The organism is Streptomyces sp. 3N207 (genome assembly GCF_052246355.1).
GTDB lineage: Bacteria > Actinomycetota > Actinomycetes > Streptomycetales > Streptomycetaceae > Streptomyces.
Genome location: NZ_JBQQBV010000013.1, coordinates 113428 through 169189 on the forward strand (window position 1 = coordinate 113428; position 55762 = coordinate 169189).

Here is a 55762-nt window from a genome sequence, read left to right on the forward strand (position 1 = left end):
GAGAGTCCACTGGTTGAAGCGGCGGATACGGCGGTCGGTGGGCACGGGCAGGGCCAGCAGCTGCAGATACAACGTGGCGGCGTCCGTATCCAGACCGGTGGCGGCGACCGCCTCCTCGAGCACCTTTGGTGCGGACAGCCGCGGATCGGTCTCGTAGCCGCCCGGCGGCAGCGACCCCTCGGTGATGCGCTGCACGATCCGCTCGAACTCGGGACCGCGCAGTCGGCGGACCAGCGCCAGATGCGAGTCCTCCTCGTCGACCACGGCCTCCAAGCGCCGCGAGCGCTCGTCGGCCCCGTAGCGGCCGGGCCGGAAGTACACACCGGGCGCCTCGCGCTCACCGCGCCGGTCGAACCCTGCCTCGGACACGACGACCAGGCCGTCGTCGAGTGTGGGATGGTCAAGCGGCTCTGCGGCGTCCAAGTAGGGCAGGGCGCCGGGGAAGTCCGGCAGCAGTTCCGCCACGGTTCGGCCGCGCAGGCTGCGGCCGCGGGCGGAGAGCAGCAACCCCGGGTGGGCCAGGCGTTCCCGCAGCAGCCGTACGGTCGCGGGGACACCTTGGCGTACGGGATCTCCTTCGGGAAGCTCGGCGTACACCCAGTCGACGGCGTCGCAGACCACGGCGAGCAGCTCCCTGAAAAGGAAACCCTCGTCGCCCTCCCAGCCGCCGCCGCTGATGCTGTTCACCCGCAGCCGGGTGTCCGGGTCGCGGGTCAGCCGCGGCTCGCGCGCGGGATCGGCGAACACGGCGCACACGGCTGCCGGGGCCATCCGCACATCGATGTGCTCGGCGGCGACGGCGAGCGTCGACTCCGGCACGGCGGGGCGTACGCCCTGTTGCCTGCGCCAGGCTTCGGCGACCCGCTCGGCGAGCGCCAGCTGCCCGCCCTCCTGCCACAGCTGCCCGGGGTCCGCGGGCAGCACGTCGGCCAGCAGATCGAGGCGCTCGGCCACCCGCAGGCTCCCCAACTCCCGCTCACCGGCCTCGGCTTCGGACTGCTTGAGCCCCATCACCTTGCGCGCCTCGGCATTGAGGCCCCGGTACCCGTACTTCACATCGGGCATTCCGGCGAGCAGCAGCGCGGCACCGGCCCGGCTCAGCCCGGTCCGCTCGGCGAGCACCGCGGCCGCCGCGCGGTCCCAGGGCGCGGGCCCCTTCTCTCGTACGAGGTGCACGAGGCGCCGCAGCCGGCCAGGTGTGTCCCAACCGGCTGCAGGCACCGGCTCGGTGGCCGTGATCCGACCGGGTGCCGGCGGCTGCGCGGAGCCGGTGCGCAACTCGACGAAACGCTGCCCGTCCCGGCCGGCGCCGATCCCGTGCAGAGCGACCACCGCACCGTCGTGGGTCCGAGCGGCATGCGTGTCCTTGTCGGCGAGTTCGAGGACGCCCGTACGCATCCGGGCGCGAACCTCCGGGTCGGCAAAGGGAGTTTCTGCCCATACGTCCAGCATCGCCAGCTGGACCGCGCGCAGATGGTCCTGCACGTGGAAGGAGCTCGCCCGCAGGGCCACGGCGCCGCACCGGCCGATGAACCGGTACCAGTTCCAACCCCGGTACCGCGCGGGCGCCTCCTCGCCGCTCCCAGTCAAGTAGCCGCCGACCTCGGTGAACGCGGCGAGCGTGCCAGGCATCCAGTGTCCGGCACCTTCGATGAAACCGCTGAGGGCCTGGGTGATCCACTTCTCGTCGAAGGGCTGTGCGGGGCGTATCGGGGTGTGGGGCATGCGGCCATCCTGCCGGATCACGTGCCCGCCTTTCGCCGGTACCCGGCGACCGTGTGGCCCGCGAACTGCGCGCGGGTTGGACCGCCAATGAGCAAGGTGCGGAAGGAAAGGAGCTGGGTGCGGCTCTTCTGGAGTGACGAGCCGAACAGTCAAACGCTACGCGGACGCCGCCAAGCCGGAAGACCTCTTCACCGGTCAGCGGCAGGCCCGAGCCTCGGTCCTCGACGAGTACAAGACCTCCCTCGATGACCGCTGGAATGAGGGTGGCACGAATGCCTGGAAACTGTGGGAAGAGATCGTCCCGCTCGGCTATCAGGGCAGCTACCAGCGCGTTCGCGCCTACCTCCGCCGGAAGTGCACCTCGCCGCGGCCCGTGATGGCGCGGCCGCCCTCGCCCCGGGTGTCGCCAGATGGATCCTTCGCCGCCCGGAAACCCTCACCGAAACCGAACACCTCCACCTGAAGAACGTCCGGGCCAACTACCCCGAGATCGATGCCCTCACCAAGCACATCCAGACCTTCGCGACCATGCTCACGGAGCGCCAAGGCGAGCGGTTCGTTCTCGACACCGGGATTGGTCACTCCCGAGCCGACCCGGTCACTCAGCGTGGCTGCATCACAGAAGCTGAGCCAGAACCTGAGTTTGGGAGGCACCCCGAACCGCCGTCGGGCAACGTTCGCGAGCTTTGACAGCACCGGGCCATGTCAGTGGCCACCGCGACAATGTGCAGCATGCTCAGCACCCTGGTACTGCCAATGCCCGCCACGCTCGTCGACCACCACCGCATCGACCTTGCCGCCAGTGACGGCTGGGCACTCACCACGCATGACGTCAACGCCGCGCCGACCGGGGAGATATACGCCCTGTATGAGGTGCGCCGCTACTACCCCCGCCACGACGAGGAGAACGTGCGCGACCCGACGGAGGCGAACTTCGCCTATCGGATCCTCACCCGCTACACACCTGACGGACAGCCGCAGTCGACGGCCTACTGCACCGCCTGGCCGACCACCTCCGGCCCGTCGATCGCCGGGGAGGAAGACCTGACCCTGGCCGTGCTCCCCGACGGCGCACTCGCCGTCAGCGCGAAGCCGGACTGCACCACACTCATCGCCCCGGACCTGTCCCGCATCGTCGCTCGCTACGCCATGCCCGGGTGACGTGCATTTGAGGACACGGACCGGGCGATCCGTTCGCTACGTCGATCAGCGTCACGCCGGAGGGACGGCTGCTGTGCGTGACCACCGAGTACGGCGTGCAGCGCTACGGCAGCAGCATCGAGAACATCGTCTCCGTCGCGGACGGACCGCTCAGCGCCGATGACAAGCCCACCCTCGAAGCGATCGCCGCACTCGAAGCCGCCCCGGAACACCAGACCGACGTCGACCTGCGGCCGCACGTGGCCTACCGGGGAGCGCCGGTGGGGTTGGACCACCGGCCGCGGCCGTCGCTGAGTGAACTTCCTCTCCACGCCGATCGGCGCCTCCGGTCCGTTGTGGCACCACTCCATGCTGGGCCGCCCCGTACCGTTGGCCGAGGACCGCTTCATCGTTCCCGTCTTCTCCCGGACCTTGCGCGGCGGCAGTCGGGGGCTGGGCTTTTGCTTCGCCGTCCTCGACGACACCGGGAAGATCACCGGGCGCCTTGAGGTCATCCACGCAGGGTTACCTGATGAACCGTCACGTGCCACGGAGCTGCGGCCCCTGGACAACAGAGCGGGCCACCCCTCTCCTGCCTCAGTGCCAGGTTCCTGACCTACAGTGAGCCGTCGCCTTCGAGCGGTCCGAGCGGGCCCGGCCAGGGCGCGTTTCGAGGCGTGATCAGTGTGTAGGCGTGATCAGTGTGTGGGTTTCCTCCTCGTTGGTCTTCGTTCTGGTAGATCGTCCAGCGTGGACGGTGCCTGCGCTCTCACCGGCCGGAATACGCACTCGCGGTCGCCGGTTGCAGCGGAACGTGCACCATCCTCAGGAGCCGCCCAGCGGCATACACCCACTGCTTGCCGGGCGCTTCAGCCCCTACCGGTTCGATCCGTCGGCGGTTGTCGACGACCACGCCCTCGGGCTGCTGCTGGAAGCCGCGCGGTGGGCACCGTCAGCGGGGAACTCCCAGCCGTGGGGCTTTTTCATCGGCAGGCCCGGTGAGCCGGAGCGTGACCGGGTGCTCCCTCACCTTGCACCGAGCTCGGCTCGCTGGGCGACGGATGCGGGCCTGCTCGTGGTCACGCTGACGCGCCGGCACGTCGATGACACGCAGTTGCTCTACTCCGAGTTTGCGGACTACGACCTCGGCCAGGCCATCGCCCATATGACTGTTCAGGCTCAGGCCATGGGGCTGGCCGCGCACCAATTCCGGGCCTTCGACCTGGAAGGGCTCACCAAGGAGCTGGACCCGAACCCGGGCTGGGTGATCGTCTCCATGGTCGCGGTGGGCAAGGCGGCTGGTGGACCTCCGGAGGGCCGTGACCGGCGCAGCGTCGAGCACTTGCGCTCCGCTCCCTGGTCACCGGCGGAGTAACAGCCGAGTCCTGATCCTTGAGCCGCCCGGGCGAGGTCCTTGGTCCAGAGCATCGAGGCACGGAGGTAGAGCCCGGCGAGGTAGCTGTCGGGGGGCCTTGTCATAGCGGGTGGCGATGCCGCGCCAGCCTTGAGCTCGATGATCAGACGCTCGACGCTGATCCTTTCCTTGTAGAGCTCGGCGTCGTGGCTGACGGGCCGCCCACCCTGGGAACCCTTCTTCTGCGGGACGACGGCCTTGATGCCGCGTCTGCGCAGGTGGGCGCGGGTGCCACTGGCTGGCCGCAGAACGCCGAAACTGCTCCCTGGCGATACCTACCTGCTCCTCGGCGGCCTGGGCCGGGGCCTGGCGGGGATCATCGAGACCGGCACCGACTCCTTCCGGCTCGCCACCACCCGGGCACGAGCAGAGGAACCCTCCAAGGCTGGCTGACCGCCCGAGGCGTACTCGATGGCCCGCCTCAGGGCAGCCCCGGGAGGCACAACAACCAGCCGGGGTCAGTCCAGAGGACCGGTCACTTTCGCCAGAACAGGTGGTGCGTCACGCCACTCGGGCTGGGCACGACCTCCAGGTGGAACCGGTCGAGCAGCTCATCGGGTGACTTCCAGAGCCGTAGTCCGGACCCGAGCTGCACCGGCGAGACCGCCACGTGCATGGTGTCGACGAGGTCGGCGTCCAAGAACTCCCGGATGGTGGTGACCCCGCCGCCGAGCCGGACGTCCTTGCCGTGCGCCGCCTCCCGCGCCTGCTCCAGGACCGTGGCCGGGTCGTCGTCGACGAAGTGGAACGGGGTGTCGGAGAGGGTGAATGAAGGACGCTTGTGGTGAGTCATGACGAACACCGGGGTCCGGAACGGAGGCTCGTCACCCCACCAGCCGCGCCACTCGTGGTCATTCCAGGGCCCGCGCTGGGGCCCGAACTTGTTGCGGCCCATGATCTCGGCACCGATGTTGTGCGCGTAGTCCCGCGTGAAGTAGTCGTCGAGGCCCCGGCTCCCCCCGGGATCGGTGCGCATGGGCCAACTCGCCGTGGCACCGGCCCAGGCGAACAGCCTCGCCGGGTCGACGGCGTGACCGAACGGGCTCTCAAGGCTCTGGTCCTCACCGGCACCGATGCCGTCACTCGAGACGTTGAAGTTCTGGACTCTCAGCAGCTGAGCCACGTGCTCCTCCTCTGTTGTCGACATGGTGGTGAGACTTTCCAGACCGCGAAAACTCATCGCTGCATCCGTGACCGGTCAGAAACTGGGCTACCGGATGTCCTGACCTGTGAGCGGCTTCTATGACAGTGAACCTAGTCGTGCGGGGTGACCCCGCTGAGGGTGTTGATGGCCGCACCGGCGCCGGGTGTATGAGGTCGTCGAAGATCGGCAGAACGTCACCCCTCAGGGGCTGCGCCCGTGGAGGTAGGGGTGCCGAGGCGGTTGATGTCTGGGCTGTGGAGGATGTGGGGGCCGCGGCCGTCGAGTCCTACGGCGGCGATCATGGCGCGTCCCAGATGCTCGGTCGTCGTCGTGTGCCGGGGCGCCAGCCGGTGCAGGGCGGGGTAGAGAGGGACCCCGGCCGAAGGGCGTTCAGGGCGGGGCACCCAGTCCGTGCGCACCGTGTGGCGCGGCGGTGGGCGGCGGCCAGCTTTGCGGTCGAGGACGCGGTCGGCCGGACAGGGGCTGCACGCTTCGGAACCCGCTATTGATCCGAAACTCAAAGGGTTCGGTTCGAGGATGTAGCGGACGTGTGGTCCGCCGAAGTAGCCGCGGACGAGGTGTTGCTGGCGTTGGCGGTGGAGGAAGAACGTTCGTGTCTCGGCAGCGAGTTGGGCCTGGTCGCGGGCCCGGCTGTGCTGTGCACCGGAAGGCTCTGTTCGGGATCGACATTTACCAGCTCGTCGGGGTTCAGAGGCCGTTGAGTCCGTTTCTGGTAGAGAGCCCCGTCCGGCCCGCATCACCGCTTCGTCGATGCGGGCCGTCGTGTCGATCACGTTGGATCTGAGCAGCACCTGGCAGTGCGGGAGGAGTGCGGGAGCCTGCCGTCGTTCCTCAGGCTGCCACCAGTTCCGCCGTAAGGAACCCTTCCACGGCCTTTCGCGCGCGGCGGTCGAACTCGGCATAGTGCGCCTCGCGCTCGGCTCCCGCAACCGCGTCGCCGACCAGTAGATTGCCCTCGGCATCGATGCGCTGCGGGCGCTCCTCGGCGTCGGGGAGCAGGGCGACGGAGGAGTAGGAAAATCCGCAGTAATAGGCGATGCCCTCGCTCAGGTTGGTCTCCAGCACGGCCTGCATTCCCTCTGTGATGGGGTCGTCGGACGTGGCGCCGGCCAGCCCCAGCCACAGCATGCGCTTGCCCGCCAGGCGGGGCTTGCTGCGGCCGTAGGCGAATCCGTAGTTCCAAACGCGATCGATCCAGCCCTTGAGAAGGGCGGGCACGCTCTGCCAGTACACGGGGAACACGGCAACGACGACGTCGGCGTCGAGAACACGCTGCATATGGGCCTGGACTTCGTCCGAGTACGGCTTCTCCCGGTTGCCCCAGTCCGGCTGGTCCGCCACGTTCATCCGCGGGTCGAACCCTTCGGCGTGCAGGTCGAGCAGGTCGACGCGGTATCCGGCGGTCTCGAGTCGCGCGGCGGTACGGCGGGCGGTGTGCGCGGTGAGGGAATCGGCCCGATGGTGTGCGGTGACCACAAGGGCGGTCCTGGCAGCGCTGCTGCGGTGCGACACGGTTTCTCCTGGCTGGTCTCGGTCAGTTCGACCAGTCCAGTACACCCCTGATCAATTAGATGATCCATGGAGGAAACGCTCCGCTGCATAGGAGTTCGTCTACGATGGCATCCGTGGACCCTTTGAGTGCGCTGCTCAGTGGCATCCGGGCCGAGGGCTCGGTCGTCAGCCACGCCGTACTGGAAGCGCCCTGGACCATCCGCTTCGCCGACGGCGCCCCGCTCACGATGGTCAGCGTGCTGCGGGGCGGTGGCATCCTGCTGCTGCCCGACGGAACCGAACAGGCGGTCGGCGTCGGTGACACGGCCATCGTGCGCTGCCCCGACATCTTTCACCTGGTGGACCAGCCGGCCACCCTCGACCGCCCACACGTCGAGTACGAAATCGCGTGCTTCACAGCGGATGCCGAATGCACTGCCAAAGACCTCGGCGGCATCCGCTGGGGCAACGAACCGAACGGAGCAACCGCACTGATCGTGGGCGCCTACCGTGCCTCGGGCCATCGCCATGAACGACTGCTCCGCGCGTTGCCGCCCGTACTCGTGATCAACGAGGGCACAGAGGTCTGCGCCTGGCTGGAGACGGCCGCCGCCGACGCCGCCCTGCGCTCGGCCGGCTCCCAGGCTCTGATGGACCGACTGCTGGACTGGGCCCTGGTGTGCACGCTGCGTACCTGGTTCGACCGGGCGGGCTCGGAAGCCCCCGAGTGGTATCGCGGCCTGGCAGACCCGATCCTCGCCCCCGCACTCGAAGCCTTCCACGCCCGGCCCTCCAAGGGTTGGACGGTCGAGGCGCTCGCCACCGAATCCGGCGTCTCCCGAGCCCTGTTCGCCAAACGCTTCACCGAGGTGATGGGCCGCCCGCCGCTGACCTACCTCACCGAATGCCGTATGGACGAGGCCGAGGCACTCCTGTCCGACACCGACTCCTCCATCGCCCAGATCGCCAAGTCCGTCGGCTACGCCGATGCCTTCGGCTTCAGCGCCGCCTTCAAACGCCATCGGGGCGTGAGCCCCAGCGCCTTCCGCGCCGCAACACCCCTCTGAAAGGGCGTTCCGTCCCCTCCCTCTCGGTTCCGTGATCGCTCGCTTCGTGATACTGGCCGTCGTACGGCCCAACTGATCAGTATTCATGCCGAGATGCGAGGCATGGAGCAGCGAAGCCCCTACCCGAGCGACTCAGCGGATGAGCAGTGGGCGTTGATCGAGCCGGTGGTCACGTCGTGGAAGCGGGAGCGGGTGCCCACCACCTCGCCCGCGAACACGAATGCCTCCACCCCGCCCCCGGACCAGGCCGAATACGACCTGACCGCCTGAATACGACCGTCACTCAGGAGAGCCGCACACATCGCGCAAGGGTGAACAGGTGCCGGTGCTACGGTCCCAGCATGTCCAAGGCCGAGATCGACGGCGTCGCCGCCGAGTTCTTCAGTGCGTTCGACAACAGGGGCGGCAAGGCCGCAGATGTGGATCGGGTTCGCCGACTGGTAGTGCCTGGGGGCGTCCTCATCAAGGCAGGGCCGGAGTTCACGGTGTACACAGTGGAGGAATTCATCGAGCCACGCCAACAACTGCTGGCCGGGGGCCGACTGGTGAACTTCAACGAGTGGGAGGCTGCGGAGCGCACCGAGACCGTCGGCGCCATCGCATCGCGGTTCAGCGAATACCGGAAATCCGGGATCCTCGACAGCGTGCCCTTCGAGGGCGGCGGGACGAAGACGATGCAGTTCGTACTCACCCCGGATGGCTGGCGGATCGCTGCGGTCTCCTGGTGCGACCGGCCCTGAGGTCAAAACCGCACCGCCGCACGATCTGGAGTAGCGAAACGCGGCGGGACGCGGCGCCAGGAGATTCCTCCGAGGACAGGTTCACGACTTGGGGAGCTTCCCTTCCTGAGTGATCATCCGCATCCACCCCTCCAGGGTGCCGACGAACTCGTCGAGGTCGGGAGTGGTGTAGGAGGCCCGCTCATGGTCCCAGTCAGGGTCGAGGACGACGACGCGGAAACCGGCGCCGTCGTACCAGCCGGCGTCTATGTTGATCTCCCGAGCCCGCAGGCCGCCTTCCTCCGCCACCTCCTGTGCGGTCAGCCACGGCTGTGGTGCGGTACGTGCCCAATACAGGTCCTCGGAGTCGTAGGCCTTGACCCTTCCATCCGGCAGACGTCGGGCCCCCAGGGTGTTGTAGATGACGTTCCAACCGGCTGGGACGCGCAGCGGGAGCAGATCCCAATCCTCGGTAACAGCCGTGGCCAGCGGGGAAGTGGGCGGAAGCTGGAAGATCGGATCCATGCGCCAACAGCGTAGTAACGGGTGAGTCCCCACGCGCGAGTGGAGGCCCCCTCGCACCTTTGCCCGCGCCGATGTCCGCTTCAGTCGGGTGCCACGCGCGCCCGCAGGCGGCAGGACCGGGCAAACGTTGCCTGACGCGGCACTAGCTGATCCAAAAGAAGAACCGGCCTCCGCCCCTGGGGGTGGAGGCCGGCCGATGTTGGCCTTCAAGCCACGTTCTCACAGGGGTTGTACTCCTGCTTCTTGGAACAGGAGTCGAACCGCTTGGCGTACTTCTTGACGGTTGACTCGAACACGTCCGTTGAGGAGATGATCGTCCACTGCTTCTTCACGCTGAAGGTGCTGTCGAACGTCAGCCGGGTTCGATCTCCGGAGAGGGTACCCCTGACGACCCCATAGTCGGACAGGCCGTCGAACTCGAACGTGCCGTCCGAGCCACGCCCGTTGAAGTCCTTCTTCTCCCGGATGTACTTACTGCCCGAGTCGGAGAAGCTCACCAGCGTGTACTTCCCGATCACCTGACCACCCTCGGGGTGGGCCTGGAATGCAAGCATGGCGTAAAGCCTGCCTTCCACGGCCATGGCGACATACTTGCGGGGTTGAGTCGCCTGTGTCGAACTCGTGGGGCCGGGCCGGTCCTTGCCGTTGTCCGAACCCGTGGTCGCCGCGCCGGACGCCGAACCGGTCGAGCCTTCGGACTGCACGCCACCGTTTCCGCAGCCCGCGAGCACTGCGGCCAGAAGCAGCACGGGCCCTCCGCCCCAATGCCCTTTTTTCACAAGGCGTTTGAATCCCCACACACGCCAACTCCTCGTCCGTGTTTGAGGGGGTACCCACGTGCCGCTATCGAGACCGTGCCGACGGAAAGCCAGGATTCCGCCCCTCTGGCCGACGGGCAAGGCCGTCCGCCAGAGCCGACCGCGCACGCTCGTGGATACCTGACCATCCATCCCGGCGAAGCACTGGCCCACCCGTGATACGCCTGGCCCTGGCTTGTCTCCGTGACGAAGTCGAGGGTTCCACCGGTATACCGCGCAGGCCATGACAGCCATTCCTACCGATAATGCTTCAGACAGGTACTGCCCGGCGTGCGGGGCGCGGGTATCAGCGTCGTGGACAGGGCCGCACAAGCAGAACCAACTCGTCGGCGATCTCGCGATACGTGCGGCTCTGAAACCGCAGGTGTGCTGCCTGGGCATCGCGCACCGGCGGGGTCGATGCTGCGCCTTACCGACTCCGCCTGGAGCGCGGGGTGCGCTTGGGGGCGGCTGCTGGTCGTGGTGCGAGGGCAGGGGCGCGTGCGGGGCGGTGGCTGGCTCTCTCAGGGCCCTCGTGCCACGTTCGTTATCGCAATCGGCGCCTGAAGCGATCGCTGGAGCGATGATGCTGGGCGCGCACGCACGCTTCGGCCTTGAGGACGGGGTGGGTCGTCCCAAGAACGTCGAGGAGGTTGGCGCTCAGTGCGATTGTCGTTGGGGCGCGCTCGTGAGATTCTCGCGTCGTTGCGGATGAGGTCGGGTGCCCTGGCCCACGCGGTCGGATGGGAGGCCCCTGGGGCATGGCCGTCGACACGTTGGGGGATGGGTAGTGGTGAACCGCATGGCGGGTCTTCGTCAGGCGTGGGCCGTGACGCGGGTTGTGGGCCGGCGTACCGCGTTGCGGTACTTAGCAGTCGGCATGGGATCTTCGGTTCTTGCCGCGTGTGGCAACGGCTCTGATTCCGGGGGGAGTACCGGCCCTGTCGGGCAGGCGGTGAGCGCCTTTGTCCGGGGCAAGTGGCGGGTCGACGCTGTTTGGCGCGGAGGGGTTCCGTCTACTTTCCTGGTCAAGATCACAGCGAGTAATTGGACCGTCGAGCCGGGTGAGCATGGCGCCTGGCCGAACGCCGCCCGGGAGTGGAACGGCCAGTGGGCTCTCCAGGGCACTAGGCTGACCCTCAAGGGCCCCTGGCGTCCTGGTGAACCGGGCGTCATGAGGAAATGGGCCGCACTGGATGTTCCTGGAAAGATCGTCGAAGCAGAGTCGTCGCGGCTTATCTGGAAGATCTACGGTGGCGTCTCCCCCGACATCGACGAGCTGAGAGTCCGGTACGCCAAGGGTGCGTTGCACATCGTCCATATCGATGGCGATGGGAGGAACCGAACAGACTTCACCTGCACGCGGGCGTAGAGCCGACGACTCCATCTATGCACCCGGCGAGATTCTCCACTAACAATGCTGACACCCAGCGACATTCGCCACGCAAACATCGATGAGAACTGATCTACGAGGAAGAGCAGACGGTCAATACACCATCAGGTGGCATCCGAAGCTCGGCGTGGCGCCACGTTCACGGAAATGACGAGTGCGAACTGCCCCAGCCGAATCACTCCATGGATGGCTAGTGCTGGGGAATGTTCGCCGGGTTGGCGGTTGCGGCGGGTGGATGGGCGGTGACGTCCGGCCTTCCTGGGTGGAGGCGGCGTGCCGCAACAACTGCTGAGCTGGCTGGTGTTGTGAGTACTTCGGTGGCGTCCAGGGATGGATGAGTGAGGTAGAACAGGCGGAGCTCATCCACTTCGCCGCCGAAACGAGGCGGCCAATGGGGCGAGGGGGTGAAGTCGTCCAGGATGAGAAGGCCACCGGGAGCAAGCAGCTCGACGACCCCCTCGGGGTCGTCACGCTTGCCTCCGCCATCGCAGAAGAAGACGTCGAAGGGGGCGTGCTGCTCAAGTAGCCGCCAGTCCCCGGTGAGGACGTTGACACGGTCGTCGTCCGCGAAGACACCGGCCGCTCCACGGGCCAGCTCCTGGTCAGGCTCCACGGTGACCAGGCGGGCACCGGCGCCGAGGCCACTGTGCAGCCAGGCAGTGCCCACTCCCGAGCCGGTGCCGCTCTCCGCGATGACCCCTTGAGGCTTCGAGGCAGCGGCCAGGCCGAGCAGCCTGCCCACTTCCGGGATGCAACTCTTCGTGAATCCCGCTTCGACAGCGACACGCTCCGCGGCTACCACGCGGGACGGAACCGCACGTTCTGCCATGATCACGAATCCCTTCACCGTGACCATGAAGCTATCCGCCAGCAGCGGCGTCCGCACCAAGTTCCGCCTGTCCGGCCCCGGCGAACCTTCCCGGTCAAAGCACTAGCACACGGCGCGCTGAAGAGATCGGGGCGAAATGAAGCAGTCGGGAGCCCACTTGCGCTGGCGCGCGTAGGAGCTGGGGAGGGCACACCGATCAAGTGTCGTGTGCGACTTGGGTTTGCCGATCCCGTACGGGTGCGGCAGGCCCAAGGCGGTGCCGCTGGTAGCTGGCGAACCATGGTTCACGGCAGTGGTCGATGCGCTGCTGGGTGAGCTGAACTGCTGGGTGAGCTGAAGATCGAAGGGGCGTCGGTCGCGTGCGAGGTGCGGGAGAACCTGCGTATCGCAGAGTTCCTGTCCGGACGGTTCCAGGGCCTGGACCTGGTACCGCACGAGGAACTCAAGGAGCGTGTGCTGGGGGCCCGGCTGGTGGTGCGCACCGGGGGAGGCCACGCCGTACGCGAACGTGATCCCTGCGCTGCGGCGTGCCGTTCTGATCGAGTCCAGAGAGCACTGAGCCCCGGCCCCTGACGGAGTGTAGGTCGGGGCTCGGCTGTGCGCTTCAGGCTGAGCCGTCGAACGTGGACCCCTTCACCGGTGGTCAGCTCTGAGGGGCCACGTCGAACTCCCCGTCGCGGCGAAGACGAGTTGTGGGCGGAGATCGAGCCACTGCTGCCCAAGGCCGAGCGTCGGGCCCGGCACGACCTGCGGGCGGCGGCTGGCCGAATGGACCGAGGCCGGGGTGTGCCCCCGGCTGCATGAGGTCCTGCTCGCCAAACTCCGCAACGCGAACGCCCTGGACTTCTCTCGGCGGCCGTCGACGGCTCCCACATCTGGGCGTTAATAGTGGCTCCAAGACCGGCCGAAGCCCAGTTGACGGGGGCAGAACCGGCAGCAAGCATCACCTGATCACCGATGCCGCCGGCATCCCGCTCGCCGCCACCCTGACCGGCGGCAACCGCAGCGACGTCACCCAGCTGATCCCACTCGTTCAGGCGGTTCCGCAGTCTGCGGATCCGCTGGGGAGATACGCGACTACATACACGAAGCCTCCAATCATCCTCGGATGCACACTGATCTGCTGGCGACGTCTTCGGAACACGTTGAGTTAAGGATGTCTAGGATGCGCGGTTTCCTGATCACTGGTGGATAGGAGACCAGCGTTGATCGCTCCACACAATGAAGTGAGCCGGGAGAAGGCGGACGACCTCACCGTGCCCGCGCCCGATCACGCACTGGGCGCCAACGGCTCTGCGGAAGCCTGGAGGGAGGAGCTTGATCCGCAGGCGCGTAGCTACTATCTGTTCGAGTTCGTTTACGAGGAGACACCAAACTCCTCTCCTACGACATGGGCCATCTGTCCGCTGACCCAGTCGAGAGCCGCGCCGCCCTGGAAGACCAGTACGGCGGCACGCACCTAACTACTGGTATTGGCGAGCAAGTGTGCCTCTGGGTGGCTCAGCGTGGGGTACTCACGCACGGCCTCGACCTCAACCCGCTCATCCGCACCCGTTGTACTGACGGAGTCATCCGAACATTTGCCGAGCTTCGGGAACTGTGCAATGCCGCACCGGACTTGCACGACAAGCGCCAGGCGGGTGAGAACTTCACCATCGACTGGGACGCCATCGCCGCCCTCCTGCCGCCTCTACTGGCTCCGTCGGCCCAGCCCGGGGACGACGAACTATTCCTCGACGTGCCTGCCGCGTTTTCCGCGTCCGGCGCTCCTACCGGCGACCATGTCATTTTGATAGGAGTTCTTCAGGCCAGGGCGAGCGCGGTGCACAACGAGGCAACGGCGATCGCCTGTAGGGAGAGGCGGAGCGGAACCACTCGGTCCCAGCGCCTTTGCAGGGCACGGGCGTTGGGCAATGCCGCTTTCCCGGCGACCGCGGCGATAAGTGCACGATTGATCGGTGCGCTGACTCGGAGGTAGATGCTGATCCAGCAGAGGAGGGCCGCCACCGCGAGCATGCTTGCCAACGCGACCGCCGTGCGCCCGGCCACCAGCGCCGCTCCCGCACTGAGGACGCTTGTGACGACGCTGAGGACGAATGGGACAGGCAGCCGCTGGTCGCCGTACCGGTGAACGTGGCCCATCGTGGTGGTGAGCGTCCGATCATCGACTTCGGACAGCGCAGACCGAAGAACGATGGCCGCGAACAGATCGGCTCCGTATACGGCCGAACAGGTGAGCACGGCGATGCCCGGGAGCACGTGTATCAGGATGTTCATGCTTGACCAAACCCAATTCGTGTCAGGTGACTGGACTACAGCCTGTCCCTCCGCGTACATGTGTTCCGGCCAGTCGGCTGCTGCCCGAACTGTGCGGCCAGCCGGGACCGTTCATGCGCACCGAGCAGCAGGCCACCAGCTTTCACCACTGACGAGAGGGAGCGCCCCGGAGCATCGTCAGGCAGGCAGTGCGGCTTCGACGGCGGTGGTCACTTCGGCCGCGTCGGGTTCCGTCTGCGGGGCGAACCGGGCGGCGACGGTGCCGTCGGGAGCGATGAGGAACTTCTCGAAGTTCCACCGGATATCGCCGGAGTGGCCCTCCGCGTCCGGGGTGTCGACGAGCGCGGTGTAGAGGGGGTGCCGGTGTTCGCCGTTGACGTCGATCTTCTCGGTCAGCGGAAAGGTCACCCCGTAGGTGGTCGAGCAGAACTCGGCGATCTCCTCGGCGGTGCCCGGTTCCTGGCCCATGAACTGGTTGCACGGGACGCCCAGGACGGTGAACCCGCGCGGGGCGTACTGCTCGTGGAGCTTCTCCAGGGCCGCGTACTGCGGGGTCAGGCCGCACCGCGAGGCGACGTTGACGATGAGGACGGCCTTGCCGCGGTACTGGGCGAGGTTCGCCGGGCCGCCGGTGAGCGCGTCGATCTTCACGTCGTGGACGGACATGTGGGCTCCTTGCGTAGGTGCGTAGGTGCGTAGGTGCGTAGGTCATCGGTGCAACGGCTGGTCCTCACGCAGGGTAGTGCGTCGTCATGGCGAGGCGTCCGGCAGCCGGTCTTGTTGCGTTCAGCTATCAGTCGGGCCGGAAACGTGCCTCATGGGAAACACGTGATTTTGACCGGCTCGTTCATCAGGTGGGACCGCGTAAAGCACATCGCGTGGCCGCGTGAGGCGAATCGTGTGGGAAAGCCACCGGGAATGCGTGAGTAATGCGGATGTACCACCGTGGAGGCTGAGGAGCGTCTCCGCGACCCGAACCCGCAGCGGCGGGCGATCGCCGTCATGGACAGTCCGCTGGACCGCACCGGGTGTGCCGCCGCTTCCGTGCGCGCCACGCGCACGGCTCGGGCGGGCGTGGTGCCGAGGTGCGCGGTGAACAGGCGGGTCAAGTGCCGAGGGCGGACTCCTGCCCGGGCGGCCAAGGCAGCGGGCGTGAGGTCGTCGGCAAGATGGCCGGCGATATGGCCCACGAGGATGGCCCACGAGGTCCCGCACCAGCCGGTCCTCTGCGGTGGAGCGGCCAGGAACATGGAGATCTGCGCCTGGTCGGCCGGCCGGTCGGCGCAGATGAATGACGAGTTCGCGGGCGACGGCGCGGGCGAGGGTCGGCCCGTGGTCGTCCTCGATCAGCGCCAGCGTCAGGTCGAGCGCGCTAACGCCGAGATGCGCCAATGGCGGCGACTTCAGCGCTATACAGCACGCCGTGAAGCTACGCTGAGGCACACCGCGTCATCGCGGGCCTGGTCTCTGACCGCGCCCGCCCAGCGAACCACCCCGCCCGGGCGCAGAACTGGTGCTCGCCCGACAAGACACCTGCTGATCACCCATCAGCCGAACCCACAATCCAGCACCCCCAACCTCAACCGCCGACCGAGCCGTTGGTGTCGGTGCTACTCAAGTCGTCCGTGCTATTCAAATGTTGCGAATGAAGCTACTCAAATACTTACTCATTTCCCTGGCCGGGTTAACTGTCCAGGTGCTCATCTTGGTGCTTGCCCTCGGCCTGTGTGTCGCTGCCTGGTGGTTCTTCGGCCATCGGATACGTAGATGGGCAAGGGAGAAATTCGAGCCGGTGAGCAGATGCTGGCGAGCATGGGCCACCAGACGGGCGGAGCGGCGTGTGGCGAACGCCGTGGTACACCTGGGCTCCAAGGCTCCCGACGGGTCTGGAAGGGAATGGCACCGTGTGGTCGAGGCTGTCAAGACTTGGTGTACCTACGCCCCCTTGGTGGTCCTGTGGCATATGGTCAAGCTGACAGTTCTCTTGATACTGCTGTTCAACGTCGGCGCCATCGTGACCACCCTCACGCACCCTTCGGGAAGATTCCCGTGGTCAGTGCCGGAGTGCTGGGAAACGGGTTCCAAAGACGATCACAACAGAGACTGCGGGTCCGAAGAGGGCACGCTTGCGGCGTTGTGGGTCCCTGGGCGGGACGCTGTCGTATGGGGAGGGAAGGCCGTCGCCGCGGCGGTGACCGATCCGTGGGCACACCCCGGGCGCACCGTCACCACAGCTGCGGCGATGGTGCTGCTGGTGATGTTCACCGTGATCGCCTGTGCGCTGGTGCCCACCCTCCGGTACTTCAACTTCGCCGAGGAGCGAAGGCGCCACGCTCAGGAACCGCGCATGTCCCGAGCCGGGACCGACCTGGTCCGTGAGCTGGGTCGCTGGCGGCCAGTGGTGGTGCTCCTGGCCGTCTGCGGGAATGTAGGTCAGACGTACAGACAACTGGAATCCAGCGACGTACGGAACGCGCCGCGAGTCAGTCTGAAGCCTGCGGAACGCGTGGTGCATGCTGCTTGGCGAACTCGGCACGGGAGAGTGAGGTCTGCGCGTCGGCATGAACTTGCCGAGCACGCCGGGCGGGTGGTCGGCGCCCTCCGAGCCATGGAAGGCAGGCAGGACCGCGACGCCGACACCAAGAAGGTCCTCGAAGACACGAGCGCCATGTTGCTGAAGATCAGCGAACGATATGCGGAGGGCCGCACCTTGGAGCTGCTGGATCTCGAAGACCTCGAGGGCGTCGAGCCGGTGGTGAGCCGGGAATGGCTCCGGGCAGTGTTCATGGCGACGGCCGTGGTCGGCGTCACTGCCGGGGCTCTGACTCTGGACTTGCCGGAGGCGGCGGCGACTCCCCTGATCGGAGCGACGTCCCTGATCGCCTGGGGTATCGCGTACGGGGGCCGGATGATCGGTCCCGGGCTGGTCGACGTAATGCGCGGCCAAAGCCGCCCGGTCTAGCTGTGCCCTCAGCGTCGGGCGACGGCCATTAGGCACCGGCCAAGGTTTCAAGGCGAGGGCTCCGCTGAGGCGGGCCCGGACAGGGTGTACGGAGACGCGGTGCGGGCGCACACCGCGCCATCGCGGGCCTGGTCTCCGACCGCGCCCGCCCAGCGAACCACCCGACCCGGGCACAGCACCGAACTGGTGCTCGCGGGACTAGACACCTGCTGATCACCCATCAGCCGAACCCACGACCCAGCACCCCCAACCTCAATCGCCGGCCGAGTCGTCAGGCTCGCGCCCCCGGCCGGGGGAGACGGCACAGTCCTGCCCGGCGGCCCGGCGGCCCGGCGGCCCGGCGGTCCGGGCGTCCACGGCGGTGGGGCACCCGCCGCCGTGCGCGGCGGGCCGGGGTCAGCCCGCCGCGTCCAGCACCCGCCGGGCCTCGGCGACGACAGCGGGGTCGGTGACGAAGTGGGTGTCCTGCTCGGCCGAGGCGCCTCCGGTTCCGAGCGGTACCCAGCCGCCGCCGCGCCGGGGCGCAGCCCGGGTTTTGGCGGAGAGGTGGACGGCGGCAGCGCCTGCGGCGACCAGTTCCGCGATGGTGGAGGGGCGCACTCCGCCGCCGGCCATCACCTCCACGCCGGGAGCGGCGGCGGCCATCGCGGCGATCTGCCCGGCGCCCTCGGCCGCCGTTGCGGCGCCGCCCGAGGTGAGGACCCGGGTGAGGCCGAGCCCGGGGAGGAGCGCGGCGGCGGCGACCGGGTCGGCGGCTTGGTCGACGGCGCGGTGCAGGGTGACCTCCACCGGTCGGCCCGCGGCGTGGGCGGCCTCGGCGAGTGCGGCGCTTGCGCGGACGTCGAGGCTGCCGTCGGCGGTGAGCGCACCGATCACTACCCCGGCCGCCCCGGAGGCGATGGCGGACCGCACCTCGGCGGCCATCAGCGCGACCTCCTCCGCGTCGTACACGAAGTCGCCCGGTCGGCACCTGACCAACACCTGTACCGGCGGCCCTGCTTCGGCGGCGGCCTCGACCAGCGCCGCGGACGGGGTGAGGCCGCCCAGCTCCAGGCCGGTGCACAGCTCGACACGGTCGGCGCCGTGCTCGCGGGCGGTGCGGGCGCCGGCCGGCGAGGTGACGGCGATCTCCAGGGCGGGGCGAGCGGTCACTCGTCGTTTCCCGTCAGCGGCTGGTCGGAGGCAGGGATGAGGCGGGCCGTCAGGTCGGGGTCGGCCATGCCGCGGTCGAAGGGGAACATCGGGCGGCGGATGCGGTGATGGCCCAGACGCACCAGGTCCTGGTCGACGCCGCCGGGGGTGAGCGCCATCTTCCAGCCGACCGACATCTCGGAGAGTTCGGGCTCCAAGTAGCCGATCTTCACGATCACGATGTCGGCGCGGCGCGGGTCGAGGCCGAGGTCGGTGAAGTCCCGCTCGTGGTGGTAAGGCTTGCGCAGCCGTGTGAGGATCGCGTAGACGCTGCCGACCCGGACGACGACCTCGGTCCCGGCGTCGCGGTCGCCGTGCCGAACCGCGTGCACCACGCCGGTGAGGGTGACGGGGCCGGCGTGGCGGGCGTCGACCTCGGCGCCGGCGGTGACGGTGACGGTCGCGCCGACGCCCGCCGCGACGGCGGTGTCGACTGCATCCGGCCCCGGCACGGAGGCGTAGATCACCGTCGGGCCGTCGCTCTTGTGGAACTCCGGGCGCTCCAGCAGCCGGGTCAGACCCCACGTGACGTCGCCGGCGCCGCCGGCGGTCGGGTTGTCACCGGTGTCGCTGACGAAGTAGGGGCGCTGGTCGGAGGCGAGCGCCTCGTCCAGGATGCCGTCGAAGGTGCCGGTGGGGGCGACGAAGTCGAAGTCGTGGCGGGCGTCCCAGAAGCCGCGGGCGAGCCGTTCGGCGCCGGCCGCGACGGCGTTCTCGTCCGGGCCGGTGACGACGACGGCGGCGCGGTTGCGGGGCTCGTCGGCCCAGGCGTAGCCGACCCAGATCGCGGCGTCGGTGACGCCGTCGGCGGCCTCGACCTCGTCGACGGCGGCGTACACGCTCCTGGCGGGTTCGACACGTGTGGAGGTCTGCTCGCCGGCCAGCAGCACCGGCACCGGCACCCACGCCTTGACCGGACGGGGCGCGCCGGAGGCCAGCAGGTCCACCAGGTTGCGGACGGCCCGCTCCTTGGTGTCCATGTGGTCCTCGTGGGGCGCCATCCGGTAGCAGGTGATCAGGTCGCTGCGGTGGGCGAGTTCGCGGGAGACGTTGCCGTGCAGGTCCATGGAGGTGGAGACGATCACGTCGGGGCCGATCGTGGCCCGGATGCGTTCCAGCAGCACTGCCTCGGCGTCGTCGACGCCCTCGACGGTCATGGCGCCGTGGATGTCGTACCAGAGGCCGTCCAGCTCTGGCAGGGCGGCGAGCCGTTCGATCAGCTCACCGGTCAGCTCCTTCCAGGCGGCGGCCGTGACGGTCCCGCCCGGCAGCGATTTGCCGACGAGGGCGCCGTGCCACTCGGCGGCCTTGCGCAGTTCCCGGCCGGGCGCGAGGAAGGGGTAGCGCTCGAGGACCTCGTCCCCGCGCGAGGGGTGGAAGGCGGAAGCCTGGGTGCGGGCGGGCGAGAAGGTGGAGGACTCGATGCCGAGTCCGGCTATCGCGATCACCGGGCGGTCGGCGGGGCGGGGTCGTGACACGGCTGTTCTCCTACGGTGGAGCGGGGGCCTGGCGCGGCGGGGGCGGGGAGGCGGTCGGACGCCAGGTCGGTGCGGCCGACCTCGCGCAGGGCGTCGGCGAGGGCGCGCTGCAGGGCGAACTGCCCGGCGCCCACCAGTCCGGCGTCGGCGCTGAGGCTGACGCGTTCGATGGTGAGGTGCTCGGTGACCAGTGGGTGGCAGCTCTCGTAGAGCTGGCTGCGCACGGCGGCGACGAACGGTTCCAGGGTGGAGACGATGCCGCCGAGGTAGACGGCGTTGGGGTTGAAGAAGTTGACGTTGGTGGCGAGTACCTGGCCCAGGTAGTCGCCGGCCTTGCGGACGGCGCGGGTGGCCTCCGGGTCGCCATGGGTTGCGAGCCGCACCACGTCCTCCAGCCGGCTGACCTGGGCGCCGCGTTCGCGCAGGATCCGGACGAGGGCGGCGCCGGAGGCCACGGTCTCCAGGCAGCCGGTGTTGCCGCAGGAGCAGGGAGTGTCGCCGCCGACGACGCGGATGTGGGTGATCTCGCCGGCGGCTCCGGTGGCGCCCCGGAAGAGGCGGCCGTCGGCGATGACGCCGGCACCGATCGCGGAGCCGATCTTCACCATGATCGACTGCCGGTGTTCGGCAGGCCGCACGGTGTGCTCGCCGACCGCCATGCAGTTGGCGTCGTTGTCGGCGGCGGCCGGGACGCCGAAGCGTTCCTGGAGCCAGGCGGTGATCGGGAAGCGGTTCCAGCCGGGCATCCGGGACGGCATGACGACCGAACCCGATGCGACGTCGACCGGGCCCGGCAGCGAGAGCCCGACGCCGCGCAGCCGGCCGGGGCCGTGCTCTTCGGCCAGTGCCTGCAGGGTCTCGGCGAGCCGCGGCAGGGCCGTCTCGGGACCGTCGGCGATGGCGAACGGGACGGTCGAGACGTTGGTGAGGCCGCCGCCGGGCAGCACCACGCCGACGCGGGCGTGCCGGCCGCCGAGGTCGGCGGCGACGGCGAACTCGTCGGCGCCGCCGAGCCGCAGCACCTTGCGGGGCCGCCCGCCCGTGGACGCTTGGGTGCCCTCCTCCGCGATGAGCCCGCGCTCGACGAGCCGGCTCACGGCGAGGGACACGGTGGAGGCGGCGGCGCCGAGCAGCCCGGCGAGCTCGGCGCGCGAGGATGCCTGCCCCGACGCCACGAGCTCCAGGATCCGCGGGGCGAGGGCCGAGGCGCCCTTTGCCGCCCTTGGTGCCCCTGTATTTATTTCAGTCATGGACGAAGTAACTTCCGCGATGGGTGGGTGTGACGGAGACAGTACGCCCGGCCGGTGCGTCGCGGAACGGCTCCAGGTGATCTTTTTCGGGGCGAAAAATCCGTCCCATACCCCCCAAATACCCGCATCGGGGCGAGCCCGTGGGGTAGGTGGGACTTTTTTCAGAACCGCAGATACTTACTTGTTACGGAACTTTGTTTGTGTGTGCGGCGCGTCCGGCGTTAGCTGTCGTGAACACAGCGCCGGTCCGACGGCGCCGGCCCGGTCCACCGAGATCCCCCTGCGGGCCCTACTTCATGAGGAGAGCCATGTCCCTTGCTCACACGGTCGCCGGCCGCCGCTGGGCCCTCGCCGCGGGCGCCGCCGTCACCACCGGGGTGCTGCTGGCGGGCTGCTCCGGCGGCGCCTCGTCGTCCGCCTCCGGCGCGTCGGACACGATCAACTACGCGCTCCCGGCCAACTTCACGCCGAACTGGATACTCCCGATCGGCACCGCCGCGCATCTGAACACCAACAACTCCTCCATATCCCAGTCCCTGTGGGAGCCACTGATCGCCTACGACGGTTCCACGGGCAAGGTCGGCTGGAACAAGGACAACTCGCTGGCCACCGCCGCGGACTTCGCCGACGACAGCAAGAGCGTCACCATCACCCTCGGCGACCGGCACTGGAGCGACGGCAAGCCGATCACCTCCCGCGACGTGGAGTTCTGGTTCAACCTCATCAAGGCGAACAAGTCGGACTGGGCCAGCTACAGCCCCGACAAGGCGCCGGACAACTGGACCTCCTTGAAAGCCGTCGACGACACCCACTTCACGATCACCTTCGACCGGGCCTACAACCAGCAGTGGATGCTCGCCAACCAGCTGAGCATGATCCGCCCGATGCCGCAGCACGTCTGGGACAAGACCAGCGACGCCGGCTCCGTCTCCGACCTGGACCGCACCGCCGCCGGGGCGAAGAGGGTCTGGAAGTACCTCAACGGTGCCGCCAAGAAGATCTCCGGCTACGCCACCGACCCGCTGTGGAAGACGGTCAGCGGCCCCTACACCCTCAAGTCGTTCACCACGGCCGGCAAGGTGCAGCTCACCGCCAACGCCAAGTACGACGGCGGCGGCAAGGCCCACATCAAGAACGTGAACCTGCTGCCGTTCACCACCACCGACGCCGAGGAGAACGCGCTGCGGGCCGGTACGGTCGACTACGGCTACATCAAGCCCACCGACCTGGGCCAGAAGGAGTCGTTCAAGGCCAAGGGCTACCGGATCCAGCCGTGGTCGGGCTGGGCCATCACCTACATGCCCTACAACTTCCGCAACCCCGACATGGGCCCGGTGTTCAAACAGCTCTACGCCCGCCAGGCCATCCAGATGTCGGTGGACCAGAAGACGCTGTCAAAGGTCGTCTTCAAGGGCACCGCGGTGCCCACCTTCGGCCCGATCCCACAGGGCCAGAAGTCTTCCTTCGTCTCGCAGAAGCAGCAGGACAACCCTTACCCGTTCTCCACCGCCAAGGCCCGGAAACTGCTGACGGACCACGGCTGGACCAAGCAGGGCGGCACCATGGTGTGCACCAGACCCGGCGGCGGCGACGGCCACTGCGGCAAGGGCGTCGACAAGGGCACCAAGTTCTCCATGCAGGTGCTCTCCCAGTCCGGCTCGACCGTGACCGACAACATGATGAGCGCCCTGCAGTCGTCGTTCGCCAAGACCGGCATCGACTTCCGCATCAAGACCGCGCCGGTCAACTCCGTCCTGTCGCAGACCGGCCAGTGCAAGGCGAGCGAGCCGAGCTGCAAGTGGCAGCTGTCGTTCTTCGGCACCGCCGGCAGCTGGTACTTCCCCGCCTACCCCAGCGGCGACTCGCTCTTCGCCACCGGCGGCGGCTCCAACTTCGGCAACTACTCCGACCCCGACGTGGACAAGCTGATCGCCCAGACCACCACCTCCTCCTCCGAAGAGGCCATGCGCAAGTACAGCGCCGCCCTCGCCGAGAAGCTGCCGGTGGTGTGGCTGCCGGAGCCCGACTACCAGGTCTCCGTGGTCAAGAACGGCCTCGGCGGCTTCTCGCAGGACTCACTCGCCAACTTCCACCCCGCCATGTGGCAGTGGACCAAGTAGGCCGTCCCCCGCGCCGCGCGCACCACTGACAGCGACCGGAACACACATGAGCACTCCCACATACCTGATCAGACGGGTCCTGCAGGCCGTCGCGGTCATCCTGATCGTGACGATCGTCGTCTTCGCCCTGCTGCACGCCCTGCCCGGAGGACCCGCCCGCGGGATCCTCGGCCCGCAGGCCACCGCGCAGCAGATCGCCGCCTTCGACCATGAGCAGGGCCTCGACAAGCCCCTCCCCGTGCAGTACCTCTACTACCTGGGGCAGCTGGCGCACGGCGACCTCGGCACCTCGTACACCCTCAACGAGCCGGTGTCGCAGCTCATCACCGAGCGCCTGCCGAAGACCCTGCTGCTGACCGTCCTGTCGGCGATCGTCGGCCTGCTGCTGGCCGTGCCGCTGGGCATGTGGCAGGCCGTGCGACGCAACAAGCCGGTCGACTACATCATCACCACGCTGAGCTTCATCGCCTACTCCACGCCCGTGTACTTCCTCGGACTGATCCTGGTGCTGGTGTTCAGCCAGGCGCTGCCATGGTTCCCGTCCCAGGCCCCGCAGGGGCAGACGCTGGGGCAGGTGCTCTCCGACCCGCAGGGGCTGGTGTTGCCGGTCGCCGCGGGTGCCGCGTCGATGGTCGCGGTCTTCACCCGCTACATGCGGGCCGCCACCCTGGAGAACCTCTCCGAGGACTACGTCAGGACGGCGCGGGCCGGCGGCTCCCGTTCCCCCGCCATCCTGCGGCGGCACGTGTTCCGCAACTCGCTGACCCCGGTGGTCGCCATGCTCGGCTACTACGTGCCGGTGCTGTTCGGCGGCGCCCTCGTCGTCGAACAGCTCTTCAACTACCCGGGGATGGGCCTGCTGTTCTGGACCGCCGCGCAGTCCTCCGACTACCCGGTGCTGCTGGGCTGCGTGCTGATCATCGCGGTCGCCACGGTGACCGGCACGCTGATCGCCGACATCGTCCAGCGGATCATCGACCCCCGAGTCAAGGCAGGCCGGTCATGAGCACTGTCATACAGCCGGGCCGGACCCCTGGCACGGCTACTCCCTCGGAGTCCGCCGCGGCGTCGGGGACCCGGCTCGCCGTCCGCCGGTTCCTGCGCAACCGGCTCGCGGTCGTCGGCCTCGGCGTCGTGGTCTTCTTCGTCCTGTTCTGCTTCGCCGGCCCGCTGGTGTACTCCACCGACCAGACCCACACCCTGCTCCACCAGGTCAACCTGGCCCCCAGCGGCGCACACTGGCTGGGCACCGACGCCGTCGGCCACGACGAGCTCGGCCGGCTGATGTACGGCGGCAAGGTGTCGCTGATCGTCGGCCTCGCCGCCGGCATTCTGGCCACGGTCATCGGCACCCTGTGGGGTGCCGCCGCCGGCTACGCGGGCGGCTGGATCGACGCGGTCATGATGCGGATCGTGGATGCCGGCATCGCCATCCCCGCGCTCTTCATCCTGCTGGTGGTCTCCGCCATCACCACGCCGGGCCTGGGCGGCCTCGTCGTCATCCTCGGCTTCGTCTCCTGGCTGGTGCCCTCGCGGCTGGTCCGCGCCGAGACCCTGACCCTGAAGAACCGCGACTACGTCCTGACGCTGCGCGCCATCGGCGGCACCCACGCCAGGGCCATCACCCGGCACATCCTGCCGAACTCGGTCTCCACCATCATCGTCGCGGCCACCTTCCAGATCGCCGACGCCATCCTGCTGGTCGCCTACGTCTCCTACCTGGGCCTGGGCGTCCAACCGCCGTCCACCGACTGGGGCGGCATGCTCTCGACCGGCCTCACCGCCGCCTACTCCGGCTACTGGTGGCTCATCCTGCCGCCGGGCCTCGCCATCATCCTGGTGGTGTGGGCGTTCAACGCGATCGGGGACGGGCTCCGCGACGCATTCGACGTGAGGGGACGCGGATGACCGCCACCCAGAGCCCCGCCGCACCGGCGGCCGGGCCCATCCTCCAACTCGACGGCCTCGGCGTCGTCTTCACCACCCAATCCGGCGAGGTGCCCGCCGTCCGCGGCGTGTCCCTGCTGGTCGACCCCGGCGAGACGCTCGCCCTCGTCGGCGAGTCCGGCTCCGGCAAGTCCACCGTCGCGCTCGCCGCGATGGGCCTGCTCGCCGGCAACGCCCGTGCCACCGGGAGCGCCGCCGTCGCCGGCACCGAGGTGGTCGGCGCGGGCGAGGCCGCACTGGCGGGCCTGCGCGGCCGGACCGTGTCGATGGTCTTCCAGGAGCCGGCCACAGCCCTGGACCCGCTGACCCGCGTCGGAAAGCAGATCGCCGAGGTCATCCGCAACCACCGCGAGGTCTCCGCCAAGGACGCGGCCGCCGAGGCCGTGGAACTCCTGCGCCGGGTCGGCATCCCCGATCCCGAAAAGCGGGCGTCCGCCTACCCCTTCCAGTTCTCCGGTGGGCAGCGCCAGCGCGTCGTCATCGCCATGGCCATCGCCAACGAGCCCGCCCTGCTGATCGCCGACGAGCCGACCACCGCGCTGGACGTCACAGTGCAGGCCGAGATCCTCGACCTGCTGCGCCGCCTCGCCGCCGAGACCGGTACCGGCGTGCTGCTGGTCACTCACAACATGGGCGTGGTCGCGGACTTCGCCGACCGGGTCGCGGTGATGTACAACGGCGAGATCGTGGAGACCGGCCCCGTCGAGGACGTGCTGCTGCGCCCCTCCCACGAGTACACCCGGCGACTGCTGGCCGCGGTGCCGCGCCTCTCGGTCGCCGGCGAGGACGCGCCGGAGGCGGCACGGGCCGCCGCACCCCCCGCCGAAGCCGAGCCGGTCGTCGAACTGGACGACGTCTCCGTCGTCTTCGGGCGCGGCAGGGGCGCAGTACGGGCCCTGGACGGTGTCTCCCTCGCCGTGCGCCACGGCGAGACCCTCGGCCTGGTCGGCGAGTCCGGCTCCGGCAAGTCGACCGCCTCCCGGGTCGCGCTCGGCTTGATCCCGCCGACCGAGGGCACCGTCTCACTGTTCGGCACCGACCTGGCCCGCACCCGTTCCCGGGCCCGCCGGGCGCTGCGGGCCGGCATCGGCGTGGTGCTGCAGGACCCGGTGGCGTCGCTGGACGCCAGGATGACGGTCGGCGAGTGCGTCGCCGAGCCCCTCAGGGTGCACCACCGCGCTCTTTCTGCCCGGGAGCGCCAGGAGCGGGTCGCCGCCGCCCTGGACCGGGTCAGGCTTCCGCGCGAGGTCGCCCGGAGAGCCCCCCGGGAGCTGTCCGGCGGCCAGCGCCAGCGCGTCAGCCTCGCCCGCGCCCTGGTGCTGGAGCCCCGCCTCCTGGTCGCCGACGAACCCACCAGTGCGCTCGATGTCAGCGTCCAGGAGGCCGTCCTCGAGGTGATCTCCGAGCTCCAGACCGAGCTGGGCTTCGCCTGCCTCTTCGTCTCCCACGACCTCGCCGTCGTCCAGCACTTCGCGCAGCGCGTCGTGGTGATGCGGGCGGGCCGTGTCGAGGAGCAGGGCGACACCGGCACGACACTGCTGCGGCCGGAGACCGACTACACGCGCAGACTGCTGGCCGCCGTGCCGGTGCCGGACCCGGTGGTGCAGCGCAGCCGCAGAGCCGATCGCCTGGCCACCCTGGCGGCAGGCCGGACGGAGGCGACGGCTTGACCCCCCACGACCGCCCCCTCTTCGCCGGGGTCGACATCGGCGGCACCACCACACAAGTGGTGCTCTGCGCCGAGGACCTGACCGTGCTGGACCGGGCCGGGACGGCGACCCCGGCGGCCGACGGCGGCCGGGCCATGGTCGCCAAGGCGCTCGGCGCCCTGGCCCCGCTGCTGGAGCGCACCCCCGGGCAGCTCGCCGGCGTCGGCGCCGGCGCGGCCGGCGTCGTCGACTCCGCGGCCGGACGCATCCTGGTGGCCAGCGACTCCTTCACCGGCTGGGCGGGCTTCGCGGTCGCCGACGCCGTCGAGGCGGCACTCGGCGTCCCGGCCTACCTGGACAACGACGTCAACGCCTTCCTGTACGGGGAGGTGTACGGCGGCGCCGTGCGCGGCGAGCCCGACGTCCTCGGCATCACCCTGGGCACCGGTGTCGGCGGGGCGCTGTGGACCGGCGGCGCCCTGTTCGCCGGGCCGCACGGCGCGGCGGGCGAGATCGGGCACATCCCCGGATTCGGCGACCTGCCGTGCACCTGCGGCGGCCGAGGCCACCTGGAGACCCTCGCCTCCGGGCGTTCGCTGTGCGCCCGGTACGCCGAGCGCACCGGCCGCCGACTGACGGCCCGCGAGATCGCCGAGGCCGCGGGGCATGGGGACGGGGACGCCCTCGCGGTGTACCGGGCCGCGGCCGGCGGCATCGCCCGGGCCATCGTGATGACGGCGGGCGTCGTCGATGTCACCACGGTGGTGGTCGGCGGCGGCGTCAGCGGCGCCTGGCCGCTGTTGGAGCCTCTGGTACGGGAGGCGCTTGCCGCCGAGCCGCCGGTCAGCGGCCACCCGGTCCGGCTGGTGCGGGCCGCGCTGGGTGGCGACGCGATCCCGGTGGGCGCGGCGGCCAGGGCTCGCCGGGAGCTGACCGCGGGCGCCCTGGTCTGAGGCCGCCCCGGGGGGCGCCCTCCACGATTGCGCTCCGGTGCCGTGCCCCGTGTAATGCGGTACCGGGGCGCACTCCACCGCGGCACCTGCCTCCGGTGGTTTCAGGGCCGCGAATCCCTGTTGGGCGAGGTGCTGTGGGAGTTGGCCCACGTCACGGCGCTCGACGCGTGGCGGTCGACCGCAGGGGAGAGGGGCGCGAGGGTTGATCGCATGCCGGGTGATGCTGTCTCAGGTCCGACAGTCTTTATGCGGTGAGCTGAGGGAGGGCGGTGTGGTCGTGGGATGGAGCGAGAGGTGGGAGCCCTCAGTGGGGGCCGGCCTGCCCAGGGCGTTGGTGGTGCGTCGCCTGCTGGAGCAGCAGGCGGGAGAGCCGGCTACCCGGCATGTGCGTGCGGTCGCTGAGATGGTGGGGGACTCGGAGCCTACGGTGTAGAGCTGGCTGGAGCAGGCCAAGGCGACCCCATCCAGGTCTGAGATCACTTGCCCTGCGGCATCCGGGGCCGAAATCCGGGGCCGCGCTTTCGGCCCGCGTTCCACACGCGCTCGCGTGCTGCGGCCCGCGCGGCGGCCCGTATCGCGTCAAGGGCCTTCGAGCTCCTCGCCGGAGGTGGTGGGGCGTGTCCGGCCAGGCTCCGGGGGTTCGGCCTTCTGGGCACGGATGTGCAGGACGTCTCCGATGAACAGGTCGTACACCAGCACCCCGATCACCCCTCCGACCAGCGGCCCGACGATCGGAATCCACCAGTAGTCGCTGAACGCACCGGACAAGCTGCCCGGAAACGCCAGGTCCTTCCAACCCGCCATCCAGGTGAACAGGCGCGGGCCGAAGTCGCGTGCCGGGTTGATGGCGTATCCCGCGTTGGCCCCGAAGGACATGCCGATGGCAGCCACCGCGAACCCGATCATCAGCGGGCCAAGGTTCGCCTTCACGGCTGTGTTGCGCAGGTCGATGATCGCCACCACCAGCATGACCAGGAATGCGGTGCCGACAATCTGGTCGATCAGAGGCCCCCAGATCCCGCCATGGAAGTACGGCGCCGGGAACGTGCCGAAGATGGAGAACGAGGCGAGTGTGTGCCCGCCCGTCTTGGGGCCCTTCATGGCGTCATCGAAGGTGTCGATGGCGTCGTGGTACACGGCGTAGACCAGCGCCGCCCCGGCCAGGGCACCGAGCACCTGCGACGCCCAGTAGGGGACGACCTTGGCCCAGGGGAATTTACGGCGAACGGCGAAGCCCAGCGTCACCGCCGGGTTGATGTGGGCCCCGCTGACACCGCCGGCCACGTAGATACCGAGGGCAACGGCCAAGGCCCATCCCCAGGTGATCAGCAGCCAGTCCCCGGCACCGAGGAAGAAGGTGGTGGGATCTGACGTACGCCCCGATCCTGGCAGTGCCGCGACCGCCATCGCCACCACGCCGCAGCCGAAGGAGATGAGGACGAACGTTCCCAGGAACTCCGACAGACATTCACCCCACAAGCCTCCGCGGCGCTTGAGCCGAGAGGGCTTCAGCAAGGGCTGGATCTCGACGGCCATATGATCCTCCCAGACACTCGTCCGGTCGCGTCCAAGCGCGGCTGCCCGCGCCGTGATGCGGCGGAAGCGGGAGGCATCGCGCCGGCTTTCCCGCCGCGCTTCTCGCGTCATGCCGCGTCGCCACAGTAAAACCGCGCTGCGGCGACCGCGACTCGAAACGGCAATCCGAGCAGGCCACACGGGCGCGATGTCGCCGATCAGAAGTGTGGTGGTGGCGCAAGCCGTGGCAGCAAGTCTTTCCCGACGCGCCGCAGCCTTATGCGACGACTCCAGGCGGCTCGTCAAGCTGCATGTAGGGCCCGGTCCAAGCTCACTGCATCCCCACGAACACACCCACGGTGGCTGCCCCTGCACCAACCACCCAGCCGGTGAACACCCTCAGCCCGATTCCGGACAGCCCACCCTGCGTCAATCTGAGGAGCTCGTGTCCGAAGATGCTGAACGTTGTAATGGCTCCGCCCAAAAGCACGTACACCGAACTAGGCAGATCGCTCGCGACTACGTTTCCCAAGAAGAGACCCAACGCGATGCAGCCGCTGAAATTGACCGCAAAGGCGGCCCACGGAACAGGTTCACCGGGCCACATCTTAAAGAGCCCCTTTTCGAGACCGAAACGCAATGCGGCTCCGCCCACTGCGCCCAAGAACATCATCAGTGGCATCATGCGGGGCGCATTCCTCTCAGCATGGGTTCCGGACGGTGTGGAAGCCTGCGGAACGGGGCGGCCTACCGGCTGGAAGTGTGGCCGACTGGTGGGCTCCAGACCGGTGCGGTGGCGGCGTTTTGGTCGCATATTCACCTGAAGGGTCGACTCCGGGGCCGGTCTTGGTTCGACACCGCTCCGGGTGCGGTTCTCAAGCTGCGCGAGCGGGGTGAGTGTTGCCCGGAGGGCGTCGGCGGACAGGACGGCGCCGGCGGCCAGGACGACCGCCGCGTAGGACCTGGGCATCGAGAGGTGGCGGGCTGTCGAGCTGCCGTTTCGAGGGCGCCGACGGGCGGCTCAGGCTCCGCCTGCCTGGGACGCGGCTGCTCCCGGTGGGATCCGCAGAGTTGTGACGGCAACCGGGCGGCGGGCTTTGTGCGGAAGGCGTCCTCTGCACTGGGCAGGGTGCAGTCCGGCGATGGTGGGACGGGGCACCAGTTGGCCGGACCTGCGGTCGTCGACGGGGCGCGTTGGCAGCCGGGACACAGGTGCTTGAGGAAGCTGCCCCCTCAGCACAACGCCGCGTAGTCACTGGCCTTGAGGGTGTGGTGTTGCAGGGGCGGGGTGTCGTGAACTGTGCGCTATGCCGTTCGCGTGAGGTATGAGCAAGGTGGGCGGGCTGACCGGCGAGCGGCGGGCCTTCTGGGGGCGGTTGTGGTTGAGGGCGGCCGAACGGTTCGGGCAGGGTGATGGGAACACGGTCATCGCGGTCCCCGCCCGGCGGGCGATGGAGCGGGGCGAGAGAACGTGGTGGCCCCGGCTGGATGAAGGCGACCTGGCCCCCGGTGGGAGGGCCGTGGTGGCGCTATACGCCTGGCTCGTCTTCGAGGGCGAAGCCGGATTCTCGTAGGCGCCGCCGACCATGCGCACCTGGGTCCCGCCGCGGCGGGCATCGGGAAGCCGCTGATCAGCGGATGAATGGCCTGCCGTGTGCTTGCCAAGACGGTGGCCGAAGGGCCGGGAACGTCTCATTCTGCTTGTTGTGGTCTTGCCAGGCAGCCCTCGTTCTCAGCGACATCCGGCCCCTCTACAACGATCAGAGGCCGCGGTGTCAAGCGGTGAAGGCTTCGCTGATGGCGTGGCTGTCCTCGTACATGCGGTAGCCGGTGATCTTGCCGTCGACTGCGGTGATGTGGAGGGCGAAGTGGTTGGTGAAAGTCTTGCCGGTGGCCAGGACACCGAAGCGGTTGTGGCCGATGACCACGGCGTGGTCGCCGTCGATCACGGTCGTGGTGACGGCGTATTCCTCGGCGGGGGTGAGGTGCTCGCCGAAGGAGGCGAAGAACGCGGCGATCTCGTCCTTGCTGGTGCGATCGCCGGCCCAGGGGACGTTGTCGGCGCCGCCGACGTGGAAGTCGACGCCGTCGGCGAACAGGTCCAGCAGAGCGGGCATGTCGCCCGCGCCGAAGCGGGCGAAGAACGCGTCGACAACCTCGCGGGTGGTGGCCGGGGCGGTGGTGGTGCTCATACTGATTCCCTTCTGTGTGGTGGGTGTGGGTGTGCTGGGGCTTGCCGGTTGCGGGCCAAGGTGGCTCGGTGGCGGTCCCGGAACGGAGGGGCCGATCGGGTCAGGGCACGACGGAGAGGACGATCTTTCCGGTGGTGCGGCCGGTCTCCCCCAGGGCATGGGCCCGGGGGGCTTCCTCAAGGGGGAGGACCGTGTCGGCGATCACACGCAGGCGGCCGTCCTCGACCAGGGTGCTGATCTCGCGCAGCCCCTGCTGGTCGGGTTCGACGAGCATGAACACCGCCCGCACCCCGGCCGCCTCGGCCGCCGCGGCGGGGAAGGTGTCGTCCAGCGGCAGGATGGAGATCAGCGTGCCGCCTGGGCGCAGGGTGCGCAGCGAGCGCGCCCAGTTGGGCCCGCCGAGGCTGTCCAGGACGACGTCGACGTCGCGGACGGTCTCGGCGAAGTCCTGGGTGCGGTAGTCGATCAGTTCGTCAGCGCCGAGGGAACGCAGCAGGTCGTGCTTGGCGGCGCTGGCGGTGCCGATCACATGGGCCCCGCGCGCCTTGGCGATCTGGACTGCCAGGTGGCCGACGCCACCGGCGGCGGCGTGGATGAGGACGCGCTGGCCAGGCCGTACGTCGGCGGTGTCGACGAGGGCCTGCCAGGCGGTGAGCGAGGCCAGCGGGAGGGCGCCCGACTGGACGTGGGTCAGGCCCGGGGGGCGGGGAGCGAAGTGGCGGGCCGGGGCGGTGACGTACTCGGCGTAGGCGCCGGCCGGGTGCGGGAAGCGTGGCATCCCGAAGACCTCGTCGCCCGGCTGGAACAGGGTCACACCGTCGCCGGTCTTCTCCACCACCCCGGAGACGTCGAATCCCAGGGTGAAAGGGAGCGGCGCACCGTCGGCGAACACCCCTCGCTCCCGGATCTTCCAGTCGGCCGGGTTCACACCCGCCGCGTGCACCCGGACCAGGATCTCGCCCCGGCCCGGCTCCGGGCGCTTGGTCTCGATGAGCTCGAGGACATCCGGGGGTCCGGCCATTTCCTGGGAGATGGCGCGCATGGTCGCGGAGACGGTGGTGGCCTGGGGCATGATGACGCTCTCGTTTCGGCAGTACCATTTTGTGCGGTTGGTGCCAGTTCTCTTGGGCACGTCGTCAGCCTGCCTGGGCCGGAAGCCTCCCAGTAGTGGCCTGATGGTCAAGGAATGAAAGGATCGGGTCATGCATCACGTCGGGGTTCTGGCCCTGGACGGCGTCGTCCCCTTCGAACTCGGCATCCCCGCCCGCATCTTCGGCGCCGCCCGCGACAGGGCAGGCCACGCCCTCTACACGGTGACCACCTGCGGTCTGGACGGCGGCCCCGTCCGCGCAGAGGCCGACTACGACCTCACGGTGTCCCACGACGCCTCCCTCCTGGCCGACGTCGACACCGTCGTCATCCCTCCCTCCCACGCGCTCGGGCTCATCCGGGAAGAGGGCCGGTTGCCCGACGCGCTACGCGAGGCGCTTTCTGCCATCCGGCCAGGAACCCGCATCGTCGGCATCTGCACCGCCACGTACGTCCTGGCAGCCGCGGGCCTGCTGGACCACCGGCCCGCCACCACGCACTGGCGCGAGGCCGACCGGCTGCAACGGATGTTCACCACCACCCGCATCGACCCCGACGTGCTCTTCGTGGATGACGGCGACGTCCTCACCTCCGCAGGAGTGGCCGCGGGCGTCGACCTGTGCCTGCACATCGTCCGCCGCGACCACGGCAGCGACATAGCCAACGAGGTCGCCCGCTCCTGTGTCGTACCGCCCTGGCGCGACGGCGGACAGGCCCAATACATCCAGCGCCCCGTACCCGCCCCCTCCGCCACCGGCACCGCCGCCACCCAGGCATGGGCGATGGAACGCCTCGCCGAACCCCTCACGCTGACTGACATGGCCGCCCACGCCAAGGTCAGTGTCCGCACCTTCACCCGCCGCTTCCGCGAAGAAGTCGGCATCAGCCCCGGCCAATGGCTCACCCGACAGCGCGTCGACCTTGCCCGCCATCTGTTGGAGACCACCGACTGGCCCGTCGATGTCGTCGCCCGCCACGCCGGATTCGGCACCGGCGTCTCCCTGCGCCAGCACCTCCACGCCGCCATCGGCGTCACACCCCACGCATACCGCCGCACCTTCCGCCCCGCCGCCCACACGGCAGCCTGAACTGGGCCGCGGGTATTGGTGGCGGTGCCCACATCGCCTGCCTGCTTTGCGCGGGTAACGCCGGTGTCTGGCGGCGGCTGCACGAGGTGCTGTTGGATGAGCTGCGGCCGCTGACGGACAGCTCCCACATCCGGGCGCTCAAAGGTGGCCCCGAACCGGCCGGAGGCCGGTCGACCGCGATCGGCCGGGCTCCACGCACCATCTGATCTGCGACGCCGTCGGCATCCCGATCGCAGCGACCCTCACCGGCAGCCTCGGGTCTACGAGCAGGAGTTGGCCGACGGCGCGGTGTCGGTGCAGGACGGCCGGGCCGTCCCAGCCGGGCTCTGGGTCCCCGTATGCCGTCTGCTGGTCGAGCAGCGGTCTTCCGGCGCGGTGGACCAGGAGTCGGCTGATGAGGTGGCCCGGTTCCTCGTTGGCCCGGCCCAGAGGTTCGCTCCTCTCGCAGCAACAGCCGGGCAATGGGGGCGAGTTCTACGGTGTAGGTCTGCTGGAGGTTGCTGCCGGCCGCGCTGATCAGTGGTCGGGGCAGCCAGCGCAGGCTGGCGTGTTCACCGACGGCAGGGCGTCGATGCCCTCGGCCATGACGCGGTGCGCGCCATGGGCGGCAGCTGCGGCGACGGCATCGGTATCGGAGGCGAGGCGGGCCAGCAGCCCTGAGGCATCGAGCGGGTCGAGGCTGAGCAGGCGCACTGCCGCGGTGGCCGGACCGCCGGCACTCTCGTACGCGACGGCATGGGCGGCGTCCAGCGGGATGAGCCCGGCAGCCCGGACGGCGAGGCCCAGCACGATCGGCTGGTGGGCGCCCCGGGGACGTTCGGCGGCCAGCGATCCCAGGTCTTCGGAGGCGAATGTGGCACGGGCGGCCCGCAGGTTGCGCATCATCTGTCGGCCGAGCCTGCGGGCGACGGCGCGCAGCGCAGGGGCGGGGGTGCGGGCGTCGGCTGCGTCGTCCAGCAGCAGCGGGTCGACTCCGGCCGCCGCGGCGGCTGCGACGGCCAGGCCGGTGGTATGCAGACGGCCGCGGCAGAATACTGCCAGGCTGTCGGTGTCGTGTACGGCTCCGTGGACGCGGCGGCTTCGACACCGCCGGAGTGGGCGTCCCCCCCCCGGCGGGGGATCGGCCGTCCGCCAGCAGGAGCGGGGCTGCACGGCTCATGGGTGAGCGGCTGCCTTTCGCGGGGTCGGAGGTTGTGCCGAGTGTGGGCGGGCATGACGTACCCGCCTGGGTGTCCGGCCGCGCGGCTGTTGTATTCCGACGGCCGGGAAGGTGGACGGTTCAGAAGAGGAAGTACCGCTGCGCCAAGGGGAACTTCGTCGACGTCCGGAGCGCGGCACGATCGCCCCGTTGAGTTCGGTGCGGGCGTCGCTCGTGGTCGTCGCACCGCCGATGGTGACTTCGAAGCTGTTGTGGTCGACTTCGAGGCTCGTCAGCGCAGTGCCGTCGTTCAGTTTCATGTTGGCTTTTGTGATGTCCCGGGTGCTCGTGATCCACGAAGTCCTTGTCCAGGCCGAGCCCCGGGTTACCGCTGGTGTCGTCTCGGTTCAGGTTGTCGGCCACGCCGGGAGCAACGAAGTTCGCCGAGTTGAGTCCGGGGGAGCGGCCGGTGGAGCCCCCGACCGGGCGCGGCAGGTAGGGCTGCGGCGTGGTGATCGACGCGTTGGCGTCGCCGAACCTGCGCGTACGCGAGCCGGCCGCCCTTGAGGAGCATGTGCGGTTTGACGCCGAAGAACTTCGGCTCCCACAGCACCATGCCAGCGAGCTTCCCTGTCTCCAGGGTGGCGGTGGGGCAGCCGTCGATCAGGTGCGGTCGGAGCTGGGTCGTTCGTCACTCGCGGCAGAGTGTGCGGTCGAGAGGTCATCGGGTGTGTCGAAGGCGGAGTTGGCCATCGCTCTGCGTACGAGGGACCAGAGGGCCTCGACGGGGATTCAGGTCGGGTGCACCGGGCGGGAGGCGGACGCTGGTGAGCCAGTCGTGCTCGGCCTCGTACCGCTTCAGCCCGGCTGCCAGGTGGGTGTTGAGATTGTCCCGGACCACTACGATCGGGCCGCCGAGCTGGATGTGAGCCCGCACGAGCAGGTCGCGGTGGTCCTTCCAGGAGAAGCTCTTGCGGGCTCCCTTCAATGACCAACGAACCCGAGTGGAAAGGCCCCACACCGTGGACCTGGACGAGATGTTCGGCGAAGGCTGGTGCGTAACCCTCGCCCCCCACCCACTCACCGAAACCCTCCACCTCATGGGCGTCGCCAACCCCGTCCCCTGCCCTGAGGGCGTGAGCCAAGCCGCAGACTTCCTTCAAGAACACCAGTGCGAAGGCGCCTTCACCCTCGGCCGCGAAATGCCCGGCGGCTGGACCCTCACCATCGAATTCGAAAGCTGGATCGGCTGCGATGACGATGTCCTGCGCACCCTCGCCACCGACGGCCGCACCGCGATCAGCGCCTACCGTGACCCCGACACGAAGACGGCCACCATCGCCCACGACGGCGCCATCCTCGGCCGCCTCGAACTGTCCGGCGGCTACTTCGACGGCCCCTCCGGCAGCGTGGACACCACCCACCCCGTCGTCGGCTCCCTCACCGCGGTCGGCTTCGACGCCTCCGACGACTGCGAACCCACCGGCGAAGCCGACACCGAAGAGCCCGATGGCTGCCTCATCCTCGCCGTACGCGTCCTGACCGGCGTCACCCTCACCGCAGCCGACTTCGAGGACCCCTGGACCGGCGGCCTCTCCCGCACTGCCTTCTGACCCGGTCCTAACCATCTTGAAGTCAAGGTAAAGATCGGGAAAGCCCGAGGAGCTGTTACAGAGGTCTTCGGGTTGTCGTCGGGTAATGACGATTCGTGATCACCGCGGTATGCCGGTGGTATGCGCTATCCGGAGGGCCGGGGCCTGACTGCTGAGCGTCGGGCGGGCGTTTCGGGAGCAGATCCGCCGTCGTCTGCGGCTCGGTCCTTCGGTGGCCACGGTATGGCGGCTGCTGAAACGGCACGGCTGGTCCTGGCAGGCCCCTGCCCGCAGAGCACTCGAACGCGACGAGCGCGCGGTCGAGCTACGGAAGAAGGAGATGTGGCCGTGGGTTAAGGGATCGCGGCGGCGTCCGGGGCCTGGATCCCCTTCGAGGACGAAGCCGGATTCTCGATGACACCGCCCCGCACCCGCACCTGGGGCCGACGCGGACACACCCCTGTCATCCGGGGCGCGGACGCTCCCACCGCCGGACCTCAGTCGCCGCTTTGTGCTGCTACCGCCCGGGCGAGGCGAGCCGGCTGATCCACCGGCCCCGCAACCACCTTCTGCTGAAGGGAGCCCGCAAGGGCTTCTCCTGGAAGGACCACCGCCGCGATCTGCTCTTGGGGGCTCACATCCAGCTCGGCGGCCCGATCGTAGTGGTCCGGGACAATCTCAACACCCACCTGGCAGCCGGGCTGAAGCGGTACGAGGCCGAGCACGACTGGCTCACCAGCGTCCGCCTCCCGCCCGGTGCACCCGACCTGAATCCCCGTCGAGGCCCTCTGGTCCCTCGTACGCAGAGCGATGGCCAACTCGGCCTTCGACACACCCGATGACCTCTCGACCGCACACTCTGCCGCGAGTGACGAACGACCCAGCTCCGACCGCACCTGATCGACGGCTGCCCCACCGCCACCGGCCCGACCCCACATACACCACACCACACACCACCGACTCCACCCTGAAAGCCTCAGTAACCGATCGTGAAGGTGGCACCGGGGGCGGCGTAGTCGACAGGACCGTCGAACCGGGCCGAGGCGCGTGCCACCGCCTGCTGCGGGGTGAGGAAGCGGCCGACATGTGTGACGATCAGCCGGTCTGCCCGGGCCGCTCGGGCGGTGTCGCCGGTGTCCTCGGGTGTGTGGTGCACCTGGTCACCCTCGGCCGGCGCCTGTGCGCTCTCGGCCTCGCACAGCAGCACGTCGCATCTCTCGGCCAGCTGCGTGAGGCTCGGGCACGGCGCGGTGTCCCCGGAGTACACCAGCGACCTGCCGGCCGCCTCGATGCGCACGGCGAACGCCGGGATGCCGTGCGCCACCGCCCGGCTGGACAGCCGCAGCGAGCCGATGGTCGCCTGATGCCCGTCGTGCAACTCGGTGACGGCGAAGGCGGATTCGACTGGACTGCGGGCCGGTGTGTTGGTGAGGAACCCGGCCAACCGGTCGGCGATTCCCGGCGGGCCATAGAGGGGAATCGGCGCTGCCAGGCGGATGTCCGCGTACAGGGCGCCGTAGTACGCGGTGAGCAGGTCCGCGCTGTGATCGGCGTGCAGATGGGAGATCCAGATCGCGTCGAGCTCGTCCAGCCGCACGTGCCGCTGGAGCGGGCCGAGGGTCCCGCTCCCCGCATCCACCCAGATCCGGGTGTCGCCGCTCGACACCAGATAGCCCGAGCACGGGTTGTCCACGCTCGGGTACGGCGTCGCGCACCCCAGGACCGTAAGGCGAAGAAGCTCATCACTCATCCCGGGATCTTAGAACGCACGATCCACAGGTCTTGACAATTTCTCCGTCAGGGCCGCGTCTTCGACGGGGCACCGTGCCTAAGACCGTTTCCTACTTGGCCGGTTGAGTGCTGAGCTGTTCATGGGGAATGGGCGGTGGGGATGGATCGTTCCGGACGGGCTGTGGGAGATCGCCAGGCCGTTGCTGCCGTCGGCGCGTGTGCGTCCGCAGGGCGGCGGGGTCGTGGACATCGACGATGAGGCGGTCTTCGCCGCGATCATCTATGTGCTGGGCAGTGGCTGTGCCTGGCGTGCCCTGCCGCCGTGTTTCGGGGCATCGAAGTCGACCGTGCACCGTCGGTTCGTCATCTGGTCCAGGGCCGGCCTGTGGGGGCGGCTGCACCAGAAGGTCCTGCAACTGCTGGACGAACAGGGCCTGGTCGACCTGTCGCGGGCCGTGCTCGACTCCGCTCACGTGCGGGCCAAAAAGGGGGGAGAACTTGCAGGTCCGGGCCCCGTGGATCGGGGTAGGCCCGGTTCCAAGGTGCACGTCCTGTCCGACGCGGACGGACTGCCCCTACGCGTCGGACTCTCCGCGGCCAACACCCACGACAGCCTCGCGCTGAAGCCGATGCTGTGCCCCGGCTGCGGAACGGGCGAATGCTCTGGTCGGACCAACGTCGTCATACCTGGTCATGCTACGTTCGGCCGTCCGCGGGCCGGATATGAAGACGCTCGCCCCAACCCCGCGAAGAGACGGGTCTTTTGCAATGTCCTGCTATGTGTGGTGCGGGCGGGCGCGAAACCAGGAAGAGGGCACCGAGCCCCCTCTACAGCAGGGGAGGGGGCCCGGTGCCCGTTCGGTCCTCGGTGCCGACTTACTGGCACTTGACCTTCTTCGGGGCCTTGTACTCGATCAGCGCATCGCCGAACGGCCCGTTGGGCTGCACGTAGCCGTTGTCGAGCAGGTGACCGGGCGCGTCGATGTCGCCGCCGAAGTCCGTCTGCGCCTGCGCACCGGCGAAAGTCGCCGGGTCGGACCAGGCCGTCGATTTCGAGCGCACACGGAAGGTGTAGGTGTGGGCCGGGGTGGTGTCCATGTTCGCGTAATTCACCTCGTTCCCGTCCCCGATATCGAGCTTGTACTTCTCCGTCGCCTCCGTGCCGTTGTTGCGCTCCAGATCCATCTTGTGCAGGGTGCGCCACCGGGTGTCGTTGTCCCGAGCCATACCGATGCTGATCTTCTGCTGCGCACCGGCCAACGACGTGCCGCCCCACCACCAGTAGTTGGAGTTGACGAACATCGCACCCTTGAACGTGGGGTTGGCCCATCCGGAGATCTGCGAGGGCTGTGGCCAGTCATCGGGAATCTCGATGGGCAGGTACCAGTCCACACTCGTGGAGGTCGTCTGCCGGGGCGCGTCCTGTCCCCCTTGGGAGTCGTGCACCATGTGCGAGGCTCTGCGGTCATCCTTCTTGCGGACCTTCGATACCCCGTAGCGGTAGAGGTTGTCGATCGGCGGCTTGCCCTTCACCTTCGTCTTGTACCGGTAGGAGCACCACGTGGACGTGAGCTTCTTGGTCTCCGCGCCCTCATCAGAGGTGTCCAGGCGGGGCGTGATCTTCTCGCCCGGCTCCACATCGACGGTCTTGGCCTTCCCCCGCGCCGCCTCGGGCAGCGAACCGGCACCGAAGGTGACATCGCCGTCCGCCTCGGTCCCGGTCAGCAGCGGGCGCGGCGTGATGTATCCCCCGCCATCCTGCTTCTTCCCGTCCTCGCCACGGTCCTGCGCGCCGGCCGATGTCACAGCAAGCGGCGTGATGAACGCGGCTGCCGCAGCGGCAGCCGCCAGCGTGCGTGTACGCGTGCGCATGAGCGGTGTTTCCCCCTCCTCGTAGGCCCCCCTTCCGGCCCGGCGCCGGTTGGGGGCTGATGGGGGACGCTAGGCAGGGGCGGGCGCGGGGAGGAATGTGTTTCGTTCCTGCCCGGAACAGGAGCCGTGCTCTCCGGTCAGCGCCCGGAGCGGACAATGTCCGAAAGCGCAGCGGCGCGCTGGCAGGGCCCGTCAGCCACCCGGATTGGCGGGCATCCCGTGACGCCGTCATCGCCGGGGCGCGGATCGGGGAACGGCTGCATCAGGCCCGCAAGCCCGACGGCCGGGCAAGAAACCCCGCAGCGGCAATCCTCGAACTGCACGTATCCGATGATGTTCGATTCGCCGTCGCTTTCAGCCCGGCATTCCTCATCGCCCCTGTCCTCCCTTGCAGTGTGCAGGCCCGACGCCGCCGGGGCCTGCCTGTGCGGCCCCGGCGGCATCGCGGTGGTCAAGGAGTCGGATGGTCCGGCTCCGGGCTGCTCACTCGTTCATGGAGAGACCCAGCAGGATGGTGTCCTGAGGGATGTTGTGTGTCTCGTTGCGGTTGAAGGGCAGGTCCCACTCCTTCCCTCCGGTCTTCAGGTGGAGGGAGCCGCGGTTGTTGGCGGTGTGCACCTGGCGGAGCTCACCGTGCTGGTCCGGGTTGGTCGCCCGGCCGGAGCCGCTCCAGCAGACGCTCATGTCGGCGGGGTCGTCGTTGATGGTGTCGTAGTCCAGGACGAGGGACCCGGCCGGGGCGGTCGAGCAGTAGTGCCAGCGGTCGATGGACTTCGCCGAGACGTCCCCTGCCTTGGCTGACACCGTGCTGGGGCCAGTGGGTGCGGCGTTGGCGGGCGCAGCGACGGCCCCGAGGCCACCGACGGCGGCCAGCAGGGTCACGGCGACGGACGTCTTTCGTACGGAACGGAACATGGTCTTTCCCCCATAGGTTGGGTTCGTCGGCCACAGTGAGCGTGTGCTTCCCCCAGCCCTCTGCGGCCGCTATCACCTACCACCGCCCTCGCCGGTCACGCGTCGGGCGGTGGATGTGTCCCACTCTGCCCTCTGACCCCGGCCGTTTCGTACTGACGTCTGTCAGGGCTATCGCCACGCTGCCGATGAGGCGTTCGGTCCGCGGCGGATCAGGACAGCGGGCCCAGACCAGGCCAGGTGTGACATCTCCATGCGGTGTCGGAGGTGGTGAGTGCTTGTCGGCAATCCCGGTGGCGGGCTGATGCGGTCGGTGCCGCACTGGCATGCGAGCGCGGACAATTCCTGTTCGTCCAGGAAGATTTGTCCCCTGCTGCGGCGCCGGAACATCAAGGCGACCATCCCCGAGCGCGGGGATCAGATCGCCGACCGGGTCCGCCGCGCGGGCAGGGGCGGCCGGCCACCGGCCTTCGACAAGACCGCCTACCGGGGGCGGAACGTCGTCGAGCGTTGCTTCGCGCGGCTGGAGAAGTTCCGCGCCGTGGCCACCAGGTTCGACAAACTGGCGGATCGCTGCCGGGCCGGGCTCGTCATCTCTGCCTGATCCTCTGGCTGCGGGCGGACGGTTGACCGCGGAAGCTCAGTCCGAGTTGAACCACACCAGCACGCCAGGGCCGTCCGGTGTGATCACCGGGACCCACGCCTCGTCGACCTCTCGAACCCGGCTCTCGTCCAACCGCAGGCCACGCAGCTCCTCAGTGGTCCCGTCGCACGCCCAGTAGCGGATAGCTCCGATGATCTCGCGGAGCCTGTCCCGCTCGTCATCCGGCCACGCGTAGTTCCAAGTGCCGGCACCACGGAAGTCCTTCTCGAACAGCCCGCGCAGGGCGTCCAGCTCATCAGGGCCGAACAGCGGCACAAGAAAGCCCTCCACCTGCCCCTGTCGACAGGCGGTTCCGCCGTACTGCTGTTGATAGAAGACACCGGTCTCCGCCTCGACCACCACATGCAACCAGCCGCCACCACTGATGCCGTCGGGATCCAGGAAGACGAAGCGTCGAGAGCTCATGGCGGCAGCCTTCCGGGCTGCCGCCATGAGCTCAACACATTTCAGTCCTGCAAGATCAATTACGAGACACGTCCCAGTGGCGTTCTGCCGTTGCCGTTCGTGTTGCTGGGTCGTTCGGCAGCAGGCGGCGACGGACCAGCTCGCCGATGCCCTGCGCCGGGATACGGCTGTCTTCCTGGAGGCGTATGAGGCCGGAAGGTGGGTGCCGGAACCGGCTGAGCGGGTTCTCGCCGAGAACCTCGTCCGGAGCCCGTGGGATGGGGTGGTCTTCCGCGCTTCGCTGCGCCATCTCCCGCAACGGGTTCGCTCGGGACGAGCTCATCGACGTTCTCGTTCCGGCCGCCGAGGCTTGGACCCGGTAGACGTGGACCACGTGTCGGCGTAGACGTGAACGTGCAGGACTGTGTACGGATGAAAGGGCTCTGTCCCTGATCTTGTGACGCGGGCACACGCTGATCGTTTTCTCCAGGGTGTGCAGTTCAGCGGGTTTGCAGGGGCTGTTGCCGCATCTGTCGGGTGTCGTGTTCGAGTCTGTGCAGCGGAGTACGGACGCGGTCCTCTTGCGCATTCGGCGAGGTCCAAGTCGCTGCTTCTCGGCTGTCGGGAGCGCTTACGTTGCCCAAACCATCGCCAGCGGTCATCGCGGTGCTCTGGAAACCCCGCAACGCATTCGCTCAAATGGTTGAAAGAGTTTATTTTTGCTGGCCGAGCAGTGGTGGCCGATATCCCTGAACGACGCTGAACTTCGCAGCTGCGAGGCAGCCGGGTCCGCCGCTGCTGAGGAGTCGCCAAGGGTCGCGTGTGCAGTAGTTGGCCCGACCGAGGTTGACAGACATGAACGCGAGAGGTTGAGCGGCGATGGAAGGTGCGGGTCGGCTCCCTGGGCGAGTGGAGTCGAGTGGTCGCAACCTCGCGGGAAAGGCCACGTTGCCCGGATAGCCGCAACGCTCTCCGGTCGTCCATGGGCGCCTTGTCCATGACCGCCTGTCAGGGTGTACGGTCCGGCGCGTTTCGAACCTTCAACGCGACTGCCGCCAGGGGTTTTTCGCCGACTTCGGACATGCGACCGGCAGCGGCAAGCGGGTGCCGTGGCCCCGCTCCAAGAACTCTTGACAAGGGTTGATTCGCGACCTCACAGTAGTCGCTACGTACAACGCAACCGGATGCGTTCTCTGCGTACATCCGAAAACCCCCTCTCCAGGCATCACAGTAAGCACACTCCGCGGGTGTCATTCGGCCTGGCCGAATGATTGCCCGCTCATTCATCGGCACAAATAGCCGTCTGAATCAGCCGTACAACACTGCGCAGTCCCCCTGGCGGAGCAATAGCGGCCTTCGGCCCCTGGGCCGAGTCTGCGCAAATCCGTGTGCCTGAGAGCAGGATCCCGTCGTTACCGGAAAGGGTGAGTGCCATATGACGCGAAATGCTGTCGACACACCGTTGCAGGCTCTTGAGCATGAACCCTTTCTCCAGGTCACCTGGCGAGATTCCCAGACCCCGGCGCGCGGCTATGTCGTGATCGACCAGCTGGTGACGGGCATTGCCACAGGGGGCCTGCGCATGCGGCCCGGGTGCACTCTCGACGAGGTGGGTGAACTCGCCCGGGAGATGACGCTGAAGATGGGTGCCTTCGGCATTCCTGTCGGCGGCGCCAAAGGGGGGATCGACTTCGACCCCGCTGACCCGCGGGCTGACGGGGTGAGGGAGCGGTTTCTCCAGGGGGTTCGTCCGCTGCTGGAACGCTTCTGGGTGACTGCTGGGGACCTCGGAACGCAGCAGGACCAGCTCGACCGGGCCTTTGAACAGGTGGGCCTCGGGGAGACCTCCTTTCACGCCGCCGTGGTCCGTTCCCCGGACGAGGCCGAGGTGCGCTCACGCATTCGGCAGGCTTTCGCCACGCGAACGGACGGCCTGAAGCTCTCGGAGCTGGTCGGTGGTTTCGGAGTGGCGGAGGCAGCGTTGGTGGCGTTGGAGCACCGCGGCATCCCCGCTTCGTCCGCACGCGCAATCGTCCAGGGGTTCGGCACGATGGGAGGGGCCACGGCGCTGTACCTCGCGCATGCCGGGGTGCAGATCGTCGGGGTCACGGACGCCCAGGGCCTCGTCCTCAACGCGTCGCGGGGCATCGACGTGGAACGCCTGCTGTCCGCACGAAGCGCCGACGGCGTGATCGATCGTTCCGTCCTGCGCGACGACGACGAGGAACGTCCCGGTGACGAGTGGCTGGGGCAGGACGTCGACGTCCTGGTGCCGGCTGCCGTCTCCCACGCGATCACGGCGGACAACTGCGATCGGATTCGCGGCAAGCTCGTGGTGGAAGCAGCAAACGTACCCACCACGCCCGAAGCTGAGCAGCTTCTGCTGGACCGAGGGGTCAGCGTGGTCCCCGACTTCATCGCGAACACTGGTGCTGCCGCCGGAGCCTGGTGGGTCATCTTGGGCGAAGTGGTCAGTCCCGCCGGTGCGTGTGGCCGACTGACCTCTGAGATCCGTCCGCTGGTCCGGGGCCTCATGAGCCGGGCCGACGAGACCGGGACGTCGATGCGGGCCGCAGGGGTGCAATTCGCGGAGGAGAACTCACAGCGGATGATCGCTGAGTACGGGGGAGCGGTGGCCTTCCGCGACCTGTTCTCCGGCGCCTCAGGAAAGCAGCAGGTCCGCGGCACTGACGCGGGGCCGGTGGTGGATTCCGCGTCCGCTCCGGACGTCGCCGACCCCGTCGCCCCTACGTTGAACGGAACGACTCCGGTTTCCGGCGGCGGCCTGGACGGCGGTCTGTCGGAGACCGGCCGGCAGCCTACCGCCGCCTACCCGGCGTACTGGCCGGGTACGGCCGACCCGTCTCCCGGACGTCACTGAACCCGTCGCCGGGACGTGGTGTGCCTGCGACCGGAACCGCCCGGTCGCAGGCGCGTCAGCTCCGCCCCGCGAGGGGAGCTGATACCCACGAGGCGCCCGCCCACAGCCGCTGCCAACTTCCTCGGCTCATCCGGGCGGGCGGCGTCGCGGGGCACCCCACCCGAAGCACCGTTGTATGACGCGAGCCATGCGCCGCCGTTCCATCGACTGCCACCGGGAACCAGGAGCCCTACAGACGCGGATCGACCGGCTCCGACTCCAGCGCCAGCACCGCAAACACCGCCTCATGAACCCGCCACAACGGCTCCCCCTCCGCAAGCCGGTCCAGGGCCTCAAGCCCCAACGCATACTCACGGATCGCAAGTGACCGTTTGTGGTTCAGAAAGCGTCCACGCAGCCGCTCGAGGTTGGCGGGCCGCGTGTACTCCGGCCCGTAGATGATCCGCAGGTACTCACGCCCCCGGCACTTGATGCCGGGCTGCACCAGACGTCCCCGGCTGTCGCGCACCATCGCCTCGACCGGCTTCACGACCATGCCTTCGCCACCACGGCTGGTCATCTCCAGCCACCAGTCGACCCCCGCCTGGATCGACGTCTCGTCGCCGGTGTCGACGAAGAGGCGCCGTGTGGTTTGCAGCAGACCGGACTGGTCCTTCTCAACCGTCCTGTCGACCAAGTCGAGTTGTTCGTCGTGCGGCAGCGCCGCGAGCGAGCGGCCCTGCACGGCCAGGATCTGGAACGGCGCGAGGCGCACACCGGCCAGGCCGTCGGTCGACCAGCAGTACCGCCGGTAGGCGTCCGTGAACGCTGCTGCGTCGGCGGCACGTTCGCGCTGCCGGGCCAGCAGGGCCTGGACGTCGACCCCACGTGCGGCAGCCGCTTCGAGGGCCGCCACGGCGCCGGGGAGCACCGCCCTGGAGGCGGCTCCCACAGCCGCGTACTGCGTACGCAGGAGACCGGAAGCCTTCAGCGACCACGGCATCAACTCGGCATCGAGAAGCAGCCAGTCGGTCGCGAGCTGGTCCCATAGCCCGGCCCCGGCGACGGCGGCGCGGACCCGGCTGATGATTTCCTCAGTGAGGGAGTGGCCGACGGCGGAGCCGCTCATGGGCTCCGTGAAAAAGGGACGACCGGTGCGGGTGTACAGCGCCCCCGTGGCCGACGACGCTCCATCGAGCCCGAACTGCTTCCGTGCCACCTCCGCATCCCGGCACACCAGGGCCACTGCGCGCGACCCCATGTGTTTCTCCTCGCACACGACGCGCGCGACACCGTCCGACGCGTACTGCGCGAAGGCCTCGGCCGGGTGCTCCAGATAGCCGTCGCGCTGCGAGGTCGCCGTCGGCGCCATCGTCGGCGGCAGATACGGCATCAGGCGTGGGTCGATGGCGAACCGGCTCATCACCTCGAGGGCCGCGGCCGCGTTCTCCTCGCGCACGGACACGTGCCCCAGGTGGCGGGTCTCCACCACGCGGCGGCCATGGACATCGCCGATATCCAGAGGCCGCCCGGCGTGACCGCCGCCGGGGGCCTCGGTGCACAGCGGCTTCACCGGCTCGTACCAGACCTTGTCGGCCGGCACATCGACCAGTTCGCGCTCCGGCCAGCGCAGCGCGGTGAGTCTGCCGCCGAAGACGACTCCGGTGTCCAGGCAGATCGTGTTGTTCAGCCAGGACGCGGTGGGTACGGGCGTGTGTCCGTACACGACGGCTGCCTTCCCGCGGTACTCCTCGGCCCACGGGTAGCGCACAGGCAGCCCGAACTCGTCCGTCTCGCCGGTCGTGTCGCCGTACAGCGCATGCGAGCGCACCCGCCCCGACGTACGACCGTGGTACTTCTCCGGCAGCCCGGCGTGGCAGACGACGAGCCTGTCCCCGTCGAGAACGTAGTGACTGACGAGCCCGTCCACGAACTCCCGTACCCGCACGCGAAAGTCCTCGCTCTCGCCCTCCAACTGCTCGATGGTCTCGGCGAGTCCGTGCGTGCGCTGCACCTGTCGGCCCTTGAGATGACGGCCGAGCTTGTTCTCATGGTTGCCGGGCACGCACAGCGCGTTCCCGGCCGCGACCATGTCCATCACGCGCCGCAGCACACCCGGGGTGTTCGGGCCGCGGTCGACGAGGTCGCCCACGAAGACGGCCGTACGTCCCTCGGGATGCACCCCGTCGACGTACCCGAGCTTGCCGAGCAGGGACTCCAGCTCACTGGCGCACCCATGAATGTCGCCGATGATGTCGAACGGCCCGGCGAGGTGGGAGAGGTCGTTGAAGCGCTTCTCGGTGACGATCTCGGCGCCCTCGATCTCCTCCACACCGCGCAGGATGTGGACCTTGCGGAACCCCTCGCGTTCCAAGTGCCGAAGCGAGCGGCGCAACTCGCGCTGATGGCGGGCGACGACCCGACGCGGCATGCCGACCCGGTCGGCGCGGGTGGCGTTGCGCTCGGCGCAGACCGCCTCCGGCACGTCGAGAACGATGGCGATGGGCAGCACGTCATGCTGCCTTGCCAGCTGTATCAGCTGCTTGCGGCTGTCGCTCTGCACGCTGGTCGCGTCGACGACGGTACGCCGGCCCGCCGCGAGCCGCTTGCCCGCGATGTAGTGCAGCACGTCGAAGGCGTCCTTGCTGGCGCCCTGGTCGTTCTCGTCATCGGCGACGAGCCCGCGGCAGAAGTCGCTGGAGATCACCTCGGTGGCCTGGAAGTGTCTGCGTGCGAAGGTGGACTTGCCGGATCCGGTGGCCCCGATGAGGACGACGAGGGAGAGGTCGGTCACCGGAAGAGTACGGGCACTGCGCGCGGTGGCGGTGGAGCCACAGGAGCCGTCCTCCAAGACCTGCCCCGCACCGCCGGGTGAGGCGTTCTCGCAGCTCGGATCCGCGCCCGGGCCCATGTTCTGGTTGGTCATGCCGCCTTCACCCCGTCCTCGCTCTCATGGTCCGTGGTCCGGTCCGTCCGGTCGCCGTCGCTCTTTGTGAAGACCGCCATCTGGGTGGGCGGCCCCACTTCGGGATCGTCGTCTCCCACCGGCACGAACTCAACGCCGTACCCATGCCGCTCGGCGGCCCCGTCGGCCCATGCCCGGAACTCCTGCCGCGTCCACTCGAACCGGTGATCCCCATGGCGCACATGCCCGGCAGGCAGCGACTCCCAGCGCACGTTGTACTCGGCGTTCGGGGTCGTCACGATCACCGTCCGTGGCTGCGCCGACCCGAACACCGCGTACTCCAGAGTCGGCAGGCGCTCCACGTCGACGTGCTCGATGACCTCGCTGAGTACCGCCGCGTCGTACCCTTCGAGCCGCTTGTCGGTGTATGCGAGAGACCCCTGGAAGAGCTTTACGCGTTCCGCTTGCCGCTCTCCCATCCGATCCAGTTTCAGCCGCCGCGCGGCTACGGTGAGCGCCCGCATCGACACATCGACGCCCACGATCTCCACGTATCGTGCGTCCTTGAGCAGCTCCTGCAGCAGCTGCCCCTGTCCACAGCCCAGATCGAGCACGCGCCTCGCGCCGACCGCTCCGAGCGCCGCGGTGATCGCCTCCCGTCGCTGCACGGCAAGCGGCGTCGGCTGTTCCTTCGTGTCGTCGAGGCCCACGGAGTCGGCCACTGCGTTGTCGATCTCCTCGACGTCCGTGTCGTCCGCGTCGGCGAGTCGCAGCAGTTCCAGCCGCTGCCTCGCCTCACGCGTCAGCGACCATCGCCGCGACAGATAGCGGTTGGTGATCAGCCGCTGTTCCGGGTGCTCCGCGAGCCAGCCTTCACCGGCCCGCAACAGCTTGTCGACCTCGTCGGGAGCGACCCAGTAGTGCTTGGAGTCGTCAAGCACCGGCAGCAGCACATAGAGATGCCGCAGCGCCTCGGACAGCGTCAGCTTCCCATCGGGCACCTCCAGTACGAGACTTACGTACCGCGACTCCCCCCATTCCGGGAACTGCTCGTCCAACGGAACCGCCCTCAGCGTCACGGTCCACCCCAGCGGCTCGAACAACCCTCGCACCAGCGCGGCGCCGCCGCGCGCCGGCAGCGCTGGTACCTCGATCCGCAGCGGCAGCGGCTGCGCGGCCCGTTCGGGGCGCGCGGTGCACTGGCCGCGCAGCGCACTGGAGAACACGCGGCTGAGCGCCACGGCAAGCAGCGACGAAGCCGCGTACGGCCGGTCGTTGACGTACTGCGCCAGCGCGGCGTCCGGCGCCCCGCCCCGGCTCTTGCCTCGCCGCACCAACGCAACAGGGTCCACCTCGAGCAGCAGCGCGGCCGTGCAGTGCTCTGCCGTCGCCTCCGGGTACAACACATGAGCCGTGCCATGCGAGGTGGAGAACGCCTGCACCTTTTCGGGGTGCTTGTGCAGCAGAAACCCGAGGTCGGTCGCGGGGCGCTCCGGGGTACCGGTCGTGCTGATTGTCAGGAACATCGTTGGGGAAGCCTCGAAATGGGTCCGAAGTGCGGTCGCGTGCGGTGCGGCCCATTGCCGTGAACATCGCGACCAACGTGCCCGTACAAACGTACAACCAACGCCTGAGAAGCTCAGCGGAATTCCTCAGGAGCGATCCACCGGCCCGGCTTCGAAATCGCTGGAACTGATCCAGCTGGAGCAGCCAACAGGAGCCTCTTCGCAGCCAGTTGGGAGCCGGAACCGGACGGCCATCTGGCAGCCCGAGCATCTTGATCCGGCTGACGTGGCTTGGCGGGACCCGAGTGCCGGGGGCAGCGTGACAGTGGTGATGACAGCGTCGCCGTCATTCCGGCAGCGAGGGCGTCCCGACTTCGCCATGGACGACTCTCTCTGATGCGCCACGCTCGACGAAATCCTGCCTCACGGCGGTTTCGGCGTTGTCGGCGCTGGTGACGACGAGCGTCTGCTGTGTGTCACGGACGGGAGCTTCGCGGCGGGTTCGTGGGGTGGCGGACTGACGAAGTGGCATCGCCGCCGCCGCGCGGAAACCTGCGGCCCAGGGTGAGGAAGTCGCCCTCGTGGGCCGCCCGCCGGCCGGGACGGCAGCCGCCGCACAAGAGCTGAGTGCCCCCGCACTGTACGGCGGACTTCGCCGACCTTGCGCAGCTACGCGACTGGTCGGCAACTGCGGGCCTCCTACTCGCGCATCGACGTACTCGCCAACAACACCGGTGGTCTCATGGGCACCCGTGAGGTGACGCTCGACGGCTTCGAGAAGGCATCGTCTTCGAGAAGCCCCTTTGATTGAGCAGGCGACTGTCTGCGTGAGCCCCCCATTACGAGGAGCGTCTGCTTCCTCGTCCCAGCAGGCGGCCCCGGCCGTGTTGCGGCTCGCGGCGTGTGCCGTTCGTCATGGCTTGCGCGCGACTCCGCCCCAGCCCGCCGGGTCGGGCGCTGTCCCAGTGTCCGCATCAGGCATCTAATGCATCTATGGTGAGTTCCTTACCCTCCGCACTCACATACCGCCCTTTGAGGGCAGCGGCCTGGCTCACTTCCCTCGGACTAGGGTCGTCGCGAAGGGCCCACAACGAGGGGGAGGTTGCCGATGGCGTCGCCGGAGCCGGGAGTGATACCGGAATGGTGGAGGGGGAAACCGGAGTGGCTGAGGAAGCTGGTCTCGTGGGTCGTGCTGTGGAGCATCCCGGCAGCGTTCCTTATCGGCGCAGTCGCCGCAGTGCTGACCGGTATCCACGTGGAGGATTCAGCGATCCTCCCGCCGGAGGCGTGCGGCTCCGTCATCTCCCCCGAAGATGCAGGTCGCGACGATCTGGTGTGTGAGCCCGCACGGAGCGCCCGGCTCGGCTGGGCCGTGATGCTCCTGGTGGGAGGAATCGCCACCGCTGTCCCCGCCACGATCACCCAGGTTCGCCGAGGTGCGGAGTCTGACGAATCCTGGTGAGGGGCCCTCCAGCGAAGCGGAGTGGCTCCTCCACCAATCACGCCACGACCGCACACCGGAGCGGCCCTGCGCTGTCCGGTGGAGCCACGGCCCGACAACTGGCTTCTCATCCCGCCCGCCTCTCCCAGCAGCATCTGGAAGCCTCCGGCGTGGACTTCCCGGAGATGCGCGACATTCTCCGAAGAACGGATCAGGAGTACTGCCGTACCGCGAACATCGATATGGAACGGATCGTCGGCTGCCTGGAGAGGCACGACCTGGTCTCCGCGATGCTCAGGCGTCTGGCTCGTCGACGGTGACCAGTACGCCACAGCACGGCCAAGCCCTCTTTTGACCTGGGAGGCGCCGGGCCCGCTTTCCTGGCCCCAGCTCCCGTAGAAGGCGTTGGCGAACGGCGTGCCCCGGGGCCCGGGGCCGCCGACGACCAAGGGCCCAGGGGATGGTGCCGGGTGGTCAGTGCAGCTGTCAGTGGTGATCACCATCATGGGGGTATGGCCAACCCGAAACTGACCACCGGCAGTATCTGGCGGCTCCACCACGGCGACCGGGAGATTGCCCGACTGACCGTGACCGGCACCGACATGCCCTGGACTCACGCCGAAGTCGAGACACTCCCTGGCTTTGAAGAGTTCCGTCCCCTCTTCACTGAGCAAGAGCAGGCGGTCGACGAGGAGGACTGGGAGCAGGCCGACGCGTGCTACCTCCAGATCCGCAGCGCGCTCACCATGACGTTTCCCGACGGCAGCCCGGTCGCTGAGTTCATGCTGCACATCCACGACGACGGCACTGCCGGCTGGCGCTGGCACGACGAGCCCTTCGACATGGTCCCGTGACACGCTGGCTTCGCTGCTTCTGGGACGAGGAAGGCGTCCGGTTCTACTTCGAGCTGGACACCGATGGGTACGTGACCCGGTAAGCCGAGTTGCAGGACGAGACCCGGCTGCCGTACGACTTCCGGCTGCCGGAGCGGCCCAAGGCGCGGCGGCTGGTGTACGGGCAGTGCTGCGAGCACGGCGTGGACGAGATGGCGCGCCTGGCTGCGATCGCCGGGAAACGTCGTGACCGGTGGGCAGTCCGCTGACCGGGTGGACACGTTGCTGGCTTCGCGGAGCTGGTGGGCCTAACACCGCCGGGCACTACGCCATCGCCGACGTCGACAGCCGCCTGGCCTGCTCGACCGCCGGACGGCATTCCTGCATCGACTCATCGACAGCTACCGGGGACGAAGCTTCCCGCTACCTCGCGCAGGACGCCGAGGGCGGGGCCGGCAGGGCGCGGTCGGCGGCCGAGGCCCTGGCCGAGGAGTGCGGAGACCAGCCGCCGTCCCGGCGCGGGCCGAAGTGACCGGTCAGGCACCGAGGAAGTGCTGAGGGAGCGTGCCCAGCATCTGAAGGGCCGCGTAGTTGGTCCGGGCCTGCTTGATCAGCCGCACGTCCGCGACCAGCTCGGGGGCACAGCTCCCGGGCACTCTTTCCCCACCGCTCGTACAGGGCCCTCAGCTCTTTCTCGGCCTCCTCGACATCCCGTCGCCTCCGGCCGGGAGCAGCGGGCCGACTCGCCCGGGTCGCGGACCTCATGGAGGCCGACGGCATGTACACGACGCCGACCGTGGACTACGGAGTCGTGCTGCAGGGCGAGATCGTTCTCGAACTGGACGACGGTCACTGCACCCGGCTCTTGCCAGGGGACATCGTGATCCGGAACGGCACCCGCCACGGCCGGCGCAACCGCAGCGATCAGCCGGTCACGATGGCCTTCGTTCTCATCGGCGCGGAACGCGACGGCTGGCGGCACCGAGCCGCGGACGCTTGCCGTATCCGGACCACCACGTCCACCAGCTCGGTTACTTACTCCCGGACCCGGCCAGGCATTCGCCCGTGCCGTGGCGGCCCGCCATGGTGACGTCGAACTTGGGCATCTCTCTCATCCCGTTGCGATCGGCTCGCTGAGGTACGGGAATTGGTCGAGCAGCTTGCCGGTGGCGTCGCTGGGGTCCAGTCCCATCTCGAGGTGCCAGTTCAGTACCAGCTCGTAAACTGCTTCCGGCGCGGACTCCGTGAGGCCCTTGCCGTTCTGCGCGCGCGGACCCCACTCGGAGCTGGTGCCCACCCGGTAGCGCAGGACGTCCGGCAAAAGGGTGTCGGCGACGTACGCACCGTACTCCGCCGCGCTGTTTTTGCCGTACGTCCCGTCGTCATAAGTCCCCATGGCTTCGACGACCGCCGCCGTGTCGTCGGCCACCTGCTTCCAGAATCCCCGCTGCGCGGGCTCGCCAGGACGCTTGGGCCTGCCCACCAGATGGTCTTTGGGGTGACTGGCGTTGTAGTCGGCGCCGGCGGAGCCGCCGGAGAAGTCGTACAAGAACCCGACCAGAGGACCTGCGGCGTGCTGGAACTGGTGCCACGCGCCGTTCTCCTTGACCGCCGTGTTGCCCCAGAACCCGATCGTGCCGGTCCCGGTGATCGCGCTGGGTACCTCCAGCACGATGGTGCTGACGTTCGTGTCCTTGAAGGTGTTCTGGGCAGTCTCGGGAGTGAACCAGCTGTAGTTGGGTGCCGTGTGTGTGCCCAACGCCCGTTTCGTCTCCACGGTCAGCCGCGCGTCGTTGAAGAACGCGTCACCGCGCTCGCCCGCGAAGAGCTTGATTCCGTTCGAGCACGTGATGATCTGCTCCGGCTTGGATCCGGCCGGCGTAATGACCTTGCCCGTCATGTCGCGGTCGCGGGCCGCGCTGCCGGTGAGCTGCTCGAGCTTCAATCGCTGCACGCCGGCACTGTCCATCGGAAACGTGGCACGCCACGCAATATCCTCAAGGTAATCGCCGTTGGTGTCGATCTTGAACTCGTACAGCGCCTCCCGGTCGAATCCCGAGGCGGGAAACTGCATCGGGGCGACATTCATCACGAACACCGTGCCCATGGTGCCACGGAAGCAGTAGACGTCGCTGATATCCAGCTGCGGATTCGGTTGGTCAAGATGGTGAGACATTCTGTGGCTCCTCTAACTGACCGGGGGACGGGAGAACGGCTCAAGGCCGAGCGTGTAAAACCTGCCCATGAGCGGGAGGTCTTTGAAAGCGCCGAACTCGCCCCAGAACCACAAGTAGGGCAGCTTCTGGGCGTTCCACTCGACGCGATCGATCTTCCCGTTCGGGTGGCTGAGCTCGTACCAGCCTTCCTTGAACCCGCTCAGGATTGCCATGCGCGAAGCCGCGTTGCGCTCGGGAACGATCGATGCGTCAACCATCGTGCCGTCGGCGGCCGGTATGTTGGGCCACGCATACACCGTCGGGGCCACGCGCGGGCGATTTTCGAAGTAGCCCTCGACGGAAATGGCCTTGACGCCCTCGGGCAGCCGCAGTCGAGCTCCGGGGGTGAGCCGTGGCGCGTTGAAGCGCCGAACGCCACCCCGCACGATCTTGGCCGTAGCTGTGCCGACGGTGTGGGTGAGGCCGGGTTCCGACAGACCGGCAGCCTGGGCGGGGGTGCCCGTGGCCGTGCCGAGAGCGAGAAGGGCGGGGGAGGCGGCGATCGCCGCGAGCAGGCTACGCCTGGTCACCGCCGGAGTAGTGATGCCTGCGGCACCGTTATTGCCAGTGCCCGTGATTTTACTAGGACTGAATATGTCGGTCATCTTCTACTCCCGGTCAACTTCGACTCCTTGTCGGGCTCATATCGGGCTCATAGGGGAAGCGGCGGCCGTACCGACGGCGAACATCATCGGTGACACGGGGAGATCACCCGGAAAATTGTGCCGGTCGAGGTGCCGACGCCGTGCGGCGTGTGAGACATGCGCACCATCGTCGGAAAAATCAGAGGTGCGGGTCATCTCATTCGCCTTGAGCCAAGCTCAGTTCCCGCTCTCGCTGCCTCTGACGATCGAACGGGCAGCAGTCTGGGGCAGATTGCTGGTGGGGCCGGGTGTGGCGTTGTGTCACGGTAAGGAAAGCGCGGGGTAGTTACATCTCGCACAGCGGATCTCCCAGGCGGCGAACAACCCGCACCGCGTGGCCGGTTGTGCCCACTGGTTGTGCGGCGGGCGGTGCGTATGCCGCCGCACTGGAGCTGCGAGGAAACACTGCACTGGTGGGGGAAAGATAGTCAAGACTGTGGATCAAGGAAGTGTCGGTCAGCTGACCGGCATGGTGAAGTTGTGAAAGTTCACCGCTACCACAGCGGAAGGAGTGTGGGGATACAACGGCGATCACGCGGTCGGTATCTGGAAGATCGAGGACACCCAAGTGCGTCTGCGTGTTGGCCCGGTGAGCAATGCGTTCGCGAAGTCCTGTGCCAACGGCCCGAACTCGCTTGCCGTGACTTCAGGCGGGGGCAGCAGGCCAGTGTTGCCGACGCACCACGGCCTCGCCGGGGCCGGAGTCCGGGATGACGATCGTCTCGACGCGCACCGGTTCGTTCTTGCCCGGTGCGATGACACCGTGTACTTCCGGCGCCATGTCTGAGGTCTCTTTCTTCATTGCCGGATTGCCGGGAGCCGTGGTGGTCCGGCTTGGAGCCCACTGCGGCCTGCCGAGGAAGCCGGTTGCACCGCATCAGGGCGAGGCGTCGGCGGTTGTCACGTCATGCGTCGATCACCAGATGGTCCAGCGGCTTCGAGCAGCACAGCAGGATTTTGTTGTTGGCGATCTCGCGGGGGCGGATACCACCGTTGTGCTGCATGTCGACCGAACCCGCGAGCAACGTGGTCTTGCAGGTGCCGCACATGCCCTGCGCGCACGAGGCCGGCAGGGTGATGCCCGCACGG

General features: G+C 68.5%; 50 protein-coding genes and 10 pseudogenes (2 of these 60 running past the window's edge). 28 read left to right on the top strand and 32 right to left on the bottom strand.

Annotation, left to right across the window (positions count from 1 at the left end):
* A protein-coding gene (locus ACTWP9_RS21160) for a hypothetical protein (RefSeq protein WP_443247795.1) crosses the window boundary here: on the bottom strand, positions 1-1725 show its 5' portion. 252 nt of this gene lie to the left of the window's left edge; 1725 of the gene's 1977 nt are visible here — the first part of the coding sequence; the start codon lies at positions 1723-1725; its stop codon lies off the left edge, out of view.
* A gap of 133 nt (positions 1726-1858) precedes the next feature.
* Here ACTWP9_RS21160 and ACTWP9_RS21165 point away from each other — a divergent pair, with 133 nt between their 5' ends.
* From ACTWP9_RS21165 to ACTWP9_RS21175, 3 genes are all read left to right on the top strand, one after another.
* A complete protein-coding gene (locus ACTWP9_RS21165; protein WP_443247796.1) occupies positions 1859-2188 on the top strand; it encodes a hypothetical protein in 330 nt (109 codons plus the stop codon).
* A 269-nt stretch (positions 2189-2457) separates the two neighbouring features.
* The gene (locus ACTWP9_RS21170; RefSeq protein ID WP_443247797.1) at positions 2458-2886 is read left to right on the top strand and encodes a hypothetical protein; all 429 of its coding nucleotides are present in this window, start codon (positions 2458-2460) and stop codon (positions 2884-2886) included.
* A gap of 793 nt (positions 2887-3679) precedes the next feature.
* A complete protein-coding gene (locus tag ACTWP9_RS21175) occupies positions 3680-4240 on the top strand; it encodes a nitroreductase family protein (RefSeq protein WP_443247798.1) in 561 nt (186 codons plus the stop codon).
* A 17-nt stretch (positions 4241-4257) separates the two neighbouring features.
* Here the strand turns inward: ACTWP9_RS21175 and ACTWP9_RS21180 are convergent.
* A pseudogene (locus ACTWP9_RS21180) lies at positions 4258-4512 on the bottom strand (IS5/IS1182 family transposase); the annotation flags it as partial.
* Between ACTWP9_RS21180 and ACTWP9_RS21185 the strand changes: the two are divergent.
* On the top strand, positions 4508-4672 hold the full coding sequence (locus ACTWP9_RS21185) for a hypothetical protein (RefSeq protein ID WP_443247799.1): 165 nt from the start codon (positions 4508-4510) through the stop codon (positions 4670-4672). The pseudogene ACTWP9_RS21180 and the gene ACTWP9_RS21185 overlap by 5 nt on opposite strands.
* 82 nt (positions 4673-4754) lie before the next feature.
* Here ACTWP9_RS21185 and ACTWP9_RS21190 read toward each other — a convergent pair whose 3' ends face one another.
* Both ACTWP9_RS21190 and ACTWP9_RS21195 read right to left on the bottom strand, forming a co-directional pair.
* Positions 4755-5402 carry a dihydrofolate reductase family protein gene (locus tag ACTWP9_RS21190; protein WP_443247899.1) on the bottom strand — a complete coding sequence of 216 codons (648 nt, stop codon included), beginning with the start codon at positions 5400-5402 and terminating at the stop codon, positions 4755-4757.
* 873 nt (positions 5403-6275) lie between these two features.
* The gene (locus ACTWP9_RS21195; RefSeq protein WP_443247800.1) at positions 6276-6956 is read right to left on the bottom strand and encodes an NAD(P)H oxidoreductase; all 681 of its coding nucleotides are present in this window, start codon (positions 6954-6956) and stop codon (positions 6276-6278) included.
* A gap of 113 nt (positions 6957-7069) precedes the next feature.
* On the opposite strand from ACTWP9_RS21195, the gene ACTWP9_RS21200 reads away from it, so the two are divergent.
* From ACTWP9_RS21200 to ACTWP9_RS21210, 3 genes are all read left to right on the top strand, one after another.
* Entirely contained in the window at positions 7070-8002 is a 933-nt protein-coding gene (locus tag ACTWP9_RS21200) for an AraC family transcriptional regulator (protein WP_443247801.1), read from the top strand.
* Between the two features lie 102 nt (positions 8003-8104).
* Entirely contained in the window at positions 8105-8272 is a 168-nt protein-coding gene (locus ACTWP9_RS21205; RefSeq protein ID WP_443247908.1) for a hypothetical protein, read from the top strand.
* Positions 8273-8343: 71 nt separating this feature from the next.
* Positions 8344-8742, top strand: a complete 399-nt coding sequence (locus ACTWP9_RS21210; protein WP_443247802.1) for a DUF4440 domain-containing protein — start codon at positions 8344-8346, stop codon at positions 8740-8742.
* An 81-nt stretch (positions 8743-8823) separates the two neighbouring features.
* Here ACTWP9_RS21210 and ACTWP9_RS21215 read toward each other — a convergent pair whose 3' ends face one another.
* Positions 8824-9246, bottom strand: a complete 423-nt coding sequence (locus ACTWP9_RS21215) for a hypothetical protein (protein ID WP_443247803.1) — start codon at positions 9244-9246, stop codon at positions 8824-8826.
* Positions 9247-9452: 206 nt separating this feature from the next.
* A complete protein-coding gene (locus ACTWP9_RS21220) occupies positions 9453-9827 on the bottom strand; it encodes a hypothetical protein (protein ID WP_443247804.1) in 375 nt (124 codons plus the stop codon).
* Positions 9828-10923: 1096 nt separating this feature from the next.
* Here ACTWP9_RS21220 and ACTWP9_RS21225 point away from each other — a divergent pair.
* On the top strand, positions 10924-11415 hold the full coding sequence (locus ACTWP9_RS21225; protein ID WP_443247805.1) for a hypothetical protein: 492 nt from the start codon (positions 10924-10926) through the stop codon (positions 11413-11415).
* A gap of 211 nt (positions 11416-11626) precedes the next feature.
* On the opposite strand, the gene ACTWP9_RS21230 is transcribed toward ACTWP9_RS21225, so the two are convergent.
* Positions 11627-12271 carry an O-methyltransferase gene (locus tag ACTWP9_RS21230; RefSeq protein WP_443247900.1) on the bottom strand — a complete coding sequence of 215 codons (645 nt, stop codon included), beginning with the start codon at positions 12269-12271 and terminating at the stop codon, positions 11627-11629.
* Positions 12272-13004: 733 nt separating this feature from the next.
* Between ACTWP9_RS21230 and ACTWP9_RS21235 the strand changes: the two are divergent.
* Positions 13005-13335 (top strand): annotated as a pseudogene (locus ACTWP9_RS21235) (transposase); the annotation flags it as partial.
* A gap of 135 nt (positions 13336-13470) precedes the next feature.
* Positions 13471-13728 carry a hypothetical protein gene (locus ACTWP9_RS21240; RefSeq protein ID WP_443247806.1) on the top strand — a complete coding sequence of 86 codons (258 nt, stop codon included), beginning with the start codon at positions 13471-13473 and terminating at the stop codon, positions 13726-13728.
* Positions 13729-14068: 340 nt separating this feature from the next.
* On the opposite strand, the gene ACTWP9_RS21245 is transcribed toward ACTWP9_RS21240, so the two are convergent.
* The 3 genes and pseudogenes from ACTWP9_RS21245 to ACTWP9_RS21255 all read right to left on the bottom strand — a co-directional run.
* The gene (locus ACTWP9_RS21245) at positions 14069-14542 is read right to left on the bottom strand and encodes a DUF1772 domain-containing protein (protein ID WP_443247807.1); all 474 of its coding nucleotides are present in this window, start codon (positions 14540-14542) and stop codon (positions 14069-14071) included.
* Positions 14543-14719: 177 nt separating this feature from the next.
* Entirely contained in the window at positions 14720-15208 is a 489-nt protein-coding gene (locus tag ACTWP9_RS21250; RefSeq protein ID WP_443247808.1) for a glutathione peroxidase, read from the bottom strand.
* A gap of 149 nt (positions 15209-15357) precedes the next feature.
* Positions 15358-15916 (bottom strand): annotated as a pseudogene (locus ACTWP9_RS21255) (helix-turn-helix domain-containing protein); the annotation flags it as partial.
* Between the two features lie 271 nt (positions 15917-16187).
* Here ACTWP9_RS21255 and ACTWP9_RS21260 point away from each other — a divergent pair.
* A complete protein-coding gene (locus ACTWP9_RS21260; RefSeq protein WP_443247809.1) occupies positions 16188-17504 on the top strand; it encodes a hypothetical protein in 1317 nt (438 codons plus the stop codon).
* A gap of 396 nt (positions 17505-17900) precedes the next feature.
* Here the strand turns inward: ACTWP9_RS21260 and ACTWP9_RS21265 are convergent, their stop codons facing one another.
* From ACTWP9_RS21265 to ACTWP9_RS21275, 3 genes are read right to left on the bottom strand one after another with little or no spacing between them, the layout of a single operon-like run.
* Positions 17901-18656 (bottom strand): copper homeostasis protein CutC, encoded by a 756-nt coding sequence (locus ACTWP9_RS21265; protein WP_443247810.1) that lies wholly within the window; start codon positions 18654-18656, stop codon positions 17901-17903.
* Positions 18653-20173 (bottom strand): M81 family metallopeptidase, encoded by a 1521-nt coding sequence (locus ACTWP9_RS21270; RefSeq protein ID WP_443247811.1) that lies wholly within the window; start codon positions 20171-20173, stop codon positions 18653-18655. The genes ACTWP9_RS21265 and ACTWP9_RS21270 overlap by 4 nt, the downstream gene beginning before the upstream one ends.
* Positions 20140-21423 (bottom strand): ROK family protein, encoded by a 1284-nt coding sequence (locus tag ACTWP9_RS21275; RefSeq protein WP_443247812.1) that lies wholly within the window; start codon positions 21421-21423, stop codon positions 20140-20142. The genes ACTWP9_RS21270 and ACTWP9_RS21275 overlap by 34 nt, the downstream gene beginning before the upstream one ends.
* A gap of 308 nt (positions 21424-21731) precedes the next feature.
* Between ACTWP9_RS21275 and ACTWP9_RS21280 the strand changes: the two genes are divergently transcribed.
* Genes ACTWP9_RS21280 through ACTWP9_RS21300 form a run of 5 tightly spaced genes read left to right on the top strand, consistent with a single transcriptional unit; the run spans position 21732 to position 28092 of the window.
* Positions 21732-23543 carry a peptide ABC transporter substrate-binding protein gene (locus ACTWP9_RS21280; protein WP_443247813.1) on the top strand — a complete coding sequence of 604 codons (1812 nt, stop codon included), beginning with the start codon at positions 21732-21734 and terminating at the stop codon, positions 23541-23543.
* Positions 23544-23589: 46 nt separating this feature from the next.
* Positions 23590-24549, top strand: coding sequence for an ABC transporter permease (locus ACTWP9_RS21285; protein WP_443247814.1), 960 nt, complete (start codon positions 23590-23592; stop codon positions 24547-24549).
* Positions 24546-25451: an ABC transporter permease gene (locus tag ACTWP9_RS21290; RefSeq protein ID WP_443247815.1), complete on the top strand. Its 906-nt coding sequence runs from the start codon at positions 24546-24548 to the stop codon at positions 25449-25451. The genes ACTWP9_RS21285 and ACTWP9_RS21290 overlap by 4 nt, the downstream gene beginning before the upstream one ends.
* Entirely contained in the window at positions 25448-27160 is a 1713-nt protein-coding gene (locus ACTWP9_RS21295) for a dipeptide ABC transporter ATP-binding protein (RefSeq protein WP_443247816.1), read from the top strand. The genes ACTWP9_RS21290 and ACTWP9_RS21295 overlap by 4 nt, the downstream gene beginning before the upstream one ends.
* Positions 27157-28092 carry an ROK family protein gene (locus ACTWP9_RS21300; protein ID WP_443247817.1) on the top strand — a complete coding sequence of 312 codons (936 nt, stop codon included), beginning with the start codon at positions 27157-27159 and terminating at the stop codon, positions 28090-28092. Before ACTWP9_RS21295 ends, ACTWP9_RS21300 begins: the two co-directional genes overlap by 4 nt.
* A 579-nt stretch (positions 28093-28671) precedes the next feature.
* Here the strand turns inward: ACTWP9_RS21300 and ACTWP9_RS21305 are convergent.
* Positions 28672-29628 (bottom strand): MIP/aquaporin family protein, encoded by a 957-nt coding sequence (locus ACTWP9_RS21305; protein WP_443247901.1) that lies wholly within the window; start codon positions 29626-29628, stop codon positions 28672-28674.
* Between the two features lie 310 nt (positions 29629-29938).
* Entirely contained in the window at positions 29939-30292 is a 354-nt protein-coding gene (locus ACTWP9_RS21310; RefSeq protein WP_443247818.1) for a FluC/FEX family fluoride channel, read from the bottom strand.
* Between the two features lie 640 nt (positions 30293-30932).
* On the opposite strand from ACTWP9_RS21310, the gene ACTWP9_RS21315 reads away from it, so the two are divergent.
* Positions 30933-31181: a hypothetical protein gene (locus tag ACTWP9_RS21315; RefSeq protein ID WP_443247819.1), complete on the top strand. Its 249-nt coding sequence runs from the start codon at positions 30933-30935 to the stop codon at positions 31179-31181.
* A 201-nt stretch (positions 31182-31382) separates the two neighbouring features.
* Here the strand turns inward: ACTWP9_RS21315 and ACTWP9_RS21320 are convergent, their stop codons facing one another.
* Positions 31383-31799 (bottom strand): nuclear transport factor 2 family protein, encoded by a 417-nt coding sequence (locus ACTWP9_RS21320; RefSeq protein ID WP_443247820.1) that lies wholly within the window; start codon positions 31797-31799, stop codon positions 31383-31385.
* Positions 31800-31899: 100 nt separating this feature from the next.
* On the bottom strand, positions 31900-32871 hold the full coding sequence (locus tag ACTWP9_RS21325; protein ID WP_443247902.1) for an NADP-dependent oxidoreductase: 972 nt from the start codon (positions 32869-32871) through the stop codon (positions 31900-31902).
* 130 nt (positions 32872-33001) lie between these two features.
* On the opposite strand from ACTWP9_RS21325, the gene ACTWP9_RS21330 reads away from it, so the two are divergent.
* Positions 33002-33976 (top strand): GlxA family transcriptional regulator, encoded by a 975-nt coding sequence (locus ACTWP9_RS21330; RefSeq protein ID WP_443247821.1) that lies wholly within the window; start codon positions 33002-33004, stop codon positions 33974-33976.
* 255 nt (positions 33977-34231) lie between these two features.
* On the opposite strand, the pseudogene ACTWP9_RS21335 reads toward ACTWP9_RS21330, so the two are convergent.
* The 3 pseudogenes from ACTWP9_RS21335 to ACTWP9_RS21345 all read right to left on the bottom strand — a co-directional run.
* A pseudogene (locus tag ACTWP9_RS21335) lies at positions 34232-34535 on the bottom strand (urease accessory protein UreD); the annotation flags it as partial.
* A pseudogene (locus ACTWP9_RS21340) lies at positions 34493-35135 on the bottom strand (urease accessory protein UreF). The pseudogenes ACTWP9_RS21335 and ACTWP9_RS21340, both read right to left, overlap by 43 nt.
* Positions 35136-35808: 673 nt before the next feature.
* Positions 35809-36117: pseudogene (locus ACTWP9_RS21345) on the bottom strand (transposase); the annotation flags it as partial.
* A 1-nt stretch (position 36118) separates the two neighbouring features.
* Here ACTWP9_RS21345 and ACTWP9_RS21350 point away from each other — a divergent pair.
* Both ACTWP9_RS21350 and ACTWP9_RS21355 read left to right on the top strand, forming a co-directional pair.
* Positions 36119-36727 carry a DUF6461 domain-containing protein gene (locus tag ACTWP9_RS21350; RefSeq protein ID WP_443247822.1) on the top strand — a complete coding sequence of 203 codons (609 nt, stop codon included), beginning with the start codon at positions 36119-36121 and terminating at the stop codon, positions 36725-36727.
* Between the two features lie 181 nt (positions 36728-36908).
* A pseudogene (locus tag ACTWP9_RS21355) lies at positions 36909-37677 on the top strand (IS630 family transposase); the annotation flags it as partial.
* Between the two features lie 5 nt (positions 37678-37682).
* Here ACTWP9_RS21355 and ACTWP9_RS21360 read toward each other — a convergent pair.
* Positions 37683-38456 carry an MBL fold metallo-hydrolase gene (locus ACTWP9_RS21360; protein WP_443247823.1) on the bottom strand — a complete coding sequence of 258 codons (774 nt, stop codon included), beginning with the start codon at positions 38454-38456 and terminating at the stop codon, positions 37683-37685.
* Positions 38457-38577: 121 nt separating this feature from the next.
* On the opposite strand from ACTWP9_RS21360, the pseudogene ACTWP9_RS21365 reads away from it, so the two are divergent.
* Positions 38578-39072 (top strand): annotated as a pseudogene (locus ACTWP9_RS21365) (IS5 family transposase); the annotation flags it as partial.
* 241 nt (positions 39073-39313) lie between these two features.
* On the opposite strand, the gene ACTWP9_RS21370 reads toward ACTWP9_RS21365, so the two are convergent.
* From ACTWP9_RS21370 to ACTWP9_RS21380, 3 genes are all read right to left on the bottom strand, one after another.
* Positions 39314-40309 (bottom strand): hypothetical protein, encoded by a 996-nt coding sequence (locus ACTWP9_RS21370; protein ID WP_443247824.1) that lies wholly within the window; start codon positions 40307-40309, stop codon positions 39314-39316.
* A gap of 137 nt (positions 40310-40446) precedes the next feature.
* The gene (locus ACTWP9_RS21375) at positions 40447-40764 is read right to left on the bottom strand and encodes a hypothetical protein (protein ID WP_443247825.1); all 318 of its coding nucleotides are present in this window, start codon (positions 40762-40764) and stop codon (positions 40447-40449) included.
* Positions 40765-40792: 28 nt separating this feature from the next.
* Complete coding sequence (locus tag ACTWP9_RS21380) at positions 40793-41224, bottom strand: hypothetical protein (RefSeq protein ID WP_443247826.1); 432 nt, start codon at positions 41222-41224, stop codon at positions 40793-40795.
* A 331-nt stretch (positions 41225-41555) separates the two neighbouring features.
* Between ACTWP9_RS21380 and ACTWP9_RS21385 the strand changes: the two are divergent.
* A pseudogene (locus ACTWP9_RS21385) lies at positions 41556-41851 on the top strand (IS5/IS1182 family transposase); the annotation flags it as partial.
* 10 nt (positions 41852-41861) lie between these two features.
* On the opposite strand, the gene ACTWP9_RS21390 reads toward ACTWP9_RS21385, so the two are convergent.
* A complete protein-coding gene (locus ACTWP9_RS21390) occupies positions 41862-42290 on the bottom strand; it encodes a DUF6210 family protein (protein WP_443247827.1) in 429 nt (142 codons plus the stop codon).
* 55 nt (positions 42291-42345) lie between these two features.
* The gene (locus ACTWP9_RS21395) at positions 42346-42612 is read right to left on the bottom strand and encodes a hypothetical protein (RefSeq protein WP_443247828.1); all 267 of its coding nucleotides are present in this window, start codon (positions 42610-42612) and stop codon (positions 42346-42348) included.
* A gap of 1092 nt (positions 42613-43704) precedes the next feature.
* On the opposite strand from ACTWP9_RS21395, the gene ACTWP9_RS21400 reads away from it, so the two are divergent.
* Positions 43705-45150: a Glu/Leu/Phe/Val family dehydrogenase gene (locus tag ACTWP9_RS21400; RefSeq protein WP_443247829.1), complete on the top strand. Its 1446-nt coding sequence runs from the start codon at positions 43705-43707 to the stop codon at positions 45148-45150.
* 229 nt (positions 45151-45379) lie between these two features.
* Here ACTWP9_RS21400 and ACTWP9_RS21405 read toward each other — a convergent pair whose 3' ends face one another.
* Positions 45380-48055, bottom strand: coding sequence for a polynucleotide kinase-phosphatase (locus tag ACTWP9_RS21405; protein WP_443247830.1), 2676 nt, complete (start codon positions 48053-48055; stop codon positions 45380-45382).
* On the bottom strand, positions 48052-49560 hold the full coding sequence (locus tag ACTWP9_RS21410) for a 3' terminal RNA ribose 2'-O-methyltransferase Hen1 (protein ID WP_443247831.1): 1509 nt from the start codon (positions 49558-49560) through the stop codon (positions 48052-48054). Before ACTWP9_RS21410 ends, ACTWP9_RS21405 begins: the two co-directional genes overlap by 4 nt.
* Before the next feature lie 640 nt (positions 49561-50200).
* On the opposite strand from ACTWP9_RS21410, the gene ACTWP9_RS21415 reads away from it, so the two are divergent.
* The 5 genes from ACTWP9_RS21415 (at position 50201) to ACTWP9_RS21435 (ending at position 52903) form a co-directional block, all read left to right on the top strand.
* The gene (locus ACTWP9_RS21415; RefSeq protein WP_443247832.1) at positions 50201-50350 is read left to right on the top strand and encodes a hypothetical protein; all 150 of its coding nucleotides are present in this window, start codon (positions 50201-50203) and stop codon (positions 50348-50350) included.
* Positions 50351-50647: 297 nt separating this feature from the next.
* On the top strand, positions 50648-51001 hold the full coding sequence (locus ACTWP9_RS21420) for a hypothetical protein (protein WP_443247833.1): 354 nt from the start codon (positions 50648-50650) through the stop codon (positions 50999-51001).
* A gap of 491 nt (positions 51002-51492) precedes the next feature.
* The gene (locus tag ACTWP9_RS21425) at positions 51493-51834 is read left to right on the top strand and encodes a hypothetical protein (RefSeq protein ID WP_443247834.1); all 342 of its coding nucleotides are present in this window, start codon (positions 51493-51495) and stop codon (positions 51832-51834) included.
* An 89-nt stretch (positions 51835-51923) separates the two neighbouring features.
* Positions 51924-52082 carry a hypothetical protein gene (locus tag ACTWP9_RS21430; RefSeq protein WP_443247835.1) on the top strand — a complete coding sequence of 53 codons (159 nt, stop codon included), beginning with the start codon at positions 51924-51926 and terminating at the stop codon, positions 52080-52082.
* A gap of 509 nt (positions 52083-52591) precedes the next feature.
* On the top strand, positions 52592-52903 hold the full coding sequence (locus ACTWP9_RS21435; protein ID WP_443247836.1) for a cupin domain-containing protein: 312 nt from the start codon (positions 52592-52594) through the stop codon (positions 52901-52903).
* A 21-nt stretch (positions 52904-52924) separates the two neighbouring features.
* Here ACTWP9_RS21435 and ACTWP9_RS21440 read toward each other — a convergent pair whose 3' ends face one another.
* The 4 genes and pseudogenes from ACTWP9_RS21440 to ACTWP9_RS21455 form a co-directional block, all read right to left on the bottom strand.
* Entirely contained in the window at positions 52925-53989 is a 1065-nt protein-coding gene (locus ACTWP9_RS21440; RefSeq protein ID WP_443247837.1) for a DUF4331 family protein, read from the bottom strand.
* A 12-nt stretch (positions 53990-54001) separates the two neighbouring features.
* Positions 54002-54634 (bottom strand): hypothetical protein, encoded by a 633-nt coding sequence (locus ACTWP9_RS21445; protein ID WP_443247838.1) that lies wholly within the window; start codon positions 54632-54634, stop codon positions 54002-54004.
* 709 nt (positions 54635-55343) lie between these two features.
* Positions 55344-55454, bottom strand: a pseudogene (locus tag ACTWP9_RS21450) (S-(hydroxymethyl)mycothiol dehydrogenase); the annotation flags it as partial.
* Positions 55455-55578: 124 nt separating this feature from the next.
* Positions 55579-55762 carry the 3' end of a 2Fe-2S iron-sulfur cluster-binding protein gene (locus ACTWP9_RS21455; protein WP_443247839.1) on the bottom strand. Its footprint extends 845 nt past the window's final position, so only the last 184 of its 1029 coding nucleotides appear in the window; its start codon lies beyond the right edge, outside the window; it ends in the stop codon at positions 55579-55581.

Bases quoted from the DNA above. Each gene is read 5' to 3' on its own strand.
- ACTWP9_RS21170 (WP_443247797.1), top strand. From the start codon at position 2,458: ATGCTCAGCACCCTGGTACTGCCAATGCCCGCCACGCTCGTCGACCAC.
- ACTWP9_RS21205 (WP_443247908.1), top strand. From the start codon at position 8,105: ATGGAGCAGCGAAGCCCCTACCCGAGCGACTCAGCGGATGAGCAGTGG.
- ACTWP9_RS21210 (WP_443247802.1), top strand. From the start codon at position 8,344: ATGTCCAAGGCCGAGATCGACGGCGTCGCCGCCGAGTTCTTCAGTGCG.
- ACTWP9_RS21215 (WP_443247803.1), bottom strand. From the start codon at position 9,246: ATGGATCCGATCTTCCAGCTTCCGCCCACTTCCCCGCTGGCCACGGCT.
- ACTWP9_RS21220 (WP_443247804.1), bottom strand. From the start codon at position 9,827: ATGGCCGTGGAAGGCAGGCTTTACGCCATGCTTGCATTCCAGGCCCAC.
- ACTWP9_RS21225 (WP_443247805.1), top strand. From the start codon at position 10,924: ATGGGATCTTCGGTTCTTGCCGCGTGTGGCAACGGCTCTGATTCCGGG.
- ACTWP9_RS21245 (WP_443247807.1), bottom strand. From the start codon at position 14,542: ATGAACATCCTGATACACGTGCTCCCGGGCATCGCCGTGCTCACCTGT.
- ACTWP9_RS21250 (WP_443247808.1), bottom strand. From the start codon at position 15,208: ATGTCCGTCCACGACGTGAAGATCGACGCGCTCACCGGCGGCCCGGCG.
- ACTWP9_RS21260 (WP_443247809.1), top strand. From the start codon at position 16,188: ATGAAGCTACTCAAATACTTACTCATTTCCCTGGCCGGGTTAACTGTC.
- ACTWP9_RS21275 (WP_443247812.1), bottom strand. From the start codon at position 21,423: ATGACTGAAATAAATACAGGGGCACCAAGGGCGGCAAAGGGCGCCTCG.
- ACTWP9_RS21280 (WP_443247813.1), top strand. From the start codon at position 21,732: ATGTCCCTTGCTCACACGGTCGCCGGCCGCCGCTGGGCCCTCGCCGCG.
- ACTWP9_RS21285 (WP_443247814.1), top strand. From the start codon at position 23,590: ATGAGCACTCCCACATACCTGATCAGACGGGTCCTGCAGGCCGTCGCG.
- ACTWP9_RS21290 (WP_443247815.1), top strand. From the start codon at position 24,546: ATGAGCACTGTCATACAGCCGGGCCGGACCCCTGGCACGGCTACTCCC.
- ACTWP9_RS21295 (WP_443247816.1), top strand. From the start codon at position 25,448: ATGACCGCCACCCAGAGCCCCGCCGCACCGGCGGCCGGGCCCATCCTC.
- ACTWP9_RS21305 (WP_443247901.1), bottom strand. From the start codon at position 29,628: ATGGCCGTCGAGATCCAGCCCTTGCTGAAGCCCTCTCGGCTCAAGCGC.
- ACTWP9_RS21310 (WP_443247818.1), bottom strand. From the start codon at position 30,292: ATGATGCCACTGATGATGTTCTTGGGCGCAGTGGGCGGAGCCGCATTG.
- ACTWP9_RS21315 (WP_443247819.1), top strand. From the start codon at position 30,933: ATGAGCAAGGTGGGCGGGCTGACCGGCGAGCGGCGGGCCTTCTGGGGG.
- ACTWP9_RS21320 (WP_443247820.1), bottom strand. From the start codon at position 31,799: ATGAGCACCACCACCGCCCCGGCCACCACCCGCGAGGTTGTCGACGCG.
- ACTWP9_RS21325 (WP_443247902.1), bottom strand. From the start codon at position 32,871: ATGCCCCAGGCCACCACCGTCTCCGCGACCATGCGCGCCATCTCCCAG.
- ACTWP9_RS21330 (WP_443247821.1), top strand. From the start codon at position 33,002: ATGCATCACGTCGGGGTTCTGGCCCTGGACGGCGTCGTCCCCTTCGAA.
- ACTWP9_RS21360 (WP_443247823.1), bottom strand. From the start codon at position 38,456: ATGAGTGATGAGCTTCTTCGCCTTACGGTCCTGGGGTGCGCGACGCCG.
- ACTWP9_RS21370 (WP_443247824.1), bottom strand. From the start codon at position 40,309: ATGCGCACGCGTACACGCACGCTGGCGGCTGCCGCTGCGGCAGCCGCG.
- ACTWP9_RS21380 (WP_443247826.1), bottom strand. From the start codon at position 41,224: ATGTTCCGTTCCGTACGAAAGACGTCCGTCGCCGTGACCCTGCTGGCC.
- ACTWP9_RS21390 (WP_443247827.1), bottom strand. From the start codon at position 42,290: ATGAGCTCTCGACGCTTCGTCTTCCTGGATCCCGACGGCATCAGTGGT.
- ACTWP9_RS21395 (WP_443247828.1), bottom strand. From the start codon at position 42,612: ATGAGCTCGTCCCGAGCGAACCCGTTGCGGGAGATGGCGCAGCGAAGC.
- ACTWP9_RS21400 (WP_443247829.1), top strand. From the start codon at position 43,705: ATGACGCGAAATGCTGTCGACACACCGTTGCAGGCTCTTGAGCATGAA.
- ACTWP9_RS21405 (WP_443247830.1), bottom strand. From the start codon at position 48,055: ATGACCAACCAGAACATGGGCCCGGGCGCGGATCCGAGCTGCGAGAAC.
- ACTWP9_RS21410 (WP_443247831.1), bottom strand. From the start codon at position 49,560: ATGTTCCTGACAATCAGCACGACCGGTACCCCGGAGCGCCCCGCGACC.
- ACTWP9_RS21420 (WP_443247833.1), top strand. From the start codon at position 50,648: ATGGCGTCGCCGGAGCCGGGAGTGATACCGGAATGGTGGAGGGGGAAA.
- ACTWP9_RS21425 (WP_443247834.1), top strand. From the start codon at position 51,493: ATGGCCAACCCGAAACTGACCACCGGCAGTATCTGGCGGCTCCACCAC.
- ACTWP9_RS21435 (WP_443247836.1), top strand. From the start codon at position 52,592: ATGTACACGACGCCGACCGTGGACTACGGAGTCGTGCTGCAGGGCGAG.
- ACTWP9_RS21440 (WP_443247837.1), bottom strand. From the start codon at position 53,989: ATGTCTCACCATCTTGACCAACCGAATCCGCAGCTGGATATCAGCGAC.
- ACTWP9_RS21445 (WP_443247838.1), bottom strand. From the start codon at position 54,634: ATGACCGACATATTCAGTCCTAGTAAAATCACGGGCACTGGCAATAAC.